Consider the following 57,671-nt stretch of genomic DNA (forward strand, 5'->3'; position numbering starts at 1 on the left):
CTCTAAGAGCGCTGCCCGCGCCATATCCCTCATCAGCGCCGGCGTATGACAAAACCATGCGCGCCGCTATATCATGCATGCTGGATGATCGGACCCCAGACCCCATTATGACGACACTGTATGAATTGAACAGCTGCGATGAAGCCGGCTTCATCGCGCATTTGCGCGGCATTTACGAACACTCGCCATGGATACCCGAACGGGCCGCCGGCGCGCGGCCGTTCGCCGGCATCACCGAATTGAAGCGCGCGCTGCAAGACGTGCTGGCCGCCGCCAGCGTCGATGAACAGCTGGGCCTGATCCGCGCCCATCCGGAACTGGCCGGCAAGGCCGCCATCGCCGGCCAGCTGACGCAGGAATCGACCCGGGAACAAGCCAAATCCGGCCTGAACCTGTGCAGCCCGGAAGAATTCGCCACGCTGCAGCAGCTCAATGCGGACTACAACGCCAAGTTCGGTTTCCCGTTCATCCTGGCCGTCAAAGGCCCGACCGGCAACGGCTTGACGCGCAGCGAGATCATCGCCACGTTTACCCGGCGCCTGAAAAACCGCCGCCAGGATGAAGTCGCCGAGTCGCTGCGCCAGATCAAGCGCATCGCCGAACTGCGCCTGAACGACTTGCTCGGCGCGACGCTGGAATTCGGCCCGCTGATCATGCAATGGTCGGAAACGCTGGGCGCCATCAGCGACAGCCCGGAACACCTGACCTGCGCCTACATGACCGCCGCGCACCAGGCCACCGCGGCCAGGCTGGCCGAATGGATGGCCGGCGCCGGCTTGCAGGTGCACATCGATGCGGTCGGCAATGTGACCGGGCGCTACCTGTCCGAAACGCCCGGCGCCAGGACGCTGGTCACCGGCTCGCACTACGACACGGTGCGCAACGGCGGCAAATACGATGGCCGGCTCGGCATCCTGCTGCCGATGGCGATCGCCGACCATTTGCACCGCGCCGGCACAAAACTGCCGTTCCACCTGGAGATCGTCGGCTTCGCCGAAGAGGAAGGCGTGCGCTTCAAGAGCACCTTCCTCGGCAGCACCGCGCTCACCGGCAAGTTCGACCCGGCGCTGCTGGAGCAGAGCGATGCGGACGGCATCAGCATGCGCAGCGCCATCAGCGCCGCCGGCCACGATGTCGCAACGATCCCGGCCATCGCGCGCGATCCGGCCAGCCTGCTCGGCTATGTCGAAGTGCATATCGAACAGGGACCGGTGCTGCTGGAACGCGACTTGCCGCTGGGCGTGGTCAGCGCGATCGCCGGCAGTTCGCGCTACCTCGTGAATTTACGCGGCCTGGCCAGCCACGCCGGCACCACGCCGATGACGATGCGCAAGGACGCCGCGGCGGCCGCCGCCGAGATCGTGCTGCTGGTCGAACAGCGCTGCGGACAAGGCGAGGCGCTGGTCGGCACGGTAGGCCAGCTGCAAGTGCCGAATGGCTCGGTCAACGTGATTCCCGGCGCCTGCGACCTGTCGCTCGACATCCGCGCCGCCAGCGATGCGGTGCGGCTGGCCGCGGTGCGCGATGTATTGGACGGCATCGCTCGAATTTGCGAACGACGCCAGGTCGACGCCGAGATCCGGCAAGTGGTGTCGGCCGACGCGGCGCCGTGCGCGCCATGGCTGATGGCGCAACTGGGCGAGGCTGTCGAACGCAGCGGCCTGCCGCGTTTCGACTTGCTGTCCGGCGCCGGCCACGACGCGATGGCGATGGCCGAGATCACCGACGTGGCGATGCTGTTCACGCGCTGCGGCAATGGCGGCATCAGCCACAATCCGCTGGAAACCATGACCGCCGACGACGCCGACATCGCGGCGCGGGTGCTGCTCGACTTCCTGCAGAATTTCAAGCCGACACCTTAATTAAGTCTTCGGCGCCGGGTCTTGCAGGTTGAACAAGCGCTTGACGACGCTTTCCAGCGTCGCGAACACGCCCTCGACGCCCGGCACCGTATTGGTCGATTGCGCGACGAACCGGCCGATACAGCCGCCGATGGTTACGCCCGGCACCATTTGATTCATCGCCAGCGAAACGTCGCGCGGCGACAGCACGCTCTCCTTGGTCTTCATCCGCAAATGACGCACCGCGGCCCGCACCGCGCCTTATGATTTCGCAACAGGGTGCGCCAGCCAGTCGCGCAGCGCCTCGGCCACGCGGCCGATCACCGGTTCCCACTGACCGGCCTGTTCCTGCAAGAACAGGCGCATCGTTTGCGGATACCACGGCGTGTCGCTGCGCCCGGACAGCCAGCGCCAGTCAGTGCGGTGATGCGGCAGCAGCACCCAGCAAGGCTTGCCCAGCGCACCCGCCAGGTGGGCCACCGCCGTATCGACGCTGATCACCAGGTCCAGGCTGTCGACCAGCGCGGCGGTGTCGGCAAAGTCGCGCAGGGCCGGGCCGAACGGCAGCAGCGGCAGCAGCGGCGACGACTCCTCTTCGCCGGCGCCTTTTTGCAGACCGACCCACTGTACCTCACTGAACACGGCCAGCGGGACCAGCATTTGCAGCGACGGCAGCGAACGGTCGGCATCGTTTTCAAACGCCGGATTGCCTTTCCAGACCAGGCCGATATTGATGCGCTCGCGCGGCAATTGGCCCGCCCAGTAGCGCTTGCGCGCCGGCTCGGCGCTCAGGTAGGGAATCGGCGCGGGGATCGTATCGAGCCGGGTGCCGCACAACCCGGGCAGGCTCAGCGTCAGGGTCCAGAAATCCCAGCCGTCGGCGGGCACCGCCTCGTCATAGGCGTACACCTGGTCGACGCCGCGCAAGGTCAGCATCAGCGATTTCAACGGCGGGTGGCAAATCAGCGCGACCCGCGCGGCGCCCCGCTCTTTCAGCAGCAGGATGTAGCGGCTAAACTGGATCGTGTCGCCGAGGCCGGCCTCAAAACTGATCACCAGCGACTTGCCGGCCAGCGGCTCGCCCTGCCAGCGCGGACACGAAAAATAAGCGGCCAGCGCGACCGATTGTTCGCGCGCTTCCAGCATGGTCCAGCCTTCTGCCATGCGCCCCTGGCGCAGCAGCAGATACGCCAGGTTGAAGCGCGCCTTGGCGCAGCCGCCGTCGAGCTGCAGCGCGCTGCGGTAGCAATCCTCGGCTTCCCGCTCGCGCCCCATATGCACCAGCAGCACGCCGAGGTTGGACCAGGCCGGCGCATGGTCCGGCTCCAGGTACAGCGCCAGCCGGCTCACCGTTTCGGCTTCGTCGAAACGCTTGGCCTTTAACAGCAGCGCCCCGAGGTTGCGGTAAATCTGCGGGTGATCCGGCAACAGTTCGATGGCGCGCCGGTAACAGGCTTCAGCCTGTTCCCAGCGCGCGGCCCGCTCGCCCAGGTAAGCCAGGTTGGCCAGCGCCGCGCCGCTGTCCGGATCGAGTTCCAGCACGCGCAGGAAGCATGCCTCGGCGGCGGCATCGTCGCCGTCGGCAAGATGACGGTTGCCTTGCGTGAAAAAGGCTAACGCCTGGTCGGATGGATGGGACATGGCTGATGGCGGGAACAAAACACAGCCGACAGCATAGCACCGCCGGCGCGGCAGCGCCGGCTTCGGTCACGCCACCCCGGCCCGCTCCAGCATCGCATGCAGCAGCACGTTGCAGCCCGCTTCCAGGTGTTCCGGCTTGGCGTCTTCGATTTCATTGTGGCTGATGCCGTCCTTGCACGGCACGAAAATCATGCCGGACGGCGCCAGCCGCGCCGCGTAAATCGCATCGTGGCCGGCTCCCGACACCACGTCCATCACTGAATAACCCAGCTTGGCGGTGGCGTTGCGCACCGCGCCGACGCAGTCCGGATGGAACGGGCATGGCGGGTAATACGAGACCCGTTCCAGCGTGATGCCGAGTCCGGATTCGGCGCGGGTGCGGTCGATGAAGGCGACCATTTCCTCGTGCATGGTGGTCAGCAGTTCTTGGTTGACGTTGCGCAGGTCGATGCTGAACTTGACTTCGCCCGGTATCACGTTGCGGCTGTTCGGAAACACTTGCACCATGCCGACCGTGCCGCGCCCGTACGGCGGATAGCGGTGGGCGATGGCCACCGCTTCCTGCATGATGCGGGTCGCCACTTGCAGCGCATCCTTGCGCAGTTGCATCGGGGTCGGCCCGGCATGCGCCTCCATGCCGCTGACCACGCAGTCGTACCAGGACAAGCCCATCACGGCCGGCACCACGCCGATCACCTTGCCGGCGTCTTCCAGCACCGGCCCCTGTTCGATATGGGTTTCGAAATACGCGCCGATCGGATGGTCGCCCGGCACCTGGTCGCCCTTGTAGCCGATCCGTTCCAGTTCCTCGCCGACGGTCTTGCCGTCGGTATCTTGCGCCGCATACGCGGTGTCCAGGCTGAAGGCGCCGCAAAACACGCCGGAACCCATCATCACCGGCACGAAGCGCGACCCTTCTTCATTGGTCCAGAACGCCACCTCGATCGGCGCCTCGGTCTGGATCTTCAAGTCGTTCAAGGTGCGCACCACTTCCAGGCCGGCCAGCACGCCGTAATTGCCGTCGAACTTGCCGCCGGTCGGCTGGGTGTCGATATGGCTGCCCGTCATCACCGGCGGCAGCGCATTATTGGTCCCGTCGCGGCGCATGAACACATTGCCGATCTGGTCGATGGTGATGCTCATGCCGGCTGCGCGGCCCCAGCCGACCACCAGGTCGCGTCCCTGTTTATCGAGGTCGGTCAGCGCCAGCCGCTTGACGCCGCCTTTCGGGGTGGCGCCGATTTGCGCCAGTTCCATCAGCGCGGCCCACAGCCGGTCGCCATTGATACGTATCTCGCTGTGCAATTCACTCATCTGGAAACTCCTTGAGTTTGACGGTTCAAACGGCGGACGTGGCGCTGAAAGCGGGCCGCTCGACATAACGTCCGGCCCCCTCCACCGCCGTCAGTTCGCCGCGATGGAATACCACGTTGCCGGCCGCCAGCGTGGTGCTCGGGATGCCGCGCACGGTGCGGCCCTCGAACACGTTAAAACCGCCCTTGGCGAATTGCGTTTTGGCTGAAATGGTGCGCGTGCCTTGCGGGTCCCAGACCACGATGTCGGCGTCGGCACCGACCGCAATCAAGCCCTTGCGCGGGTACATATTGAAAATCTGCGCCGCGTTGGTCGACGTGACGCGGACAAACTCGGACGGCGTCAGCTTGCCGGAATTGACGCCGGCGTCCCACACCACCGCCATGCGGTCCTCGACGCCGCCGCAGCCGTTCGGGATCTTGGTGAAATCGTCGCGGCCGGCCGCCTTCTGTTCGGCGCAAAACGTGCAGTGGTCGGTCGCGGTGGTGTGCAGGTTGCCGCTTTGCAGGCCGTGCCACAGCGACGCCTGGTGCGCCTTGCCGCGGAACGGAGGACTCATCACGTGACCGGCCGCGTAATCGAAATCGGTGCTTTGGTACACGCTGTCGTCGATCACCAGGTGGCCGGCCAATACTTCGCCATACACCTTCTGGCCATTGGCGCGGGCGCGCGCGATCGCGTCCAGCGATTCGCTGCACGACACATGCACCACGTACACCGGCGTGTTGAGCACATTGGCGATGGCGATGGCGCGGTTGGCCGCCTCGGCCTCGACCGCCGGCGGGCGCGACAGCGGATGCGCCCGCGGCCCGGTGATGCCCTGCTTCAGCAGCGATTGCTGCAGCTGGAATACCAGCTCGCCGTTTTCCGCATGCACGGTCGGCAGCGCGCCCAGTTCCAGCGCGCGCGAAAAGCTTTTCACCAGCGTTTCATCGTCGGCCATGATGGCGTTTTTATAGGCCATGAAATGCTTGAAGCTGTTCACGCCATGCTCGCGCACCAGGATGCCCATTTCTTCATGCACGCTGTCGTCCCACCAAGTGACCGCGACGTGGAACGTGTAGTCGCCGGCCGATTTGGCGGCCCAGCCGCGCCAGGTGTGGTAAGCCTCCAGCAGCGACTGCTTCGGCGCCGGGATCACGAAGTCCATGATGGTGGTGGTGCCGCCGGCCAGGCCGGCCGCGGTACCGCTGAAAAAATCGTCCGAGGTCACCGTGCCCATGAACGGCAAGTTCATATGGGTGTGGGTGTCGATCCCGCCCGGCATCACGTACTGGCCGCTGGCGTCGATCACCTGGGCCGACGGCGGCGCCTCCAGGTTGTCGCCGATGGCGACGATCTTGTCGCCGTAACACAGCACATCGGCGCGAAACGCGCGGTCCGCATTGACCACGGTGCCGCCACGAATAATCGTAGTCATGTCACTCTCCTTGAATCAAGACCGCACCACGCGCATCGCCGGCACGGCCTTGCCCTTCATTTGCAAGCCATAGGCCAGCGCCGACAGCGCAACGCCAACGAACCAGGCATAGGTATAAATGGTCTTGAAAACGTCCGCCACATGGGGAAACGTAGCGGGAAACGCGGCATGCAGGAAGCCGGGAATATTCGGCAGCACGCCGACCGCGAAAGCTACCAGCGCCGCCGTGTTCCAGCCATTGCCGTAAGAGTATTTGCCATCGTCGCGGTACAGTTGCGCGACATCCAGCCGGGTCTTGCGGATGAAGTAATAATCGACGATCAGGATGCCGGCGATCGGCCCCAGCAGCGCCGAATAGCCGATCAGCCACGTGAAGATATAACCCTGGGTCGATTCCAGCACCTTCCACGGCATCATCACGATGGCGATCGAGGCGGTGATATAGCCGCCCATCTTGTATGAAATCCGCTGCGGCGCCAGCGAGGAAAAATCGTAGGCCGGTCCGACCAGGTTGGCCGCCAGGTTGACGCTGACGGTATCGATCAGCAAGACGATCAGCGCGACCAGCACCGCCGCGCCGGCCATGCGGCTGGCCAGGTCGACCGGATCCCAGATCGCCTTGCCGTACAAGACCACCGACGCCGACGTGACGATCACCGCCAGCATGGCCAGCAAGCCCATCGGCACCGGCAAGCCGATGCTCTGGCCGACGATCTGGTCGCGCTGGCTCCTGGCGAAACGGGTGAAGTCGGGAATGTTCAGCGCCAGCGTGGCCCAGAAGCCGACCATCGCGGTCAGCGAGGGCCAGAACACCACCCAGAACTGGCCGGCCTTTTTACCGCCGGGGATGAATTGCGAAGGCTGGTCGAGCAGCGCAGCGACGCCGCCGGCGCGGGTATGCACCCAATACAACAAGACCAGGCAAATCAGGATTTTCAGCGGCGCGGTATAGGTTTCCAGCTTGCGGATCGCCTCCATGCCGTGCAGGATGTAGTAAAACTGGATCGCCCAGAAGGCCAGGAAACACAGCAGCTGGCTGCCGTTGATGCCCAGCCAGGCGATCTTGTCGCCGCCCAGCTCACGGCCCAGCAGCACGCCCATCAGGATATAAATCATCTGGCCGCCGAACCAGGTCTGGATGCCGTACCAGCCGCAGGCGACAATCGCCCGCATCAGCGCCGGCAAGCGCGCGCCGGAAGTGCCGAACGAGGAGCGCGCCAGCACCGCGTAAGGAATGCCGTACTTGGTGCCGGCATGGCCGATCAGCAGCATCGGCAACAGCACGATGGCGTTGGCCAGAAACACCGTGAGCACCGCCTGGTAGCCGGACATGCCGCTGTCGATCAAACTGGCCGACAAGGTGTAGGCCGGAATGCACATCACCATGCCGACCCACAGCGCGGCGAAGTGATACCAGCGCCAGCTGCGCTGCGCCGCCGTGGTCGGCGCCAGGTCGGCGTTCCATAGCTGCGTATTGCCTGAGAAATCTTGGTTCACGAATTGTTCTCCATCGGTAGACGCCCCTGCGTCATAGTGGACGCAGGGGATGCGGGTTATCGGAGTATTGTTGTTAGTGACAGCACAGTCCGCATTAGTTTATAACAAATATGACGCTGGAAATGTCTTACCTAGGTTGCGGCGACTCGGCTCTGGGATTGCGCGCATCTTGCGTCCAGTTCATATACGGCTTGCCGCTTTCCTGGCGCACCATCGTGATGCAACCCTGCACCGGACAAGTGATTTCGCACAGGTTGCAACCGACGCATTCCTCCTTGATCACTTCATAGGTGCGCACGCCGGCGGCGTCGATCAGTTGCGCGATCGACTGGTGCGACGTGTCTTCGCAGGCGACGTAGCATTTGCCGCACTTGATGCAATCGTCCTGGTTGATTTGCGCAATGACCTGGTAATTCATGTCCAGGTATTTCCAGTCGGTGGTGTTGGACACCGCCTTGCCGCAAAAATCGCCGATGGTTTGATAGCCCTTCTCGTCCATCCAGCGCGACAAGCCGTCCTTCATCTCTTCGACGATGCGAAAACCGTGCAGCATCGCGGCGGTGCACACTTGCACCGAGCCGGCGCCGAGCGCGATGAATTCGGCCGCGTCGCGCCAGTTGCCGATGCCGCCGATGCCGGAAATCGGCAAGCCGTGGGTGGCCGGATCGCGGGCGATTTCCGCCACCATATTGAGTGCGATCGGTTTCACCGCCGCGCCGCAATAACCGCCGTGGGTGCTGGCGCCGCCGACGATCGGCAAGGCCACCATGCGGTCCAGGTCGAGCGAGGTGATCGAGTTGATGGTGTTGATCAGCGAGACCGCATCGGCGCCGCCGGCCAGCGCGGCGCGGGCCGGCATGCGCACGTCGGTGATGTTCGGCGTCAGCTTGACGATCACCGGCAGGCGCGAGTATTTCTTGCACCAGGCGGTAACCATTTGCACATACTCCGGCACCTGCCCGACCGCCGCGCCCATGCCGCGTTCCGGCATGCCGTGCGGGCAGCCGAAATTGAGTTCGATGCCGTCGGCGCCGGTCGCCTCGACCTTGGGCAGGATCTCGGCCCACAGCCGTTCTTCGCACGGCAGCATCAGCGACACGACCATCGCGCGGTCCGGCCAGTCCTTCTTGACTTGCGTGATTTCGCGCAGGTTGATGTCCAGCGAACGGTCGGTGATCAGCTCGATATTATTAAAGCCGATCACTTCGCGGTTCTTGCCGTACAGCGCGGAATAGCGCGACGACACGTTGACCGGCGGCGGATCTTCGCCCAGCGTTTTCCACACCACGCCGCCCCAGCCGGCCTCGAAGGCGCGCACCACGTTATACGCCTTGTCGGTCGGCGGCGCGGACGCCAGCCAGAAGGGATTCGGCGCCTTGATGCCGCAAAAATCGATGCTCAGGTCAGCCATGCTGCGCCTCCGCCTTGGACAGGATATCGTGATGGATGGCCAGTGCGGCCAGTTTGCCGTGCTGGACGGCTTGCACCGTCAAGTCCTGGCCAGGGGCGACACAGTCGCCGCCGGCGTAAATGCCCGGCAAGACCGTGCGGAACTGGCTGTCGACGGCGATCTTGTCGCCATCGCGCCGCAGCAGTGCGGCCAGCGGATCGGCCTTGATGCCGGCTTCGTCCAGGCTTTGGCCGATGGCCTTGAAAATCGCGTCGGCGGCGATCTCCACCGTTTCGCCGGTAGCAATCAGGCGGCCATTGTCGGCCCGGGTTTTCTCGAAGCGCATGCCGGCCACGCGGCCGGCGCCATCCAGCAATACTTGCTGCGGCTGCGCCCAGGTCAGCATGCGCACCTGGTTGGCCTTGGCGATGTCCTGTTCGTGATGGGTCGCGCTCATCGCCTCGAAGCCGCGGCGGTACACCAGCGTGACTTCTTCGCAGCCGAGGCGCTGGATTTGCACCGCCATGTCGATCGCGGTATTGCCGGCGCCGATGACGATGGCCCGCTTCGGCAGCGGCAGCTTGCTTAAATCATCGGCCTGGCGCAGCTCGGCGATGTAGTCGACCGCGGCCAGCAGACCCGGGGCATCTTCGCCGGTCAGGCCCAGCTTGCGGCTGGCGCCCAGGCCCAGGCCGAGGAAGACCGCGTCGTATTGTTGATGCAGTTCCCTGAGCTGCAGATTGCCGCCCAGGGTCTGGCTACATCGAATTTCGATGCCGCCGATGCCGAGCAGGAAGTCCACTTCCTTTTGCGCGAAATCGTCGGTCAATTTGTATTTGGCGATGCCGTACTCATTCAGGCCGCCGGCCTTTTCGCGCGCCTCGAAAATCACCACGTCGTGGCCCAGCATCGCCAGCCGGTGCGCGCAGGACAGGCCGGCCGGGCCGGCGCCGACCACCGCCACGGTCTTGCCGGTGGACGGCGCGCGCTGGAACGGATGGCTGGCAAAAGTCATGTTGTCGACCGCGTGGCGTTGCAGCAGGCCGATCTTGACCGGCTGGCCTTCGGCGTCGTGATTGCGCACGCAGACATCCTGGCACAGGATCTCGGTCGGACAGACGCGGGCACAACTGCCGCCCAGGATATTCTGCTTCAGGATGGTCGCCGCGGCGCCATTGATATTCTTGTCGTGGATGTTGCGGATAAAGCTGGCGACGTCGATTTCCGACGGGCAGATGCGGCTGCACGGCGCATCGTAGCAATACAGGCAGCGTGCGCTTTCGATCGCCGCCTGGCGCGGCGTCAAGGCCGGCGCCAGGTCGGTGAAATGCCCGGCCAGGTCGCTATTGGACAAGCCAGGCTGCGGCAGGTAGTTCAGGGATTCGATCATCATTTCCATTCCTGCGGATTAATTAGGGACTCATATCGATACGACTGAATTGCTGGACCGCTTATTTCATCTGCGGAAAAGCAAATTCCACACCAGCGCTGGCGGTATTCGGCCAGCGCTGCATCACGGCCTTGTGGCGCGTATAAAAGCGCACGCCTTCGGGACCGTAGGCATGATGGTCGCCGAACATGCTGCGCTTCCATCCGCCAAAACTGTTGAAGGCCATCGGCACCGGCAGCGGCACATTGACGCCGACCATGCCGACCTGGATCTGGCGCACGAACTCGCGCGCCACGCCGCCGTCGCGGGTGTAGATCGCCACGCCGTTGCCGTACTCGTTGGCGTTGATCAGGGCCACCGCGCTGGCCACGTCCGGCGCGCGCAAGATGCACAGCACCGGGCCGAAAATCTCTTCCTTGTAGATGCTCATGTCGGGCGTCACATGGTCGAACAAGGTGCCGCCGACGAAGAAGCCGTTTTCGCGTCCAGCCACGACGTGGTTGCGGCCGTCGACCACCAGCGTGGCGCCCTGCTCGACGCCGTCGCCGATCAGTTTTTCGATGCGCTGCTTGGCCGCGCTGGATACCACCGGCCCCATTTCGGCATCGTGCGCCATGCCGTCGCGTATTTTCAGTGCGGCCGTGCGCCGTGCCAGTGCGGCCGTCAATTGATCGCCGACGCCGCCGACCGCCACCACCACCGAAATCGCCATGCAGCGCTCGCCGGCCGAACCGTAGGCGGCGCCGACCAGCGCATCGACCGTCATTTCCAGGTCGGCGTCGGGCATCACCACCATATGATTTTTCGCGCCGCCCAGCGCCTGCACCCGCTTGCCGCTGGCGCTGCCGCGCGCATAGATATATTCGGCGATCGGGGTCGAACCGACGAAGCTGACGGCCTGCACCACCGGATGATCGAGCAGCGCATCGACAGTGACTTTATCGCCCTGTACCACGTTGAACACGCCGTCCGGCAAGCCCGCTTCCTTGAGCAGTTTTGCATGCAGCAGCGAGGCCGACGGATCGCGTTCGGACGGCTTCAGCACGAAGGTATTGCCGCAGGCGATGGCGACCGGGAACATCCACATCGGCACCATCACCGGAAAGTTGAACGGCGTGATGCCGGCCACCACGCCGAGCGCCTGGCGCATGGCCCAGGCGTCGATGCCGCGTGAAATCTGGTCGGTGAATTCGCCCTTCAGCAATTGCGGAATGCCGACCGCGAATTCGACCATTTCGATGCCGCGCGCAACTTCGCCCTGCGCATCGGAAAACGTCTTGCCATGTTCGCGGGTCAGCATCGCGGCGAATTCATCGACATGCTGCTGGCACAGTTGCAGGTACTTGAACAGCACCCGGGCGCGCGTCAGCGGCGGCGTGGCCGACCACGCCGGAAAGGCGGCGGCGGCGGCTTGCACCGCGCTATCGACGTCGCCGGCCGTGCCGAGCGCCACGCGCGCCACCGGCTCGCCCAGCGCCGGGTTGTACACATCGGCATAACGGCCGCTGTCCGTATCGACGTTGGCGCCGTTAATAAAATGGGTGATGGTGTCGAGATGACTCATATTGATTGCTTCCATCCGGTGGTTTAGTCGAGGTGTTTCAGTACGCTGGCCAGCTTACCGAACAGTTCGTCGATGTGCTGTTTCTCCAGCACCAGCGGCGGCGACAGGGCGATGATGTCGCCGGTAGTCCTGATCAGTACGCCGTCTGCGAACGCTTTCTTGAAGGCGTCGAAGGCGCGCGCGCCCGGCTTGCCGGCAATCGGCGCCAGTTCGATGCCGGCGATCAGGCCGATGCTGCGCAAGTCGATCACGTGCGGCAAGCCCTTCAAGGAATGCACCGCGTCGGCCCAGTATTCCTGCATGCCTTGCGCATGTTGCAGGATGTTTTGTTCTTCGAATACTTCCAGCGTCGCCAGCGAGGCGGCGCACGCCAGCGGGTGGCCGGAATAGGTATAGCCGTGGAACAGTTCGATGCCGGCCGGGCCATCCATGAAGGCGTCGTGGATGTGCTGTTTGGTAAACACCGCGCCCATCGGCACCATGCCGTTGGTCAGCCCCTTGGCGACCGTCATCAGGTCCGGCTCGACGTCGAAATAGTCGGCCGCGAATGGCGTCGTCAGGCGGCCGAAGCCGGTGATGACTTCGTCAAAGATCAGCAGGATGCCGTGTCTGGTGCACAGTTCGCGCAAGCGTTTCAGGTAGCCCTTCGGCGGGATCAATACGCCGGTCGAGCCGGCCACCGGTTCGACGATGACGGCGGCGATGGTCGAGGCGTCGTGCAGCGCGACGATGCGTTCCAGTTCGTCGGCCAAGTGGGTGCCGTACTCCGGTTCGCCGCGCGTGTAGGCGTTCTGCTCCAGATTGTGGGTGTGCGGCAGATGGTCGACGCCGGGCAGCAGCGGGCCGAAGGTCTTGCGGTTGCCGGCGATGCCGCCGACCGAGATGCCACCGAAACCGACGCCGTGATAGCCGCGCTCGCGGCCGATCAGCCGGGTCCGTCCCGCTTCGCCGCGCGCGCGATGGTAGGCCAGCGCCATCTTCAGCGCGGTATCGACCGCCTCGGAACCGGAGCTGGTGTAGAACACGTGGCCAAAGCGGTGATTGGTGTAGTCCATCAGCTTTTCGGCCAGGTCGAAGGCGGCCGGATGGCCCATCTGGAAGGTCGGCGCAAAGTCGAGCTGGCCGACCATTTCGCGGATCGCGCCGACGATTTTCGGCTGTCCGTGGCCGCACGGCACGCACCACAGGCCGGCCGTGCCGTCCAGGATCTGCTTGCCGTCGACGTCCTTGTAATACATGCCTTCGGCCGAGACCAGCAGGCGCGGATGGGCCTTGAAGTCACGGTTATTGGTGAAAGGCATCCAAAACGAGGCCATGGATGCGGGTCTGGATTCATTCATGTGGTTCTCCGGTAATGACAACGCAAGAGCGATGCGCATGTTTTTTTACTAGTTGCAAAATAATTTACCATTTGGCAAAAATATGATCTAATCATAGACAGCGCTTCGACTGTTGCACAGATACACAAATCTCAAATTGTTCCAACCGTACAGGTCAGAAAACCGCTACAGTTTTGTTCATTGCAGCGTAGAGAGTGTTGAAATGGATCAAGCGGACAGAGAGACTGACGAAAACGATTGCGGCAAATCCGCCACCGGCTGGCCGGTGCTGGCCATCGAGCGCAGCAAAAAAGGCAGCCTGGTGGAACAGATCGTGTCGGCCGTCACGGCGATGGTGGGCCAGCGCGATTTACGTATCGGTACCAAAATGCCATCGGTGCGGCAATTCGCCAAGTGTAACGGCGTGTCCACCTTTACAGTGGTCGAATCCTACGACCGGCTGGTCAACCTCGGCTTGCTGTCGTCGCGCCGCGGCTCCGGTTATTTTGTCGCGCGCCAAGAAGCGGCGGTCACTTCCCAGTCGCTGGTCCACAGCAACCCGACCGTCATCGATGCGCTGACGCCTGGCCTCTATTGCGGCATGTCGGAAGCGCTGCCGGTCGGCGCCGGCTGGCTGCCGCCGGAAATGTATGGCGAAACCACGCTGCTGGCCGCGGTGCGCCAGGCGATGAAGATTCCCGCCGGCCGCTTGCGCGGTTATGGCCATCCGCTCGGTTTTCCGTCGCTGCGCCAGCACCTGGCGGCCATGCTGTCCGACGAATTGTTCAGCGTCGGCCCCGACCAGATCTTGCTGACCAACGGCGCCACCCATGCGTTCGACCTGGTCTTGCGCAGCCTGACCAAGCCGGGCGACACGGTATTCGTCGAAGATCCGGGCTACAGCAACCTGCTGTCGCTGATACGGCACCACGGCTGCATCCCGGTCGGCATACCACGCGGCGAGCACGGACTCGATATCGACGAGCTGGTGCGGCAAGCGGCGCTGACCCAACCCAAGCTGATGTTCGTCAATACGGTGCTGCAAAATCCGCTCGGTACCTCGCTCAGCCACGCCCAGGCGCACCGCTTGCTGGCGCTGGCGGAGCAATTCGATTTCTGGCTGGTCGAAGACGATATCTACCGCGAGCTGACGCCGCGCGGCGAAGCATCGCTGGCGGCGATGGATGGCTTGCGCCGCGTGATCCGGATTGGCAGCTGCTCCAAGACGCTGTCGCCGGTACTGCGGGTCGGTTCGATTGCGGCGTCCGGTTCGCTGCTGCCGGAACTGCTGCGCGTCAAGATGCTGGCCGGTTTGACGACCTCCGAAATCAATGAGCGGGCCGCTTATCACGCGCTCTCGGCGCGGCCGTATAAACGCATGATCGAACGGCTGGTGCAGCAACTGGAAACCAGCCGCCAGCGCAGCATCGACAACCTGGCGCTGGCCGGATTGTCTCCGCTGGCGCAGCCGCGCGGCGGCATGTTCGTCAGCGCCGGCTGGCCCGATGCGGCGACGCCGGAATGGCACGGCAAGGCGATCGCCGAGCGGGCGCTGAAGTCCGGCATCCTGCTGTCGCCAAATGATTTTTTCATGCTGCGCGAACCGCAAACGGTGTGGTTCCGTTTTAATGTCGCGTATAGCGATTCGCCACAGCTGCTCGCATTTTTACAATCCGTACGTCCACGCTAAACCATCATGGCCACCATCAAGGGAGACAGCATGCGGCAGGAAAATCGGGCGCCCGTCAAACGGCGCGTGCTGAACCGCGACCGGCTGGAAGCCGACATCGTCGAACAGGCGGTGCGGGTGTTCGCCGAGTGCGGTTATGAAGGCACCTCGATCGCCGTCATCGCCGAGCGGGTCGGGCTGTCGAAACAAAACCTGATGTATTATTTCCCGAGCAAGCAGGCGCTGTACCAGCGCGTGCTGGACGATGTGCTGGACGACTGGCTGGCGCGCATGGAAACGCTGGCCGACGACCACCGGCCGCCGCAAGACCTGCTGCGTTGCTACATCCAGGCCAAGCTGCGCTTCTCGCGCGAGCAGCCGTGGGCGTCGCGCGTGTATGCGATGGAAGTGATCGCCGGCGCGCCGGTGTATGGCGAACAGATACGCACCCGGGTGGTGCCGCTGCTGCGCAAGGATATCGCGGTGTTCGAACAATGGATCGCGGCCGGCCAGATGGCGCCGGTCAACGCGACCCATCTGATGTTTGCGATCTGGGCCATGACACAGTCGTACGCCGATTTCTCGGCGCAGATGGCACTGGTGCTGGACCGCGCACAATTGACGGAGCAGGACTTCGACGATGGCGCGGAGATGATCACGCACATGGTGCTGGCGGCAGTCGGCCGCCCTGCCGCCCCATGAAAAAACTGCGCGGCTATCAGGCCGCGGCTTGCTTGCCCTTGGCCGCCTTACGGCGCGCCACGCAGCCCAGCAAGCCCAGGCCGGCCAGCCACATCGCATAGGATTCCGGTTCCGGCACCGGCGAAATCAAACCCGGCACGTCGACCGGTTTGAAGGCGTTGTTGCCAATAGTCGTCGTCATGTTCGAATTCCAATTGCCGACCACAACATTGCCCTCAATATTACCTGCGCCGCCCCACAAGGTGGCCGATGGCGCCAGCAGATTCGCGCTTAAATTCATGCTTTGCGGCATAGCCAGGTCTGTCGCCTCATAAAAATTAAATAAAAGATTGTAGATAAAAGAAGATCCCATATCCACGTTATAAGAAAAACCACTGGATTTTCCACTGACATTCACGATGATGGTGTCGTAAGCGTGCGTGTTATAGAAGCTGACGGTTGAGGCAGACCGGAGATCGTAGCCGGAAACATTGAACACTTGCACCTTACCGCTGCCGCTGCCAGTAAAGTTCAAGTCCCTGCCGTTCGAAGCCAGTTTCGACGAACCGGTACTCGCGACCGTGGAAAGCGAGGTCGAGACATTTTTCAAATGCGCCGACGTATCGGCAAACGACAATGGCGGAGTAGTCGATTTGGTGCTGGTAAAGGCACTGGCGCTGTTATTAATACGGCTGTTGCCACCGACATAATACATATCGTTCCGTTGCGCGTTACCGACACTGCCAGAATTGAAATTCAAGTCGCCACCAACCGCCAGCGAAAAAGCGGAATCGCCATCCTTGTTTTTTCCATGAATATTCACATAAGAATTGGAGACATTCATGTTTCCAGCCACCAGCAAAGTGCCGCCAACTTGGCTTCCCCCGGAACTGAAGTTACCCAAGGTGTAAACATTGGCGCCGCCGATATTCAAGTCGACCACGCCGGCCTGGGCAAGACCAGTGGTCAAGATTGTCGATAACAGAAAAACGGCTGGTATTTTGGAGAATGCGATCATGTCATATGAATTAATAGTCAAGTTATATTAAATGATATCACAATTTACAATTTCTTAAGTACTATTGGTATGAAATAAATAATATCCCCACTCACGATGCTGGCAAGCGTCCTTATGCCACCTCGCGCAAGAGTGCCCCCCCATACCGAAGGCACACAAAAAACCCGCCAGCACGGCGGGTTTGATCGAAAACGGCCAGGCCGTTCCAGTACACCTTCATCAAGACATGCAGGCTGCGGCTTGCTTGCCCCTGCCTGCCTTGCGGCGCGCCACGCAACCCAGCAAGCCCAGGCCGGCCAGCCACATCGCATAGGACTCCGGTTCGGGCACCGGCGAAATCAAACCCGGCACGTCCGCCGGTTTGAAGGCGTTGTTGCCAAGGATATCAATATTCGAATTCCAGTTGCCGACCACCACGTTGCCGTTGATCGTCCCCCTGCCGCCGTTTACGGTGGCCAGCGGCGCCAGTATATTGCCCTTCAAGTTCAAGTTTTGCGGCACCCACAGTTCCGTCGCCTCATAAAAATTGAACAGCACGTTGTAATTGCCGAAACCGATCAAGTTCGCATCGCTGAAACCGCCCCATGCTCCGCTGATATTCAGAATCAAGGTGTCGTTGGGGTTGAGTTTGTTGAATTCGAATTTATAGTCTTTTTGACCATACAAGGTATGGCTAGGGATATTAAATATTTGCACATTGCCGCTACCGCTGCCCGTCAAGGTCAAATCGTAGGCCGAATGATGCCACGAATAATAAATGCTTTTAACTTGGGAAAGCGACGTCGACAACTCCTTCAATTGCGCCGAGGTTTGCTCAAACGATAATGGCGAACTGTCCGATGGGCTGGCGTCATTCAACATGCTCTTGCCGATATTGCTGACGCCACCGGCATGATAGCTGCCGTTATTGATCGAACCGGAGCGGTAATTCAAGTCGCCGCCAACCGCCAGCGCGGAATTCCCGTAAGCGTCTTTATTTTGGCCATTCACCGAATAATTGGAAACATCCATGTTTCCAGCCACCAGCAAGGCGCCGCCCACCTTGCCGGAGCTGGAACTGAAATTACCCAAGGAATAGGCATTGGCGCCGCCAATATTCAAGTCCAGCACGGCAGCCTGGGCAAGACCAGCGGTCAAGACTGTCGATAACAGAAAAACGGCTGGAATTTTGGAGAGTGCGATCATGTCATGTGAGTTAATAGTTAAATTATATTAAATGATATCACAATTTACAATTAACTAAGTACCATTGGTATAAAATAAATAACATCCCCCACTCCCGCCGCGGGCAAGCGGCCCCATGCCACCCCGCGCAAGAGTGCCCCCCATACCGAACGCACATAAAAAAACCCGCCAGCACGGCGGGTTTGATTGGAAACGGCCTGGCCGTTTCAATACACGTTCATCAATACTCAGGCGGCAAGCAGCTTGCCCTTGGCTGCCTTGCGGCGCGCCACGAAACCCAGCAAGCCCAGGCCGGCCAGCAACATCGCATAGGTTTCCGGTTCCGGCACCGGCGATACCAACCCTGCCACGTCGGACGCCTTGAAGGCATTGCCGCCGCCGATGGCGATGTTCGAATTCCAGTTACCGACCACCACGTTGCCATTGATCGACCCATTGCCGCCGTTCACGCTGGCCAGCGGCGCCAGCACGCTGCCATCCAGGCCAAAGCCTTGCAGCGACAGGCTGCTCGCTTCATAGAAATTGAACAGCACATTGTATTTGTTCAAGCCGTTCAAGCCGACGTTGTTGAACCCGGACACACTGCCGCTGACATTGACGATGACAGTATCGTTGGCCTTCAGCTTATTGAAGGATAAATTATTCGCCGACAACAGGCTGGCGCCGCTGATGTCAAACACTTGCACGCCGCCGTTACCGCTGCCGGTCAGCGTCAAGCCGCCCGGGGCTGCCGTCGCGGTGCCGGTGGCGGCCACTTTCGACAGCGACAGCGCCGTATTTTTCAACTGGGCCGAGGTTTCGGTAAACGACAGCGGCGCACTGCCCGACTGCGCCGCGCCGCCGCCAAAGCCGGTGTTGCTGATATTGCTGCTGCCGCCGACATAATAGCTGCCGTTATTGATCGAACCGGACTGGTAGTTCAAGCTGCCGCCGACCACCAGCGCATACGCCGAGCTGCCATAGGCGTCTTTATTCTGGCTATTGATCGAATAATTGGAGGCATTCATGCTACCGGCGACCAGCAAGGCGCCGCCGACACTGCTGTTGCTGGAGTTGAAGCTGCCCAGCGTGTAAAAATTGGCGCCGCCGATGCCGAGGTCGACCACGGCCGCCTGTGCGGCGCCGGCCGAAAACGCCGCGGACAACAGCAAGATCGTTGATGCTTTTGGCAATATAGACATTTTGTTTCCGAAGAGGAAATTAAGTTACACAGAGAATATCATAATTGATGAGTTTGCTTGTCTCATAAAACAGCATAATCTGTAACAAAATTACAAAACAAATTTCCCATGAGGCAACTTTATAAATCAACGCTCCATGCGCAGCGCTATAAAATTTCTATTACACAATAGCCATAGTGATAGCATGAGAGATTCGGCGGTTGTCTTGAGGCGGCTGCCATCATTTACCTGGATCAATAAAGGATAGGCATGAAACAGTTGTCATTGGCGCGCAAGCTGGCCCGGATCGGCGGCGCCCTGTTGGTCATGTTCGGCAGCGCCGCGCAAGCCCAGACTTTCAGCATGATAGAAAACCAGCCCTTGAACGAGACATGGCTGAACGCCGGCTTTTACTCGTATCACTTCAAGCGCGACAAGGATTTGAACGACAGCAATCCAGGCCTGGGCGCCGAATACCGTTTCTCGACCGTATCCTCGGTCACCGCCGGCCGTTTCTACAATAGCGACCGGGCGTATTCCAACTATGCCGGCCTGTATTACCAGCCCATCGCGATCGGCCCGTTCCGCCTCGGCGCGGTGGTCGGCGGTTTTAACGGCTACCCGAAAATGCGCGACGGCGGCTGGTTCCTGGCGGCGATTCCCACCATCAGTTATGAATACCAGCGCGTCGGCCTGAACCTGGCCATTATTCCGCCGTACAAGGATCGTTTGTATGGCGCGTTGAGTTTCCAATTAAAGCTCAAAGTCTGGGAGTAAAACAGACAGGGCAGGCGCTTCATTCCCCGCACCTGCAATTCATGCCGCCATTTGCGCATTTCATCGGAAACGCGGGGCGGCGCTGGCGCTTCGTGGTTATATTGACCACATCGACAGGCCGCCTTCGCGGCCGGACCAGGAGCCCAGCCATGAAAGATATCAACTTCAAACCCCTAGCTATGCTGTTCAAACAAGTGTGGCAGGAATTGTATCGCCTCGGTAGCCTCGGTATCGAGGCGATCGGCGCCATGTCCTGGCCGGCGCTGCTCGCCTGCGCCATCGGCTGCGCGTTCTTGCTGGCCATCTTGCCGCTGGCGCTGACCTTGTTTGTCATTTTCTTGCTGATCAAGTGGGCTACCGCCACCGTGGTGATAGCCAATGTGCGCACCAAATCAAAGACGGAACAGGAACAAGCACAGTAAAATGTTATTTTTACAAAAAACTGCGCGCCACGCACAATGCCACGCATCATGCTAAGCATGACGCCAGGCATGGCGTGCCGTCCTATGGAAAATGCTGCAAAGTCTGAGGCCCATCAAGCTCCGCGCTATGCACCTGCTACAGCTTGAACGACATATGTCAAAAGTGATCGAAGTTTCTCCATCACTGTGTTAGGAGTTTTCTTATGTCCACTATCCCCAAGCATACCCAGTCCAGCGTGATGCCGTGCCTGCGTTATCACGATGCGCCAGCCGCGATCGCGTGGCTGTGCAATACCTTTGGTTTTGAAAGACAATTGGTGGTGCCCGATGAAAATGGCGGCATCGCCCACGCCCAATTATCGTTCGGAAACGGCATGATCATGCTCGGCTCGGTCGCCGATTCCGAATACGGCCGCCTGATGAAACAGCCGTCCGAAACCGGCGGCGCGAATACCCAGAGCGCCTACCTGGTGGTCAGCGACGCCGACCTGGTCTACCGCCGCGCCAGGGAAGCCGGCGCCGACATCGTGCTCGATATCCAGGATGAGCAATACGGCGGACGCGGCTTCACCTGCCGCGATCCGGAAGGCCATGTGTGGAGTCTGGGCACTTACGATCCATGGTAAAACGGAGCACTATGATCACGATCGGCGCCACCGCCGCCAGCGTTTTGCTGATCGGCGGTTTCCTGTCCGCGCCGGCACTGGTCGATCAAAACCTGAATCGCGTCTCTCCGTCCGAGGCGGCGACGCCGTCAGCCCGGGCGCTGGCGCTGCACCGCTCCTTGTGGATCGCCGACCTGCATGCGGACACCTTGCTGTGGCAGCGCGACCTGAACCGGGAAAGCCACACCGGCCACGTCGACCTGCCGCGGCTGGCGCGCGGCAATGTCGCGCTGCAGGCATTTTCGGTGGTCACCAAAACCCGGCGCAACATGAATATCGACAGCAACGGCGCCGGCACCGACAACATCACCGCGCTGGTGATCGCGCAGGGCATGCCGGCCGCCACCTGGAACAGCCTGCTCGAACGGGCGCTGTACAAGGCTGGCCGGCTAAGCGACTTCGCCGATGACAGCAACGGCGGCTTCCGCATGGTCGGCAGCCGCGCCCAGCTGCGCGACTTTATCGCGGCGCGCCAGAAAAATCCGCAATTGACGGCCGGCTGGCTGACGCTGGAAGGCGCGCATGCGCTGGAAGGCGGCCTCGATAACCTGGGACGTTTATACCGCGCCGGCTACCGCATGGCGGCGCCGGCGCATTTCTTCGACACCGAGCTGGCCGGTTCGCAGCACGGCCGGCAAAAAGGCGGCCTGACGCCGCTGGGCCGCAGCTGGCTGAAGGAGATGGAACACCTGAAGATGATCGTCGACCTGGCCCATGCGTCGCCAGCCACCATCGACGACGTGCTGGCCAGCGCCACGCGGCCGCTGATGGTGTCGCATACCGGCGTGCGCGGCACTTGTCCAAACGACCGCAACCTGAGCGATGTTCAATTGAAGAAAATCGCCGCGCAAGGCGGCTTGATCGGCATCGGTTTCTGGAATACCGCGGTGTGCGGCAAGGATGTGGCGGCGATCGCCCGCGCCATCCAGTACACGGTGGCGCTGGTCGGCGCCGGCCACGTCGCCTACGGTTCGGCTTTCGACGGCGCCGTGACCACCGCGATCGATGCGGCCGGTTTGCCGAAGCTGACCCAGGCCCTGCTCGACGCCGGCTTGACGGAGCAGCAGATCAGGCGCATCGCCGGCGAAAACGTACGCGATTTCCTGTTGGCTAATTTGCCCGACGACGACGCTTAAATTGAAACCGACAGCGCCGCGACCAGCGCCTGGTCGGCCACTTGCTGCGGCCTGATCTTGATCAGGTCGCGGTACAGCGGCGGCAAGCCGGCGCACAGCGCCTGCAATTGAGGCTCGGGCAGCGCCGCCCGCACATACTGGAATTGCGCCGGATTATAGTCGGGCAGCGCCCCTTCCATGGTCGAACCGTAGGCGCCCAGGTTCATGAAACTGGCGGCGCTGTGGTCCGGGCCGATGGCGAAAACAAAGGTGCCCTCTTTCGGGTGCGCCAGGCAGGCGCCGATCTCTTGACGCAGCGCCGGCTCGGCCTGCGCCATCAATTCATAACGCAGTTGCGCATACTGGCGCGTGCATTCCATGAACGGCGTGCGGATCGCCGATTGCGCCAGATTACCGGGCGCGCACAACAGCAAATTACCGAAGGAGTCGAGCAAGGCGACGGCGTCGCCTTTGCCGCCGTCCTGCCGGTCCTGCTCCATCGCGGCCAGCAGGAATGGCGCCAGCCCGGCGTCGGGCCGATGCGGCGCGCAGCGGTACGTCAGCGCCGCCGGATAACGCCGCTTCAGCGCGCGCACCACCACATGCTGCGCCGGCAAACTGGCGGGGTCTTTCAGATGCTGCCGGCCGATGTCGGCGTTCAGCAATTCCATCACGTCGGCCGACGTCGATTCGAACACCAGCGAGCATAAGGCCTGGGTCGCCTCGCTGATGGTCTTGCCGATGAAAAAAGACTTGGGCGCGGCGCCGGTCGCGGCGCGCGCATATTCCGACGCGCCGCGCACGGCGGGATAGCAAAATCGCCGCTGCGCGTCGTCTTGCAAGCCTTCCGGCAGCGCAGCGAAGGTGGTGCTCGCGTCGTAATTGATGCCGGCCTTGACATCGGCCGCCGCGATCACCACGTTAAAACCGGCTTCCAGGATCGCCCCGGTGCACATGCAGCACGGGTCGAGCGAGGTGACGATGGTCATCTCGCCCGGCGGCGGCAAGTCGCGGCCCTTGGCACGCTCGGCGAAATACCAGTCGACCAGTTGCCGCTCGCCGTGCGCGGTCGGGTCGAAGATCGCCCCGTTGCGCACCACGTTGTTGTGCATCGATTGCAGCACGTTGCCGGACTGGTCGAGCAGTACGCCGCCGACGCCGAAGGTGCCTTGCGTCTTGGCCGCCATGGCCTCGGCGGCCGCGATGGCGACCGCCGCCTGGATGTCGATAGTCTTGTTCAAGACGGGCTCTTACATCTTCAGGTCGGCGTTGCCAAAACCATGCGGCAACAGCCAGCCGGCCGTCACTTCCATGATGTCGTTTTTCAGGTTGGTCAACAACACCGGCAAGTCCGGGCCGCCCAGTTCGAATATCACCTGGCGGCACGCGCCGCACGGCGCAATCGGCTCGGCGGTGTCGCCGGTGACCACCAGCCTGGCGAAATCGCCCGGCTGGCAGCCATGCGCGAAGGCGCTGAAAAACGCCGTGCGTTCGGCGCAATTGCACAAGCCGTAGGCCGCGTTCTCGACGTTACAGCCGCGGAACACGCGGCCATCCTTGCACAGCAGCGCCGCGCCGACCTTGAATTTCGAGTACGGCGTGTAGGCGCTCAAACGCGCCGCGTTCGCTTCGGCGATCAAGTCCTTGTCATTCATCTGGCTATCCTTAGTCTATACAATCGGCAGCGTCGCATCATGGACGAATCGAGCGGTACACCACAGGGTGCGCGGCCAGCGCGATTTCGCTGATTTCGTACGCTTGCTGGATTTCCTTGACCGCTTGCTGCGCCGCCGCTTCGGTGCGCGCATGCACCATCGCCAGCGGCTGGCCGGCCGCCACTTTGTCGCCCAGGCCGACCAGGTCGGTCAGGCCGACCGCGAAGTCGATGTCATCGCTGGCGCGGCGGCGCCCGCCGCCCAGCGCCACCACCGTCAAGCCGATGCCGCGGCAATCGCGCACATTGGCATAGCCCGCTTTCAAGGCCGGCGCCGGCACCACGAACGGCGCGCGTTCCAGGTAATTGTCTTCGTTGCCGACCAGGTCGGCCGGGCCGCCCAGCGCCGCCACCATGCGCGAGAAACGCTCCGCCGCCTGGCCCGAATCGAGCGCCGCCATCAGCTTGACACGCGCCGCCTGTTCGGTATCGGCCAGGCCGCCCAGCACCAGCATTTCGGCGCACAGCGCCAGCGTCACTTCGTGCAGGCGGGCCGGGCGCGAACGGCCGGTCAGGTAATCGATCGCGCCGCGCACTTCCAGCGCATTGCCGGCGTAAGGCGCCAGCGATTCGTTCATGTCGGTCAGGATGGCCGAGGTTTGCATGCCGGCGCCGTTACCGACATCGACGATGCTTTGCGCCAGCTCCACCGATTTTTCATAGGTCGGCATGAAGGCGCCGCTGCCTACCTTGACATCCATCACCAGCGCATCGAGGCCGGCCGACAGTTTTTTGGCCAGGATCGAGCCGGTGATCATGGCCACCGATTCGACCGTGCCGGTGACGTCGCGGATGCCGTAGAAACGCTTGTCGGCCGGCGCCAGCTGCGCGGTCTGGCCGATGATGGCGACGCCGACTTCCTTGACCACCTTGCGGAACAAGTCATTGTCCGGCACGGTGGTGTAACCAGGGATCGCGTCGAACTTGTCGAGCGTGCCGCCGGTGTGGCCCAGTCCGCGCCCGGAAATCATCGGCACGTAGCCGCCGCAAGCGGCGATCATCGGTCCCAGCAGCAGCGACACCACGTCGCCGACGCCGCCGGTCGAATGCTTGTCGACCACCGGGCCCGGCAAGTTCAGCGAACGCCAGTCCAGCACCTGGCCCGAATCGCGCATCGCCAGCGTGAAGGCGACCCGTTCATCCATGTTCATGTCGTTGAAAAATACCGCCATGCCGAGCGCCGCGATCTGGCCTTCGGTGATGCTGCCGTCGGTAATGCCGCGCACGAAAAACTGGATTTCTTCGGCGCTCAATACGCCCTTGTCGCGCTTCTTGCGAATGATTTCTTGAGTTAAAAACATGAACTGCTCCCCGATGTGAATGATATGTATGATGTTCTATCGTGCTGCGATGAAAGCAACTTGGGGCCGTAGCGGCAGCGTCATGCAACGCTGCCGCTACGGCCCCGGCTATCCGTGGCGACTTGCTTAAACCCCGTAGGGAATCCAGACGTTCTTGACCTGGCTGGCATGCGCCAATACCGCGCGGCCGCCGCTTTGGGCGGTACTATACCAGTCGCGGCCTTTGGCGCCGCCGACCCAGGTCCGTTTCAGCGACGCCGCCGACAGCCGTTCCACTTCGGCGCAGCCGTCCGCCGAACCGTCATGGCGCCACACCGCGTCGATATCGCCATGGGTCGCCAGCGTGCGCGCCAATTCATCGGCGCTGCCGGTGATGATGTTGACCACGCCGTCCGGCAAGTCCGAGGTATCGAGCACCTGGTACAGGTCGGTGGCCGACAGCGGATGCGCTTCCGACGGCACCACGACGACGCGGTTGCCCAGCGCGATCGCCGGCGCCACCAGCGAAATCAGGCCCAGCAGCGGCGCCTCGTTCGGGCAAACGATGCCGATCACGCCGACCGGCTCGTTCAGCGCGACGGTGATGCCGTGCACCGGCGGCTGGTGCACCTGGCCGTCGTATTTGTCGGCCCAGGCGGCATAATAAAACAGCCGTTCGATCGACGCTTGCACTTCCTGGTCGGCGTTTTTGCTGCCGGTCATGGCGGCGATGCGGGCGGCGAATTCGTCGGCGCGCACGGCCAGGTTTTCGGCGATGTAATACAGCACTTGCGCGCGGTTGTGCGCGCTGGCCCTGGCCCATCCGCCCGCCTTGTGCGCCGCCTCGACGGCGTTGCGGATGTCCTTGCGGCTGCCTTCGGCGACGTCGGCGATGAATGCGCCGTTGGCGCCATGGACCGCGCGGCTGTAGGCGCCGTCGGGACGGGCCTGCTTGCCGCCGATGTACAGCTTGGCGGTGCGGTCGAGCGCGAACGGGCCATTGCCGCTATCGGCGACAGCGGAAGCTTTCGGCTTGCCCCTGGTTTCCACCAGCGGCGCGGCCGGACGGGCGTCTTCGGACAGCGCGGTCAAATATTCATACATCCCTTCGCGGCCGCCCTCGCGGCCGAAGCCGGATTCGCGGTAACCACCGAAACCGCAAGCGGCGTCGAACTGGTTGGCGGTATTGATCCACACCACGCCGGCCTTGATCTGCGGCGCGATATCCAGCGCCAGGCCGATCGATTCGGTCCACACGCAGGCGGCCAGACCGTAGACGGTATTGTTGGCCAGTTGCACCGCTTCCGGCGGCGTGCGGAAGCTCATCGCGACCAGCACCGGGCCGAAGATTTCAGCTTGCGCCACGGCGGCCGAGGTCGATGCGCCGGTGATCAGCGTCGGCGGGTACCACGCGCCGTTGGCCGGAATCTCGCAAGCCGGCTGGTAAATCGTGCAGCCTTCGGTGCGCGCCGATTCGACCAGGCCGGCGATGCGCTGTTGCTGCACCGGATCGACCAGCGCGCCGATATCGACCGACTTGTCGAGCGGCGAACCGAGCGTCAATTTATCCATCCGCGCGCGCAGCTTGGCCAGCAAGCATTCTTCCACCGATTCCTGCACCAGCAGGCGCGAACCGGCGCAGCATACTTGTCCCTGGTTGAACCAGATCGAATCGACCAGCCCTTCGACTGCGGCGTCCAGGTCGGCGTCCTCGAACACGATGAACGGAGACTTTCCGCCCAATTCCAGCGACAGTTTCTTGCCGCTGCCGGCGGTGGCGATGCGGATCGCGCGGCCCACTTCGGTCGAACCGGTGAAGGCCAGCTTGTCGATGCCCGCATGCTTGACGATCGCTTCGCCGACCCGGCCGTCGCCGGTGACGATATTGACCACGCCGGCCGGCACGCCGGCCTGCTGGCAAATGTCGGCGAACAGCAAGGCCGTCAGCGAGGTGAATTCGGCCGGTTTGAAGACGACGGTGTTACCGGCCGCCAGCGCCGGGGCGATTTTCCACGACAGCATCAGCAGCGGGAAATTCCACGGCACGATCTGGCCGACCACGCCGACGGCGCGGTAATCGGCGAATTCCTCGGCCTGCAACTGGGCCCAGCCGGCGTGATAGTAAAAATGACGCGCCGCCAGCGGCATGTCGATGTCGCGGGTTTCGCGGATGGTCTTGCCGTTGTCCAGCGTTTCCAGCACCGCGAACAGGCGCGCATGTTTTTGCAGCAGGCGCGCCAGCGCGTACATCACGCGCGCGCGGCCATGGCCGCCCAGCGCTTGCCAGCCCGGCTGGGCGCGGCGCGCCGCTTGCACCGCGCGGTCGATATCGGCCTCGCTGGCCTGGGTCAGGTCGGCCAATCTGGATGCATCGGCCGGATTGGCCGAGGCGAACAATTCGCCCGGCGCGCTCCACGCATTGTCGATGAACAGGCCGAAAGTGCGGCCGCGCTGTTCCAGCCACGCTTGGGCTTCTTTTTGACTTTCGGGTGCGGGGCCGTAGTCCATAGTGGTGAGAATCTCGTTAATTGTTGGCATGGCGAATCCGTTGGGTCTGAAGGGTGGGCATCAAGGATGGGCGTGACGGTGCGCGGCCGAATAATGGCCGGTGACGTAATGCTCAAGCTGGCGCTCGATGTCGGTCAGCAGGCTGGATGCGCCGATGCGGAACAGGTGCGGCTCCAGCCACTCATTGCCCAGTTCTTCCTTCATCAGCGTCAGGTATTGCAGCGCGCCCTTGGCGGTGCTGACGCCGCCGGCCGGCTTGTAGCCGATCTTGAAGCCGGTCTGTTCGTGGTATTCGCGGATCGCGCGCACCATCGTCAGCGACACCGGGATGGTGGCGTTGACGGGTTCCTTGCCGGTGGAGGTCTTGATGAAATCGGCGCCCGCCATCATGCAGACCCACGACGCCTTGGCGACGTTTTCCAGCGTCACCAGTTCGCCGGTGGCCAGGATGGCCTTCACATGCGCGTCGCCGCAGGCCTTGCGGTAGGCTGCCATTTCATCGTACAGCGCTTGCCAGTTCCTGGTCAGCACGTGCTGGCGGGTGATCACGATATCGATTTCCGAGGCGCCCGCGGCGACCGACAATTCGATCTCGCGCACCTTGGTTTCCATGCTGGTCAAGCCGGCCGGGAAGCCGGTCGACACGGCCGCGATCGGCAAGCGGCCGGCCAGCGTGCGCATCGCCGGGGCGATCATTTCGTGGTACACGCAGACCGCGCCGGTGGTCAGCTTCAGGTCTTGCAAACCGAGCGCTTCGACCAGGTCGGCGCGCAGCGGCCGCAGCGCCTTCATGCACAGCCGCTCGACGCGGCCCGGGGTGTCGTCGCCGGACAGCGTGGTCAGGTCGATCAGGCCGATCGCCTTGACCAGCCAGGCGGCCTGGTATTCCTTCTTGACCGTGCGGCGGTTCGCCAAACTGGCGGCGCGGCGGTCGGCGGCCGGTTTATTGACGCGGATCCGGTTGATCCAGCCCAGGTCGAGGCCGATCGCCTGGTTGCGCTTGAAGTCGGGGGAAATGGTCATAGCAGGTTGATTCCGTTGGCTAGTGGCTTGACGCCGAGGTGATGGGCCAGCGTCTGGCCGATGTCGGAAAACGATTCGGAAATGCCCAGCGCCCGCGGCTTGATACCCGGGCCGAAGAAAATCATCGGGATATGTTCGCGGGTATGGTCGGAGCCGGGCCAGGTCGGGTCGCAGCCGTGGTCGGCGGTGATCACCACCAGGTCGCCCTCCTTCAATTTGGCGATGAATTCCGGCAGCCGCGCATCCATCTGGTGCAGCGCATTGGAATAACCGGCGACGTCGCGGCGGTGGCCGAAGGCCTGGTCGAAATCGACGAAGTTGACGAAGGTCAGCGAGCCGTCTTTGACTTCATCGGCCACTTGCAGCAGCGAATCGAACAGCGCCATATTGTCCGCGCCCTTGACCACCCGGCTGATGCCCTGGGTCGCGAAAATGTCGCTGATCTTGCCCAGCCCGACCACTTCGCCGCCGGCATCCTTGACGTGATCGAGCAGCGTCGGCGCAGGCGGCGCGACGGCGTAATCGTGGCGGTTGGTGGTGCGCGTGTATTTGCCGTCGCTGCCGACGAATGGACGCGCGATGACGCGGCCGATGTTGTACGGTTCGACCAGCTTGAAGGCGATTTCGCACACGTCATACAGCCGTTCCAGGCCGAACGATGCTTCGTGCGCCGCGATCTGCATCACCGAATCGCCGGAGGTGTAGATGATCAGCTTGCCGCTTGCGACATGCTCGTCGCCGTGCTGGTTGATGATGTCGGTGCCGGACGCGTGGCAATCGCCGAGGAAGCCCGGCACGCCGGTCAATTCCTGCAATTTGGCGGTCAGCTCGCCCGGGAACGACGGCGTGGTGCGCGGGAAGTAGCCCCAGTCGAATTCGACCGGCACGCCGGCGATTTCCCAGTGGCCGCTCTGGGTATCCTTGCCGGTCGAGCGCTCGCGCGCCGCGCCGTACGCGGCGCTGAAGCCGTCGCGCTGTTCGAAGCCTTCAGCCCATGCGCCGCTGGCGGCGTGGGCGGCGGCGGCCAGGCCCAGTTTTTCCATGGTCGGCAAGACCATCGGCTTGCCGCTCTTGGCGGCCCAGCTGGCGATATGGCCGAAGGTATTGGCGCCGGCGTCGTTGTATTTGACGGCGTCCGGGGTGGCACCGAGGCCGAAGGAATCAAGCAGGAGGATAAAGGCGCGTGACATGACAAGGCTCGCTTAGTGAAGTTGATACTTTAGTGTAGGCCAATCGGGCCTGTTTTGCCGCGCGGACGGAGCATCCGCGCGGCGCATCATGGAATCTCTTAAAACCGTAGCGAGCGGTTCAAGTTCTGGCCGAGAAGCGGAGCTGTGCGCACGCACAGTGAGCATCGGAGGCCGGAAATTGGGCCACGCAGCAGGTTTTAAGAGCGTCCATCAAGCTTGCGGCTTGCTTGCGACTGTATTGAGGAAGGCCAGGATCAGCACTACCAGGTCCTTGGCGCCGATGGCGGCGTATTTCAGGGTTTGCTCGTGCGACAGCGGGAATGGCGACATGCCTTCGGCCAGGTTGGTGATCACCGAGACGCCGACCACTTTCAGGCCGCAATGGCGGGCCGACACCACTTCCGGCACCACCGACATGCCGACCGTGTCGGCGCCCATGCGCGACATCATGCGGATTTCGGCGGCGGTCTCGAAGTTCGGGCCCGGGTAGGCGACGAACACGCCTTCATGCAGCGTGATGCCGTTGGCGGCGGCGGTATCCTTGACCAGCTGGCGCAGGTCGGCGTCGTAGGCGTTGGCCATGCTGAAGAAACGCGGGCCGAAACGCTCGTCGTTCGGGCCGACCATCGGCGTGCCCGGCAGCAGGTTGATGTGGTCGCTGATCGCCACCAGGCTGCCGGCGTCGACTTCAGGACGCAGCGAACCGGCCGCGTTGGTCACGAACAGCATTTCGCAGCCCAGCAGTTTCAAGGTGCGGATCGCGCTGGTCATCACGCCCATGCCGTAGCCTTCGTAGAAGTGGCCGCGGCCTTTCATGCACACCACCGCCACGCCAGACAGCGTGCCGATCACCAGTTCGCCGGCATGGCCGTGCACGGTGCTGATCGGGAAACCCGGCAATTCGTCGAAGCTGATGCTGACGGCGTCGGTCATTTGCTCGGCCAGCACGCCCAGGCCGGAACCCAGGATCATCGCCACGCGCGGCTGGAAGTTTTCAGGGGCGCGCGCGCGTATGATTTCGGCGGCGTGGAAAGGGGCGTTGTTCGACATGATGATCCTTGCGAAGATAAATTGGAGGTGGGTAGATTGGGTGTTCTGTGCGGTGCTGCCGTGGTGTCGCTGCGTCAGGCGCCTGACCAGGAAGCCCGGCATTGCCATTATCAAGCCGTCACTATGCATCAAGCCTGATATGTATGGCAAATACCATTTTTCTTCCGGATTTATACAAAAGATATATAAATAACCCACTATTATAAATCATGGCCATGCAGCCGGCATAGGCTTGCCTGCCAATGACAGGACCGCTTGTGGACAACGATTGACACAATCCAGACATATGTTTACGATTACAGACAATTGTTTAGCGATCTCATCACAGCAGCCATCCCGTGACCGATATTTCCAAAAAAGACCAGCTGTATCAACTGATACGGGCCAATCCCTTCATTTCGCAGCAAGAGCTGGCCGACGGACTGGGCTTGTCGCGCTCGGCGGTGGCCGGCCATATCGCCGGCCTGATCCGTGAGCGGCGCCTGCTGGGACGGGCCTACGTGCTGCCCGACAGCCGCCCGCTGCTGTGCATAGGCGCGGCCAACCTGGACCGCAAGCTGCGCACGCTGGACAAGCTGCAAATGGGCACCTCGAACCCGGCCAGCGCGCAAGAAACCCTGGGCGGCGTGGCCCGCAACATCGCCGAAAACCTGGCCCGCCTGGGACTGCCGGTGGCGCTGCTGACGGTGCTCGGCGACGACGCCGCCGGCCAGGCGCTGCAGGCGCACGCCGAAGCCGCCGGCATCGACACGCGCGGCAGCCTGCACCTGAACGGCAACGCCAGCGGCACTTATACGGCGGTGCTCGACGCGCACGGCGAAATGCTGCTGGCGCTGGCCGACATGCAGCTGTATGAACAATTGACGCCGGCTTTCCTGCTGAGCCGCCAGCCGCAGCGCGCGGCGGCGGCGTTGACGGTGGCCGACCTGAACCTGCCGCGCGACAGCGTGGCGCTGCTGATCGCCGATGCGCGCGCCAGCGCCACGCCGCTGGTGATCGTGGCGGTGTCGCAGCCCAAGATGAACCGCCTGCCGCCCGACTTGCATGGCGTGCATTTGCTGATACTGAACCGCGGTGAACTGGAAACCCGGGTCGGCCGCGCCTTGCCGGCCGCGGCCGACTTGCAGCACGCCTGCCGCGAAGTGCAAGCCCAGGGCGCTGTACTGGTGATCGTCACCTGCGGCGGCCAGGGTGTCTATTACACCGCGCCGGACGGCGTGCGGCACCTGGCCGCGCGCGCCGTCGACATAGTCGACGTGACCGGCGCCGGCGACGCCTTTTCGGCCGCCGTGTGCTGGTCGCTGCAGCGCGACGGCGGCAACTTGCGGCTGGCTTGCCGGCGCGGCATGCAACTGGCCGCGCTGACGCTGCAAGCGCGCAGCACGGTGTCGCCGCTGGTTTCCAGCGAAATATTAGAAAACATAGTTAATGAGACAACCGAGGGCAACGCCGACGCCGGCCTGGCGCCGCCCCCTACCCTTTTTCAACAGGACTGACACCATGCACCAATTCTTATCGTTTTCCAGCGAAGTCGCCAACGCCCGCGCCGCCGGCCTGCCTGTGGTGGCGCTCGAATCGACCATCATTTCGCACGGCATGCCGTATCCGCAAAACGTCGCGATGGCGCGCGAGGTCGAACACATCATCCGCGAGGCCGGCGCCGTGCCGGCCACCATCGCCACCATCGACGGCAAGATTTGCATCGGCTTATCGGAGCAACAACTGGAATTGCTGGGCACTTCGCCGGATGCGATGAAGGTCAGCCGGCGCGACTTGCCGTTCGTGCTGTCGCAAGCAAGACTGGGCGCCACCACCGTCGCGGCGACCATGATTTGCGCCGAACTGGCCGGTATTTCGGTGTTTGTCACCGGCGGCCTGGGCGGCGTGCACCGCGGCGCCGAAACCAGTTTCGACATTTCGGCCGATTTGCAGGAACTGGCGCACACCTCGGTGGCGGTGGTGTGCGCCGGCGTCAAGTCGATCCTCGACATCGGCCTGACGCTGGAATACCTGGAAACCCACGGCGTGCCGGTGCTCAGCGTCGGCCAGGCCGGCTTCCCCGCCTTTTTTACGCGCGAAAGCGGCTTCAACGCCGATTTCCGGATCGACAGCCCGGCCGAGCAGGCGTCGTTCATCCGCACCAAGTGGCAACTGGGCTTGAAGGGCGGCGTGGTGGTCAGCAATCCGGTGCCGCTGGCCGACGCGATGCCGAAGGAAGAAATCGATGCGATCACGGCCCAGGCGTTGCAGGAAGCCGAACAGCAAGGCGTGAAAGGCAAGAAAGTCACGCCGTTCCTGCTGGCGCGCATCAAGCAATTGACCGACGGCCGCAGCCTGGCCACCAATATCGCGCTGGTCAAAAACAATGCCCGCGTCGGCGCGGCACTGGCGGTTGCGCTGCAGAGCAAGTAAAGTACAAGTGAATTCATCTTGTTCTTGCAGGAAGCCATAGCCACCCATGTCCATCGACCTGAAACAGTTAAAGTATTTCCTGGCCGTCGCCGAAGAAAAAAGCTTCAGCCGCGCCGCCGAGCGCCTGCATATTTCGCAGCCGCCGCTGAGCCAGCAAATCATGAAACTGGAGAGCGAATTGGGCGTGCGCCTGTTCGCCCGCACCACCCGCACCTTCGAGCTGACCGTGGCCGGCAAGGCCCTGATGAGCGAGGCTTCGGAACTGCTGGCCAAGATGCGCATGACGATCGACACCATCCGCCAGATCGACCGCGGCGAAGTGGGCCGGCTGCGGGTCGGCATCGTCGGTTCGGCGATGTGGGGGCCGATCCCCAGCCTGCTGGAAGAATTCCAGACCAAGTTCCCGCGCGTCAGCTGGACCCTGCATGAGCTGGGGCCGACGGTGCAATACGAAGCGCTGCGCGCCAAGCAGATCGACGTCGGTTTCTGGCGCGAGCCGAAACTCAACGACGACGACCTGAAACACGACAACCTGCGCCAGGAATTGTGCTTCCGCGAGAATGTCTGCGTCGCCATCAACGAGCACCATCCGCTGGCGAAACAGGCGACGATCGAATTGATCGACCTGAAGGAGCAGCCGATGCTGACGCTGACGCTGGACAAGTCGGCGTTCCCGCGCTACCTGGTGCAATGCTGTATCAAGGCCGGCTTCCAGCCGGTGATTTTCCAGGAGGCGTCAGAGCCGCAAACGCTACTGGCGATGGTCGGCGCCGGCCTCGGCGTGACGCTGGTGCCGGAAACCACCAGCCGCATCGGCTGGCCCGGCGTGGTGTTCTTGCCGATCAAGAGCAATCCGCCGTCCGCCAATTTGTACATCAGCTACACCACGCTGGACGATGCGCCGGTGGTCAGGGCGTTTTTGAATATCATCAACCCGGTGGCCGGCGGCAAATAAGCGCCGCAAAAAAAGCCCCGCATCGTTCGACGCGGGGCTTTACGATGCAAAGCCAGGACAACAGGATCAGAACGTCGCCTTGAACTGCACGCCGTAGGTGCGCGGTTCGTTCAAGATGCCGGTCAGGTTGTCGAAGTCGATCGCGCCCAGCGCCTGGATGCGGTTGGTGATGTTGCGGCCATATGCCGCCACTTCATAGCGGCTCCATTTGTAACCGAAGCGCAAGCCGCCTTCCAGCAATTCCTTGGCCTTGTATTCCTTGGCTTCATACAGGAAGAAGTTGTAGCTGCTGCGGTAAGCCCAGTCGGTGTAGGCAAAGAATTCGCCATCGGCCAGCGGCACGCTGTATTTCAGCGTGAAGTTGGTTTGCCATTCCGGCGCGCGCGGCAGCGGATTGCCGTTGATCAGGGCGGTGCCGGCGAACGGTCCGACCGGGTTGGTCACGCTGCAGCCGCTGGCCGGATTGTTCAGCGCATTGCCGCAGCTTTGCACGAACAGCTTGCCGTCCTTGATTTCGGTATGGTTGTAGCTGCCGCCCAGCGTCATGCTCCAGGCGTCGCTGAGGTTGGCCTGGAAGTCCAGTTCCACGCCCTGGCCGATGACCTTGTCGGCGTTGATCAGCTGGTTCATATTGACCGCGCCGCTACCGGCCGTCAATTGCTTGTCTTTTACACGGTACTGGAACACGCTGGCGCTGACACGGGCGCGCTTGTCGAACAGGTCCTGCTTGACACCCGCTTCATACGAAATGGTTTTTTCGGCGCCGGCGAACGACGGACGGTCGCCCAGGCCGTTCAGGCGGCCCTGCATCGATGGCGCGCGGTAGCCGGTGGCGATGCGCGCGAACAGGTTGGTGTCGCGGTCCAGCGTGTAGGTGCCGCTCAAGTCCCAGCTGACGTTATGCGAGGTGTCGTCGATGATGAACGGGCCGGCGGTGGCGGTCGATTCGATGCGGCTGGCCGAGAAGTCCTTCTTGTCGGTGGTGTAGCGCACCCCGCCGCGCACCTTCAGGCGGTCCGACACGGTGTAGTTCAGCGAGCCGAAGGCGGCGTACGACTTGGCGTGCTGGTTCTGCGTCGCATAGCCGGTATTTTGCGGATTGCCCGGCGCCAGGCTGTTGAAGCTGATGCTGTCGATCTGGATGTCTTCCTTGAAGTAGAACAGGCCGGCGATCCATTGCAGCGGGCCCTTGTAGTTCGACTCGGCGCGGAATTCCTGCGAAATCTGCTTGTGATTCGGGATCACGTCGGCGGTTTCGACGACGAACGGAATGAAGCCAGGGCCCATCGGCGGCGCGTACGCGGCGCCAAAACCGCCGTCGACGTCGGCGCGGCTGTAGAAGTCGAGCTTTTCGTAGCCGGTGATCGAATGCAGCGTCACGCCATCCAGGTCCCACTTCAGGCGCATGCTGCCACCCTTGGTTTTCAGGCGCTGCTCATTGATACCGTCGGTCGGATACGAGTTGTAATCGAAGTTGTCGACCAGGTCGTTGCTGCCCTGCTTCAGGATATTGGCGCGGAACAGCGTCGCGGTGCCGTGCAGGTCGCGCGCATGCACGTTGAACAAGGCCTGGAAATCGCGGGTCGGCTTGACCAGCACTTGCAGCCGGGCCGCATTGTCGGCGTAGCCTTCGAAGTCGCGGGTGCCGGTCGGACGCGGATTGTGCACGCGGTCGTCGCGGTGCTGCGATTGCGCCGAGAAGCGCGCCGCCACGGTGTCGCTGATCGGCAGGTTGTAGGCGCCTTCCAGGTTTTTCACGCCATCCTTGCCGAAACCGCCGCTCAGGTAGCCTTCGGTCTTGAACACCGGCTTGGCCGAATCGAACTTGATCACGCCGGCCGGCGAGTTGCGGCCGAACAGCGTGCCTTGCGGGCCGCGCAGCACTTCGACCTGGTCGACGTCGAATACCGGGAAGCCTTTCAGCATCGCGTTTTCCTGCACGATGTCATCCATTACCAGGCCGACCGGCTGCGACGCGTTCAAGTCGAAGTCGGTATTACCCAGGCCGCGGATATAAAACCGCGGGAAGGTGCGGCCGTAGTCGGACTCGACCGACACGCTCGGCGTGCGGCCGTTCAGGAAACGGATATCCTGGCCGCCGGCGGTCAGCACGTCCAGCTTGTCGCCTTTCAGGGTGGCGATCGACATCGGCACGTCCTTGATGTTTTCGGCGCGGCGCTGCGCCGTGACGATCACGGTTTCCAGCTGGCCGGCGCTGGACGAGGTGGCCGCCTGGGCCTGATCCTGGGTTGCGCCTGCGGCTGCAACCTGTTGCGCCATCGCGGCTTGCAGCGGGAATGCGGCCGCCACGGCCAAAGCGATCAAACTACGGCGCACCATCGCACCATGCGGTTTCATCATGAAACAACTCCTATTGGTAAAACATCGGTTTAGAAATACGTGCTCCGCGGCGCCGCCATGCACTGCTTGCAGGCTGACTATGGGCTGGCGGATTGAAGAAGGCAGGATTTTAGTTTGTGAAATAGGCAAACTGAAAGCGATGCTAACACGTAATTTTTTGCCTTGAAAACAATTACAGGTTCAGCTGATTCATATAAATTTCATATAAATACACAAATAAAATCGTATTTGTCGTCGATATATTTGCTGATGCATAGTGAGGAGCCATCACGCTTTTCAGCGTGGCGGCATGGCGGCGAGACCGCTTGTGCCGGCGCAAAAATGCTGCCATTAAGGCAATGCGACGACAGCGCCGCGGCAAAAAAAACAACAGCCGAAAATAATTCTTTCGGCACAAAATCTGTTGTAACGGAGATACAAGATAAAACGTCAGGCTTGCACCGGCTTGGGCGCATGTGCTGGCGCCACGCCGCCGCTCGCGGACGAATTTGAGCGGGTTTGCCTCTGCAAAAGGATGAAATGGGGCAATCCGGAGGGGCAAATTAGATGTTTCAGCCAATAAAAATATACAATATCGATCTTCCAGGAGCCAATTCATGAAACTTACACAATTTAGTTTGACGATCGCAGCCTTGTTTTTATCGGCTGGCGCGTCCGCTGCTGACCCCAAATTGGGCATCGTGTATGACGCGGGCGGCAAGTTCGACAAGTCGTTCAACCAATCCGCTTTCGAAGGCGCCGAGCGCTTCAAGAAAGACACCAAGATTTCCTTCATCGAAGTGCAGGCATCCAGCGATACCCAGGCCGAGCAGGTATTGCGCGGCCTGGCCCGCAAAAAACTCGACCTGATCGCCTCGATCGGCTTTTCGCAAACCCAGGCGGTGCAAAAAGTCGCCAAGGAATTTCCTAACGTGAAATTCGTCCTGATCGACGGCACGGCCACCGGCCCGAACGTCAACTCGGTGCTGTTCAAGGAAGAAGAAGGCTCTTACGTGGTCGGCGTCGCCGCCGCGATGGCCAGCAAGACCAAGAAGGTCGGCTTTATCGGCGGCATCGATATTCCCTTGATCCGCAACTTCGCCTGCGGTTACGCCCAAGGCGTGAAGTCGATCAATCCGAAAGAAGATGTCACCCAGAACATGGTCGGCACCACGTCCGCCGCCTGGAACGATCCGGCCAAGGGCGGTGAACTGGCCCGTTCGCAATTCGAGCGCGGCGTCGACGTGGTGTTCGCGGTGGCGGGCGGCAGCGGCATGGGCGTGTTGCAGACAGCCAAGGAAAAAGGCAAGCTGGCGATCGGCGTCGATTCCAACCAAAACCATCTGTATCCTGGCACCATGCTGACCTCGATGGTCAAGCGGGTCGACAATGCCGTGTACGACAGCTTCATGCAAGTCAAGAATGGCACCTGGAAAGCCGGCGTGACCAATAAAGGCTTGAAAGAAGGCGGCGTCGATTGGGCGCTGGATGAAAACAACCGCAAGCTGATCACGCCGGAAATCGAAAAGCGCGTCCTCGAAGCGCGTAAGAACATCATCGATGGCAAGGTCAAGGTCATCGATTACCGCGTCGGCAATAGCTGCCCGGTTTAAACCCTCACGTTTATCAGTGTCAATCGAGCGTTAAGCGCGCCGCCGGGGTTCGTCCCCGAGCGGCGCGTTTCCATGAAACTATCCAGTAATGAGCCTATGCAGCCAGCAGTAGAATTTCGCGGCATTTCCAAGCATTTTGGACATGTGAAAGCGAACACCGACGTCAGTTTTTCGATCGCCAAGGGCGCCATTCATGGCCTGGTGGGAGAAAACGGCGCCGGCAAATCGACCTTGATGAGCATCCTGTATGGATATTACCGCGCCGATGGCGGGGAGATCCTGCTCGACGGCCACGTCCAGCCGATCCGCAACAGCCAGGAAGCAATCCGTCTCGGCATCGGCATGGTGCACCAGCATTTCATGTTGGTGGAAAACTTCACCGTGCTCGACAACGTCATGCTGGGCACCGAAGGCGGCTTCAAGCTGAAAGCCCGGCGCACCGAAACGGAAGCGAAACTGCGCGAGATTTGCGAACGCTACCGGCTCGACGTCGATCCGCTGGCCAAGATCGAAGATCTGTCGGTCGGCGCGCAACAGCGCGTTGAAATCCTGAAACAGATTTACCGCAGCGCCAATATCCTGATCCTCGACGAACCGACCGCCGTGCTGACCGCACAGGAAACCGCGTCGCTGTTTGAAATCCTGCGCCTGTTCAAGGAACAAGGCAAGACCATCATCCTGATCACGCACAAGCTGCAAGAGATCATGGACATCACCGACAGCGTCACTGTGATGCGCGGCGGCAAAGTCGTCGGCGCGGTGGACACCGCGGCCACCTCGAAAGAGGCATTGGCGAACATGATGGTGGGTCGTCCGATCCAGAGCCATTTGCCGCGCGCGCCGTACTATCCGGGCGATAGCGTGCTCGACGTGCGCGACTTGCAATTATCCGACGAGCAAGCAGTCAAATTGCTGGCCGATATCAACTTTACCGTGCGGGCCGGCGAAATCGTCGCCATCGCCGGCGTGTCCGGCAATGGCCAGAGCGAATTGATGAATATCCTGTCCGGCATGAGCTTGCCAAGCTCGGGCAAGGTCGCCTTCCTCGGCAAGGACTTGCCGTTCGACAAACGCAGCGACGCCGACGGCTTGCCGCTGGCCTTCCGCGAGCTGGGCATCGCCCATATCCCGGAAGACCGCTTGCGCGACGGTGTCGTCAAGAATTTTTCGGTAACGGAAAACACCATCCTGGGTTACCAGGAGCGCTTGAAAAACCGCTGGGGCCTGTTCGACTACAAGGCCATCGGCGCGCGCTGCGCCGACTTGCTGAAAGCGTTCGACGTACGTCCGGCCAATCCTGACTTGCGCATCGGCCTGCTGTCCGGCGGCAATCAGCAAAAAGTGGTGATCGCGCGCGAAGTGCTGGCCCAGCCGAAGCTGATGCTGGTCGGCCAGCCGACCCGCGGGGTCGACATCGGCACCATCGAAAGCATCCATACACAATTGCTGGCGCTGCGCGACTCGGGCGTGGCGATCTTGCTGGTGTCGGTCGAACTGGAAGAAGTGCGGGCGCTGGCCGACCGCATTCTGGTCATGTGCGGCGGACGCATCACCGGGGAACTGAAGATTGAAGAATTCGATACCACCCGCATTGGTTTGCTGATGGGGGGGATGCATAAATCATGAATAACGACTTGCCACGCTGGGCGACAGCCTTTGTCATGCCCGTTTTAAACTTGCTGTCGGCCTTGCTGGTCGCGGCGCTGGTGATCCACCTGCTGGGCGAAAGCCCGGTCGAATCGCTGTCGATCCTGGTCAATAGCGCGATCCTCAATCCGGAAGGCTTGAGTTACACGCTGTTCTACGCCAGCACCTTCATTTTCACCGGCCTGTCGGTATCGGTGGCGATGCATGCCGGCCTGTTCAACATCGGCAGCGAAGGCCAGATGTATTTCGGCGGCCTGGGCCTGACCTTGGCGATGCTGGCGTTCGACCCGACCTGGCCGGCCTGGGCGCTGATCCCGGCCGCGATGCTGGGCGCGGCGCTGTTCGGCGCGCTGTGGGGCTTCATTCCCGGCTACCTGCAAGCCAAACGCGGCAGCCACATCGTGGTCACCACCATCATGTTCAACTTCATCGCCGCCAGCCTGATGAACTTCGTGATCGTCAAATACCTGATCCCGGACGGCCAGCAAAACCCGGCCAGCCGCGTATTCGCGGCCAGCGGCGAAATGCCGCGCCTGAATACCTGGTTCCCGATCCTGGGCGACACGCCGCTGAACGTCGGCTTCCTGGTGGCCATCGGCGCGCTGGTGATTTACGGCGTGCTGGTGTCGCGTTCGGCGTGGGGCTACAAGCTGCGCGCCACCGGCCAGAACAAGGATGCGGCGCATTACGCCGGCATTTCGATCAGCAAGATGATCATCGTCGTGATGCTGATTTCCGGCGGCCTGGCCGGCCTGGCGTCGGTCAATTCCATCATGGGCTCGACCCATTACCTGAGCATGAACTTCCCGAGCGGCGCCGGTTTCATCGGCATCGCGATCGCGCTGATGGGCCGCAAGCATCCGCTCGGCATCTTCCTGTCGGCGGTGCTGTTCGGCGCGCTGATCCAGGGCGGCTTCGACTTGTCGCTGGAAAAACCGAATATTCCAGTTGAAACCTTCATCTTCATCCAGGGCTTGATCATCCTGTTCTGCGGTGCGATGGAAAACTTTTACGCACCGGCCATAACGGCCCTGCTGAAACGGCGCAAGGGATAACAGCATGACACTCGACGACTTTCATTTCGCCAGCATCCTGGTATCGACCGTGCGCAACGCGCCGGTACTGATTTTTGCCGCCATGGCCGGCCTGTTCGCCGAACGCAGCGGCGTCATCGACATCGGCCTGGAAGGCAAGATTTTGGCCAGCGCCTTCACCTCGGCGGCGGTGGCCTACAGCACCCAGAACCCTTGGTACGGCATGGCCGCCGGCATGCTGGTGTGCGTCTTGCTGGCCTTGCTGCAAGGTTATGTCAGCATCACCCAGAAGGGCAACCAATTGGTGGCCGGCATCGCCATCAACATCGCCATGAGCGGCCTGACCTTCGTGCTGGCGCAGTTTTTCTTCCAGCAAGGCGGTCGCACGCCGGACCTGGGCGATGCGCGCCTGTTCGACGTGGTCCTGCCAGGCGCCCACTACCTGCATGGCGTGCCGTTCCTCGGCTGGTTCTACGGTCATTTGATCGGCGGCCATTCGGTGCTGGTGTATCTCGCCTTCCTGCTGGTGCCGCTGGTGCACTGGCTGCTGTATCACAGCCGTTTCGGCTTGCGTCTGCGCGCCTGCGGCGAAAACCCGCATGCGGCCGATGCGGCCGGCATCAGCGTCGAACGCCAGCGCTATATCGCCATGCTGGTGGCTGGCGTGCTGTGCTCGTTCTCGGGCGCCTACCTGGCGATCGTGCAAAGCGGCTTTTTCTTGCGCGACATGTCGGCCGGCGCCGGTTACCTGGCGCTGACGGCAATGGTGTTCGGCAACTGGCGTCCCTTCCACACCTTCCTCGGCTGCCTGATGTTCGGTTTCTTCAGCGCGATCCAGATCCAGATCGAAGGCGTGGACTTGCCGGTCATCGGCCGCATTCCAGGTTCGCTGATCCAGATGGTGCCGTACGTGGTGACCGTGATCGTGCTGGCCGGCCTGATGGCCAAATCGGTGGCGCCGAAATCGCTCGGCACGCCATTCATCAAATCGCGCTGATTTGATGCCCACACCGGAGAGCCGCTGCGCTCTCCGGTGTACTTCGTATCCTTCCCCCTGCCGCCGAAGCAACGGCCTTACGGCCAAATCGCCTGCAACAACGCCGCCAGGTGGTAACCGCCCTTGATCAGCTGGCTCTTGGCCAGCGCCGAGCTGGGCTCCGGATAGTTGTCCGGCACTTGCAGCGCCCACACCGGATAACTGTCGCCCTTGCGGCTGGTTTGCAGCGTGGCCGGGCCCGCCGCCACATCGGCATACGCCAGCTTGGCCGCGGCCAGCGCATCGTCGGCCCACTGGTACGGCCAGGTCGCCGGATCGCCGCTATTGCCGGCCACCGCAGGTTTTCCGGCGATCACGATATCGGCGAACTGGTCCGGCGTGCGGGCGCCGATGCGGCGCATCGCATAATCGACCACCGTCGTATCCCAATAAGAATGGAAGGGTTTGGTGGCCGGTTTCGGAGCGGCCGAGACCGCCTTGACTTCGGCGCCCTCCCTGGCGGCTGCGGCCGGGATCAGCTTGCCGGATGAAACGCTCAGCCTGGCGTCGTCCAGCAGCAAATTATTGCCGCCGCGCGCATTGAAGATCACCACATCATCGATTTGCGCCTTGCTAAGCGGCACCACAAAGCGGCCATCCTTGCTGACATACGCCGCGCCGACATGCAGCGGCTGGTGGATGTCGCCAGTCATGTGGGTAATCAGAATCAAGGCCTGGCGCTTGCTGAAATGGTGCGGATTGCTGGCCGCCTCATCCTTACCTTGCAACACAGAAATGGCCTGCTTCAGCGTTTGCACGATATCGTCGGCGGCGCTGCCGGCGGCGCCGTCATGGTAATGCGTATCCTGGAACGGGATATCGGTGTAATGGTATTCGCCGTGCTGCGGATTGGCGACCACGTAGGCGATCATTTCGTCGGTTTGCGGGCCGCAATACGTGCCCTTGACGCAATCGGGCCAGTTGGCGATCTTCTCCAGGCTTTCACCCGGCAACAGCAAGGCCGCAACCTGCTTTTGAGCATTACTGCCCTTGATCAATTGATCGGCGATGGCAGCGACGACACGGTGGCCGTCATTGCCCCAAGCCATGACATTGCCGGCCGCAAAGGCACTGCCCAGTGCCAGCACGCATAATAATTTCTTCATGATATACCTTGTCATCGAATGGATTATTGCGGGCTGGCCTTGGCCGGTTTTGGATAATCCTTATTGATATCGAGCGGCTGGGCGTATGCCGAATCCCACGCTTGCTGATGCAGCGCGGCCAGGCGCTGCGCCATTTTTTCATTGCGCATCACCACTTCCAGGTTGCGCGACAAGTCGAAATAACCGCCCGACCAGTTGCTGGTGCCGACCCAGGCCAGCTTGCCGTCGATGCTCATGGTCTTGCTGTGGATCACGCGCGCGAACGGGATAAAACCGGTCGATGCGGTCGGGATCGTGACGATCCTGATTTCCACGTTCGGCAAGATCGCCAGGCTTTTCAGGTAAGCCAGCGCCGGCGCTTCGGTATTCCAGTTCGACACCATCAGCTTGATCCTGACGCCGCGGTTGGCCGCCGCGCGCAGCGCATTGTCGATCACAGCGTAGTATGGACGGGTGCGGTTCGGGCCGTAGGACAGCGGCGCATAGTCGAGCAACTGGATACGCACTTCATTCCTGGCTTCAGCCAGCAGGGCCGGCAAGCCGGTTTCGGAATCGCCGACGCCGGGCGGGTTGTAAGCGTTCGGGCTAGCCAGCAAGAAATCTTTTTGTGCATAGTCGGCGGCCACCACCTTGCCGTTCAACGGCGTCACGCGGGCGCCCTGGGCGCTGACGGCTTGCGCTTGCCAATCCTGGTCGAAGATCGCCTGCACCTGGCTGACCATGGCCGGCTCGGTAATTTTCAGGCCGGTTTCATGGATGTGCGAAAACGAGCGCCAGTCGAAATTCTGGCTGCCGACATAGGCCGCCTGGCCATCGACCACCAGGTATTTGGCGTGCACGATGCCATTGCCGGTCAGCTTGCTGTAATCGATGATGCGCAATTCGAGGTTCGGAATCGCCTTCAATTGGGCAATGGTCGGCGCTTCCGACAAGCCGACGCCTTTCTGGTCCAGCAAGAAACGGATCTTGACGCCGCGCTGGCCGGCCGCCGTCAGGCTGGCCAGCACCTGGTCGAAGGCGCTGCCCGGCTTGCCGACCACATAGAACTGGGCAATGACGATTTCTTTCTTGGCCGAATCGAACAACTCGCTCCATACGGCGACCGGGTTGCGCAAGTCGCTATTGCTCAAGGTAGTTTCCAGCGGTGCGGTTTGCACCAGTTCAAAACCCGGTATCGTGAAGTCGGCATGGGCGCTGCCGGCCAGGCCAAACAGCGTGGACAGTACAGCAGGAAGTAAAAAACGGCGCATGGTATTCCTTGTTCGGTGGGGGTGAATGAATGATTATGGGGCACGCTGGATGCGCCCGGCAGGCGTGGCCAGGCCGGCCGGTTTACCGCGACGCGCCTGGTCGGTCAGGTAATCGTTGAGCGCGTCGATATCGCGCACGCCGCTATCGAGCCGCGCCTTGCCTTCGGCAAAGATCGAAAATTTGTCGCCGCCTTCGGCCAAGAAGCTGTTGGCCACGACCCGGTAGCTTTGCCGGTCGTCCAGCGCAACACCATGCAACTTGATACTGTCCGGCAGCACGCGCGCGCCCAGCGGGCGCTGACTGTCCCAACGATAACTGAAACCGTCCGACACTTGCAGCAAGCCGCCGTCGGACGCCTCCGCATCTTGCCACTGCTGTTCCAGCAAGCGGCGAATTTGCGCGCCGCTCAAGTCCATCAACACCAGCGTGTTACCGAAGGGCAGCACCATCTGGGTCTGACCCAGGCTGGCCACCGAACCGGCACCCGCTTCCAGATTGGTGCGGATGCCGCCATTATTCATGAAAGCAATCTGGGCGCCGCTGGCCCGCGCACCGAACAAGGTGCTGTCGGCCACCACATCGCCCAGCGCCGACTCGCCGCTGCCGGCCGGGTCGTTGCTGACCGTGCTACTGGCGATGCGGGCCACCGGACGCGACAGCTCGGCCTTGCTGCGCTGTTTCACCGCCTGCAAGTAAGCACTGACGGCCGGGTCGGGCGCATACGCGCCCTGCTGCATCACCACATTGCTGGCGCTGACATCGCGCACGCGATTGCTGGCTGGATCTATACTGAGTTTAATGCGCGACAGCATGTGGCCACCCATCTCGGCTTGCGTCACCAGCTTGCCGCCGACGCGGCACAGATAACCCTGGTGGGAATGGCCGCTGATCACCAGCCGCACGGCGGGATCGATGCGCTGCGCCACGGCGACCACCGGACCGGTCAGATGGTTGCAATCGGTCTGGTCGACGGCATCGATGGTATTGCCCCCCTGATGCAGCAAGACGACGAACACACCGACGCCCTGGGCCCGCAATTCCGGCAGCACGCGGTTGATCGCGTCGGCTTCATCGATGAATTGCAAGCCGGCGATGCCGGAAGGAACCACCACCGAAGCCGTGTCCCGCAACACCGCGCCGATAAAAGCAACCTTGATGCCATGCGCCTGTTCGATGCGGTAAGCCGGCATGAAGGGTTTGCCGGTGCTGCTGTCGATCACGTTGGCGGCCAGGTAAGTGAATTGGGCACCGCGATAATCCGGGCGGTATTGGCAAGCCTTGTCGGGCCGTGGCGAGTCGCAGCCGCCGTTTTGCTGGCGCAGCAATTCCAGCCGGCCCTGGTCGAATTCATGGTTGCCGACCGAGCTGGCCTTCATGCCCAGCATATTCATGGCGACGATGCTCGGTTCGTCGGCCCACATCGACGACATGGCCGGACTGGCGCCGACCAGGTCGCCGTTACCGACAAAAATCAATTGCGGGTCTTCGCGGCGCCAGGCCGCCAACGCGCCGGACAGCGTATCGATGCCGCCGGCGCGCACCGTATCAGCTTTGCCGGCCGCGCTGGTGTAGCTGAAGGTGCTGCTGTCCAGGTTGCCGTGGAAATCATTCAAGGCGACCAGGTTGATTTCCAGCGGCGCGACCGGCGGCGACAAGGTGACGCAAGCAGACAAGGCCAGCAACGGCGCCAGCGCGGCCAGCGTTGTGAAACGCATGGGCAAACCAGGCAAGGTGGACGATAGGGAAAAGAATTTCATGAACGAGACACTCCGGTGCTGGACCAGGCCTGTTGAGGAGGCCATGCTTGAAAATACTGAACAATATACTCAAGCATGACTAATGGAAATATTGAATCGACAAATAAAAAACAGGCCCGCAGGCCTGTTAGGAATTTACTTCAAACACAAGCCCCGCAGCAGCGTAGCAAATGCTGCGGGGCTCATGTTGTTGCTTAGAAGTCGACTTGCAGGGTTGCCGATACCAGGCGTGGTGCGGCCAGGTTATAGAACACGGTCGAACCCTTGATCGCGCCATAGGTCAGCGCATTTTGCTGCTGGCCGGTCGGGTTGCGATACTGACGGCTCAACAGGTTGGAGATGTTGAAGGTCAGCTTGGGTGTCTTGAAAGCGCCCATGGTCGGGAATTGATAACCCGCATCCAGGTCCACCGTGGTGTAGCCAGGAACTTCTTCGTCGTTCATCAGCGTGGCTTGCTGCTTGCTGGTGTACTTGGCCTTGAGGCGGGTGTACCAGTCATTGGTTTCATACGACAGGCTCAAACCGGTTTTCCACTTTGGCGCCAAAGGATATTGGTTACCGGTGGTTGGCAGGTAGATGACCGCCTTGTTGGCATCAATGCCGGCAGCGATATCGTTCTTGATCTTGGTGCTCAGGTAACCGAGCGAACCATACACCGACCAGCCATTGATAGGTGTGTTGCCCAGCTCAAGTTCGAAACCCTTGTTTTGCACATTGCCCACGTTGGTGTAGGTGCTGGTCAAGGTGTTCGGATCGGTGGCGTTAGCCTGGCGATTCTTGAACTCGGTAAAGAACACGGTCGCGGACGTCGTGATCAGGTTGCTTTGATGGCGGTAACCCATATCCAGGTTCCACGCGGTTTCAGGCTTTACATCGCTGACCAGGGTCGCGGTGCCGTCCGGCGACACGACGATGTTCTTGCCGGTGGTGGCGAACACGAAGTTAGGCGGCGCGCGGAAGTTTTTCGCCAGGCTGGCAAACAATTGGTCATCGTTGGTGATACGGTAGCGCACACCGAACTGCGGCAACAGGTCCGAGTACGACTTCTCGTAGTGGTAGCCGATCGCCGAATTGGTGCCTTCGTTCGGATTGTTGGTGAAGTCGCGCTTGACGTGCGGGTTGCGCACGCCGACGTTGACCAGCAGTTTGTCATCCAGGAAGGATACGGTATCTTGCAAGAATGCCTGGTAAGCGGTGCTGATCGTCGCCCAGTCACGGGTTTGATATGGCGTGCCGTCCGGACGCAAAATGGCGCCATCGCGCTTCCAGATATCGGATGGATTGCCGTTGGCATCGACCAGCTGGATCGGACCGGTTTGCGTGTGGGTGGCGCGTTCATACCAGAAGCCCGCCAATACCTGGTGATTGGCGAAGTTATGCGACACCGACGTGGTGATGCCCGGACGCTGGGTGCGCGTCACGCTGCCTGCATACACGATCACCGAATCCTTGGTGTCGCCATCGCCGTTCAAGTCCACGCCGGCGTTCAGTTTGCCGGTAGCCGGATTCAGGAAACCGCTTTCGGAAACCAGGCGCTGCTGCGTGCCGCCGGTGCCGTAGCCATACCAGTAGTAAGGAGTAACCTTGATATCGGTATCTTCGCCGATGCGGAATTTCGCGGTCGCCGAGGCAATCACGTTTTCAAACGGATTCAGCGCCAGCTTGTAGTACGAATCGGCCGTCGCTTGCGAAGGATCGCTGACGCCGACACCAGGCGATGCCGGAGCGTGACCGATGAAGGTGGTCGAATAGTCGTAGTAATAGCCATTCTTTTTCAAGTCGGCCAGACTGAAAGTGCTGATATTGTTATTGACGGCTTTGTTATACAGAACCGTGCCGTGAATGTAGTTGAAGCGATCCCAGTCGTAGTTGAAGCCCAGATCGACGTGGTCGCGCACAGCCTTGCCGGCGCCCTTCCACTTGTCCGCATCAGCATGCGAGTACGACAGGAATACCTTGGCGCGGTCATTCGCAAAACGGCCGGTGTCGACGCGCAGATAAGTTTTACGCAAATTCAGCTGGCCCAAGGTCTGGGCAGCGCGGAAACGGAATTTATCTTCCGGATCGCAAGTGGTGATACCGAAGTTGCCGCCGGTCGCGCCGACTTGCGGCGAATCGACGTCGGTCGAACCCTGGGTCACGAATTCCGAGCAGGTGTTTTCCAGGTCAACATATTCTTGGGGATAAACCGCAAAGCTGCCCGAGTCGTTGACCGGCACGCCATTGATGGTCGCGCCGACTTGATCGCTGTTAAAACCGCGCAGTGTCAGGCCGCCGCCAAACAAACCGGTGCCGTCGTAGCTGTAGGTATTAACCGATGGCATCAACGTCAATGCATCGAATGCATTGCCGGTTGGACGCTGCTTGGCCAATTCCTCGGCTGTCACGGTGCTGCGCGCCTTAGGTACATCTTCCTGCACCATCAAGCCCATACCGACTTTTTTGCCGGTAATGGTGACCACGCCGGCCGCTGGCTTGGCATCCGTGTCGGGTGCCGCTTCGGCATGGGCGGCGCCGAGGCATACCATCTGGCATGCCAAGGCTACCAGGCTCAAGCGTAGCTTTGGATTTTTCTGAAAAACGGATTGCATCAAAACTCCCTATAGGACGTTATTGTGATTTCAACAATTAGGATGGGCGATACCTCAACCGAAACACCGCTACCTATGAAAAAACCAACTTATTTAAGTGGTAAATTTTTGTTTATAAACAAGCTGCTACAAGCTCACTCCAACCTCTCTTGGAAGTGAAGTAACAATATCAACCCGAAATTGTAACTAGCAAATATGTCGCCCCGATGACATGGCCCGGCGATTAATGACATACAACTTCGAGCTGCAAACATTCTGTTGGAAAAGTGAAACCAGTCAAAAAAGCAATAGAATTGCTGTTTTTTTGAGCATAAAAACCCACTATGCCTCAATGGGTAATTGATGACAAATTCGATTTTTCTTGTGGAATTATAGGTAAATCATATAAATAATACGATTCCCCAGCACTTTTCTTTCGATCTAGCATCTAACACGCCATAAGCGCGTGATTATAAATGAGCCCATGTAGCTTGAAATTGTTTCATAGGAAAACGATAGCAAGGGAATAAAGATATCTGTTTTTTGTAGTATAAAGACCACAAAACCGTCAGCAGACTGATGCGGTGAGGAACGCCTGGGTGGCTGCGGGACAGCAGCAGGATGATGTTGAATGACAACACGCGTGTGTGTTTGTCAGAATTTACTTTTGCGACATCAGAAATATTTTATTAATGACATGTCATCCATCACGGATCTGGCGCCACAGAGTTCGCCGCCAGATCCTTGACTTATATACCAGCGTTGCGTGACATCACTTTGGCAATGAAGTGGCAATCGCCGCCTCGAATTTGGCAAAGCGGCCGTCGAGCTGCTTGATCAAACGTTGTTTATCCGCATCGTTCAAGAAGGAATAACGCAGGCTGTTATAGGACAACTTCTTGATTTCCGCGTAATCGGTCTTGTAGCGGCTGGCAAACAAGACATACTCGCCGGACAGATTATTACGCGACACGCCCGCATCGTCGGTCGAAATGACAAACGGCACGCCATATTTGCGGTACAGCGTCACCGGATGGGCTTCGCCCTTGATGCCGAGGATGAATTCGTTGCTGCTCAAATTGACTTCCACCGGGATATCGCGTTCGCGCATTTCCTTCATGATCCCCAAGGCATTGCTTTCATGCGCGATATCCATGCCATGGCCGATGCGGTTGGCGCCAGCCACCTCGATCGCATCGCGGATGTGGAAGGTCAGGCCTTCCGGCGGCACCGTGCCCAGCGCCAGCTCGCCGGCGTGCAGCGCCAGCTTCACTGTCGGATACTTGCTTTTCAAGAACTTGAACATCTGCATGTGCATCTCGTAATCGCGCATCGAGACATTCACGCTTTCCTGGCCGACGATATTGACGCCGACAATTTGCGGGCTGAGGCTGGCCATCTTAAAACTGGACAACATCGACGCAAACACTTGCGACGGCGACAGGAAGCGCAGCACATACGCCTGGTAGCGCAGCGTGAAATCGGCGTCGTCGATACCGGCGCTGCTGGTTTTCACATGGTCCAGATAAGCCTGGATAGCTTGTTGGAAAGAAGCATCCTGTTCCAGCGCTGCGCTGAGCGCCGTCAGCGATGCATCGTTGACGCCGCTGGCCAGCGCCTGCTGGTCGAACGCGGCGTTCAGCGTAAATGGCGCCAGTTCAAACTGCGTTTCGATATAGCTCAGGTTTTCCTGGATCGCGCGCTGCTTCAGGCGCAACAAACCGTCATGCGCATTGGTCGATCCAACCGGACCGAAATAACCGAAGGTATCGAAAAACTGGCGGTCCGGCGGCGATTGCTGGGTGCTGTGGTTGTAGAAATCCTTGTCCGACCAGCGCTGCAACAGATTTGCCAGCAAGGTGTTGTCGTTCATCACGTCGGCGCCCGACACGCAGCCACGTTCGGCCGGCGCTTTGGCTTGCTCGGCAGCGATGACGTCCGGCTTGGTTTCAATCCGATAAGTGGCCTTGTTGACACAATAGTGTTCCTTGTCGACCCATTCCAGAAATTGCTCGGCATACAGGGCACCAACATAATGGTGATGCAAATCGCCGCCTTTCGGCATCATCGTGAAGAACATCGTCAGTTCGGCTTCCCTGGGCTTGGCCCCGCCGACCAGCTGCGCGAAATAGCGCTTGGTGATTTCTTCATTGCTGGCGGCACAGGCGCCGTGCGGCAAGGCGGCGGACATGGCCAGGGTCAGCATCAGGCTGGCGATTTTCTTTTGCATGAATGGTTCTCGGTTGATCAAACGTTATCGGTCAGGCAGCCTCGCGTACATGTACCCGTCGGCCGTTGGCATAAGTGGCGGCGACCGCGCGGTCGTCGCCCAGCAGCGCCAGCGCGAACAGCAATTCTTCCAGGCTGTCGCAACGTTGCGTGCGGCGCGCCAGCAACGGTGTCGCTTGCGGGTCGAGCACGATGAAGTCGGCTTCGGCGCCGACGACAAAATTGCCGATCGTGCCTTCCAACTGCATGCTGCGCGCCGCGCCCAGCGTCGCCAGGTAAAACATTCGCATTGCCGGCAAGTAACTGCCTTTCATGCGCGCTACTTTATAGGCTTCATTCATGGTTTGCAACATCGAGAACGAGGTGCCGGCGCCGACATCGGTCGCCAGCGACAGCAGCATCCGCGCCGCATCGGCCCGCTCGAAGTCGAACAAGCCGCTGCCGAGAAACAGATTGGAGGTCGGGCAAACCGCCGCCGCCGACCGGGTTTCCGCCATCCGCTCGCGGTCGCGCTGGTTGAGCCAGATGCAATGGCCGAACATCGCGCGCGGGCGCAGCATGCCGTACTGGTCGTACACGTCGAGGTAGCTGCGCGCATGCGGGAACAGCGATTGCACCCACTGGCATTCGGCCTCGTTTTCCGACACATGGGTTTGCAGATACGTGTCCGGATAGGCGCGCGCCAGTTCGCCGGCCAGGGCCAATTGCCGGTCGGTCGAGGTGGGCGCGAAGCGCGGCGTGATCGCGTACAGCGCGCGGCCGCGCTTGTGCCAGCGCTGGATCAAGGCTTCGCTGTCGCGTGCGCCGCTGTCGGCGGTATCGCGCAGGAAGTCCGGGCAATTACGGTCCATCATCACCTTGCCGGCCACCATGCGCAACTGGCGCGCCTCGCTGGCGGCAAAGAATGCATCCACCGATTCCGGATGCACGCTGCCATACACCATGGCCGTGGTGGTGCCGCAGCGCAGCAGTTCATCAAGGAAGAATTCGGCCACCTGGCGCGCATGCCGCGGATCGGAAAACTGGCGCTCGGTCGGGAAAGTATAGGTTTCCAGCCACGGCAGCAGCCCCGGCGCCGGCGACGCGATCATATCGGTTTGCGGGAAATGTACATGGGTATCGATGAAGCCCGGCATGATCACCTTGCCGCGGTAATCGTGCACGTTGGTTCCAGGCGGCAAGCTGCCGTGCAGCGCGGCGTAATCGCCGGCGGCGCGGATCTTGCCGTCTTCGACGATCAGCAAGCCATCTTCCAACCAGTCATGGGCTTGCTGCTCGCTGAAAGCCGGATCGGCGTGAAAGTGCAGCAAGCTGGCACGGTAAGCTTGCAGTGTTGCTGATGTCGACATGGGATACTTTCTGATTGTTCTCGAATACTCAAACGGGTGCAATGGCGCGCAGCCTGCTTCCGCCACCACCACCGGCAACCAGCCTCAGCGGGACGGCGCTGCTGGCTGCGGCCTGCTCTTCCCACACCATCAATAATTGACAGCACACCGAGGCGGCGATCACCGCTGGCGCCTTATTCGTAATGCCCGGCAAGCCGATCGGACACACCATCGCCGCGATGCGTTCGGCCGGCACCCCACGCGCCTGCAAGCGATGTTCAAATTGCTTGCGCTTGGTCATCGAACCGATCAAGCCGAACCAGCCGCTATCCGGCCGCGCCATGATGGCTTCGGTCAGCCGCTGGTCCAGCGCGTGGCTGTGGGTCATCACCAGGAAACTGCCGCCGGCGGGCGCCGCAGCGACCAGCATTTCCGGCGTATCCGACGCTACCACCCGTACATTGGCCGGTAAGGCGGCCGGGAACATGTCTTCGCGTTCATCGACCCACGTAATATTACAAGGCAAATTGGCCAGCGCGCGCACAATCGCGGTCCCGACATGACCTGCGCCAAACAAAGTCAGGTGAGCGCGCGGCGCAAGACAGGGATCGACCAGCCAGCGCCGGCCGGATGCGTCGCGCACCAGGTGGGTGCCGCGCTCGCGTGAAAAGGTCGCCGGCGCTGCGCCCGGCTTGCCGCAAATCAGCTGGCCGCCGGCGTCGAACAACACGGCCACCGCCGGTTCGTCGATCGCCGTCACGCGCCAGCTATCTTCGTGGCGGCGCTGCTGCAACGCGGCCAGTACCGCGCCCAGCGCCGCATCGCTGCGTTCGAACGCCAGGTAGACCACGCCGCCGCAGCATTGACCCAGGCTTGGACCCAGCGCGAAGCGTTCGATCCGCACCGGGCTGTTATCCACATCCGCATCCAGCAAGCCACGGGCGATCTCGATAGCGCGCATTTCCAGGTGGCCGCCGCCTATCGTGTCGTACAGGGCAGTATCGGTGACCAGCATCTTGGCGCCAGGTTCGCGCGGACCGGACCCTTCCACCATGGCCACCGTCACCAGCACCGCCGGTGTGGTGGGATCGCTGATCAGCCACTGATTCATCGCGCCGCCTTCAAGCCGTGGCCGCTTCGACAGCGGCGATGGCTTTGAGAATTTCTTCGCTGGTGGCCGGTGCATTCAGCGGCGGATTGATACGGTGGCCGGCCACGCTGGAGACCGCGTCGCGGATCGCGAAAAACACCGAGAACGGCAGCAGCAGCGGCGGTTCGCCAACCGCCTTGGAGCGGTGGATGCTGTCTTCGACGTTGCGGTTCTTAAACAGTTGCACGCGGAAATCTTCAGGACAATCGGAAATACCGGGAATCTTGTACGTCGATGGCGCATGGGTCATCAACTTGCCGCCGGCATTCCACCATAATTCCTCGGTGGTCAGCCAGCCCATGCCCTGGATAAACGCGCCTTCGACCTGGCCCACGTCGATCGCCGGGTTGAGCGACTGGCCGGCGTCGTACAAGGCATCGGCGCGCAACAGCTTCCATTCGCCGGTCAGCGTATCGACCACCACTTCCGAGACCGCCGCGCCATACGCGTAATACGAAAACGGATGGCCGGTCATGCTTTTGGCATCCCAATGCAAACCGGGCGTCGCATAAAAACCGTCCGACCACAGTTGCACCCGCGCCAGATAGGCTTTTTGCACCAGTTCCGGGAATGACACGGCATGGCCATTGACGTGGATGGTATTGTCGGCAAATACCACTGCCGATTCGTCGCCGCCATACAATTTGACGGCGTAAGCGGCCAGCCGTTCGCGGATCTGGCGCGCCGCGTCTTGCGCCGCCTTGCCATTCAAGTCGGCGCCGGTCGATGCGGCGGTGGCCGAGGTATTCGCGACCTTGCTGGTATCGGTGGCGGTGGCCCGCACATACGCCAGATCCAGCCCCAGTTCATGCGCGACCACTTGCATGACCTTGGTATTGATGCCCTGCCCCATTTCCGTGCCGCCATGATTGACCAGCACCGAACCGTCGACATACACATGCACCAGCGCGCCGGCCTGGTTCAAATGGGTGACGTTGAAGGCGATGCCGAACTTCAGCGGCGTCAGGGCCAGGCCTTTCTTGAGGATGGGGCTGCCATGATTGTAGGCGTCGATGTCGATCCGGCGCTGGCGGTAGGCGCTGCTTTCTTCCAGTTCGGCAACGAGGTCGTGGATCACGTTATCGACGATTTTCTGGCCGTACGGCGTGACGTTGCGGCCTTCTTCATCGTTGCGGCCGTAAAAATTGCGCTTGCGGATATCGACCGCATCGCGGCCCAGCGTGCGGGCGATTTCATCGATCACATACTCGATCGCGATCGCGCCTTGCGGACCGCCAAAACCGCGGAACGCCGTGTTCGACTGGGTATTGGTCTTGCCGCAAGCGGCGCGGATATCGACGTCCGACAAATAATAGGCGTTATCGAAATGGCACACGGCGCGGGTCGCGACCGGGCCGGACAAGTCGGCAGAATAACCTGCGCGCAAGGTCATATCGACCCGCGCCGCCAGGATCTTGCCGTCGTCGTCATAGCCGACTTCATATTCATAATAAAAACAGTGGCGCTTGCCGGTCACCAGCATGTCGTCGTCGCGGTCGGCGCGCAGCTTGACCGGTCGTTTCAGTGTTGCCGCGGCGATCGCGGACGCCGCCGCCCACAACGCCGATTGCGATTCCTTGCCGCCGAAACCGCCGCCCATGCGCCGGCATTCGACGGTGATATTGTGCGAATGCACGCCCAGCGCGTGCGCGACGACGTGTTGCATCTCGCTGGGGTGCTGGGTCGAACACAACACCAGCATGCCTGCTTTTTCCTTCGGAATCGCGTACGACACCTGGCCTTCCAGGTAAAACTGTTCCTGGCCGCCGACATACAGCTGGCCGCGCGCCACATGCGGCGCCTGCTGGAACTGGGCCTCGAAATCGCCGCGCTTGAGCTGCATCGGCGGCAACACATACGATTGCGCGGCCTTGGCCGCTTGCGGCGTCAGGATGGCCGGCAATTCGTCGTAAGTAATCACGGCGCGGCGCACTGCGCGACGTGCATGATCATGGCTGTCGGCAACAACAATGAACAGCGGCTGGCCGACATATTGCACCAGTTGCTCGGCCAAAATCGGATCGTCATGAATGATGGGCCCGCAATCGTTGGTGCCGGGAATATCGGCGGCGGTCAACACCGCCACCACGCCGGGCGCGCTGCGCACCGCCGTCAAATCCATGGCGCTGATGGTCGCATGGGCTTTTTGCGACAAACCCAGCGCCGCGTGCAAGGTGCCTTGCACTTCGGGAATATCGTCGGTGTAGCTGGCTTGACCCAGCACATGCAACTCGGCCGACTCATGTGCGCGCGCCACGCCGACGCCGCTCCATGCCGCTGTTTTGATGGCTGCTGTCACTTCCGCTGTGCCAGGATGGTTCATCGTATTCTCCTCAAGCACGGTTAGCGTAGGCGTTGACCGCGCTGCGCGGCAACGGTGCATCGGCCCGGGTTTCCAGCCAGAAGCGGCGCAGCAGGTTTTGCGCGGTTGTCATGCGGTAGGCGCTGGAGGCGCGCATGTCCGACAACGGCGCGTAATCCTGCGCCATCAAGGCCATTGCGGTTTTCAAGGCTTCCTCGCTCCAGCGCTGGCCAAGCAGCGACGCTTCCGCCCTGGCGGCGCGTTTCGGCGTCGCCGCCATACCGCCAAAGGCGATCCGCGCCTGCTGGATCAGGTCGCCGTCCAGCGTCAATGCAAACGCGGCGCAGACGGCCGAGATATCCTGGTCAAAACGTTTGGCCAGTTTATAGGTGCGGAATTTGATACCGGCTCGCGGCAACGGTACGCGCACGGCTTCGACAAATTCGCCCGCTTGCAAATCTTTCTTTTGATAATCGAGATAAAAATCTTCCAACGGCATCACGCGTTGGCCATGCTTGCCACGCAACACGATCTGCGTGCCCAGTACGATCAGCCACGGCATCGAATCGCCGATCGGCGAACCGTTGGCGACATTGCCGCCCAAGGTGCCGGCATTGCGCACCGGCAGCGACGCGAAGCGTTGCCACATTTCCGACAATTCATCCGGGTAATGGCTGCACAGCGCCTGGTACGCGTCGTTCAAGCTGACGCCGGCGCCGATTTCCAGCAAGCCATCCGCTTCCTTGACGGTTTTCAAGGCCCCAACCTGGCCGATATAAATGATGTCGCCAAGATCGCGCATTTGCTTGGTGACCCACAAGCCGACATCGGTCGAGCCGGCCAGCAGACAGGCCGCCGGTTTTTCGGCGCGCAATTGCACCAGTTCTTCCAGCGTGCGCGGCGCGTGGAATTGTTGTCCATTCGAACTGTAGGTAACCATGCTATCGCGCTGCAACGCGGTTAATTGCCGGGCCAGCGCAGCGCGGTCGAGTTCGACACGCGGCAATTCGCCCATGCGGTGCGCGGCGTCGATGATCGGCCGATAACCGGTGCAACGGCACAGATTGCCGGACAAGGCATCGTCGATATCGCAGCGCCGCGGCCTGGTATCGGGTTTTCCTTCCTGCTTCAGGTACATGCCCCACAGCGACATGGCAAAGCCCGGGGTACAGAAACCGCATTGGGAACCATGGCATTCGACCAGCGCCTGCTGCACCGGATGCAAGGCGCCATTATCCTGTTGCAAATCCTCGACCGTATACAACGCCTTGCCATCCAGTGTGGGCGTCAATTGGATGCAAGAATTAACCGCCTTCAATTCCACCTGACCAGCTTCGTTCAAGCTGCCCAGCACCACTGTGCAAGCCCCGCAATCGCCTTCGGCGCAACCTTCCTTGGTCCCTGTGCAATGCAAATCCTCACGCAAATGCTGTAAAACAGTTTGCGTAGTAGAAACATTGGCGACCTCTTGTACTGCGCCACGGAAAAAAAACGAATCGGTTCTGACATTGTTGCCTCGGTTTGATAACAGCTTGATCCCAGTATGCAGGTTACCACCCGGAGACGCGACAGCTATATCCATAATCTGATGTCGCTTATCAAGCAATCGCAATATCCTTATGCTGTGAACGGATGGGTCGCATGCCAATGCTCGGCGATATCGATGCGGCGCGTGATCCATACCTGCTCGTGCCCTTGCACATAATCGAGGAAACGCGCCAGCGCGGCGGCCCGCGCCGGACGGCCGATCAGGCGGCAATGCAAGCCGACCGACAACATCTTCGGCTGGTTCAAGCCATGCGGATCGCCTTCCGCGTACAACACGTCGAACGCGTCCTTCAAATAATCGAAAAACTGCGTGCCGGAGTTAAACCCCTGCATCGCGGCGAAGCGCATATCGTTGGTATCGAGCGTGTACGGCACCACCAGGTGCGGCTGGACTTGCGCCGCGCCGGCGGCATCGGTATAGGCGACCTTTTCCCAGAACGGCAAGTCGTCACCGTAATAATCGGAATCGTAGCGGAAGCCGCCATGCTCGACCACCAGCTTGCGCGTGTTCGGCGAATCGCGGCCGGTGTACCAGCCCTGCGGCAAGGCGCCGGTCAATT

General features: G+C 61.4%; 45 protein-coding genes (1 of these 45 cut by a window edge). 14 read left to right on the forward strand and 31 right to left on the reverse strand.

Going from position 1 to position 57,671, the window contains the following annotated elements; translation table 11 throughout:
- Positions 1-107: 107 nt before the first annotated feature.
- On the forward strand, positions 108-1,862 hold the full coding sequence (locus tag GJA_RS20375; protein WP_038495953.1) for an allantoate amidohydrolase: 1,755 nt from the start codon (positions 108-110) through the stop codon (positions 1,860-1,862).
- Here GJA_RS20375 and GJA_RS20380 read toward each other — a convergent pair whose 3' ends face one another.
- From GJA_RS20380 to aptA, 9 genes are all read right to left on the reverse strand, one after another.
- Positions 1,863-2,069 (reverse strand): hypothetical protein, encoded by a 207-nt coding sequence (locus tag GJA_RS20380; protein ID WP_038495956.1) that lies wholly within the window; start codon positions 2,067-2,069, stop codon positions 1,863-1,865.
- A gap of 33 nt (positions 2,070-2,102) precedes the next feature.
- Positions 2,103-3,482: a tetratricopeptide repeat protein gene (locus GJA_RS20385; protein ID WP_038495958.1), complete on the reverse strand. Its 1,380-nt coding sequence runs from the start codon at positions 3,480-3,482 to the stop codon at positions 2,103-2,105.
- A 66-nt stretch (positions 3,483-3,548) separates the two neighbouring features.
- Positions 3,549-4,796, reverse strand: a complete 1,248-nt coding sequence (locus GJA_RS20390) for a Zn-dependent hydrolase (protein WP_038495961.1) — start codon at positions 4,794-4,796, stop codon at positions 3,549-3,551.
- Positions 4,797-4,821: 25 nt separating this feature from the next.
- Positions 4,822-6,216: a dihydropyrimidinase gene (hydA, locus tag GJA_RS20395; protein ID WP_038495964.1), complete on the reverse strand. Its 1,395-nt coding sequence runs from the start codon at positions 6,214-6,216 to the stop codon at positions 4,822-4,824.
- A gap of 15 nt (positions 6,217-6,231) precedes the next feature.
- On the reverse strand, positions 6,232-7,713 hold the full coding sequence (locus GJA_RS20400) for an NCS1 family nucleobase:cation symporter-1 (protein ID WP_038495967.1): 1,482 nt from the start codon (positions 7,711-7,713) through the stop codon (positions 6,232-6,234).
- 127 nt (positions 7,714-7,840) lie between these two features.
- Entirely contained in the window at positions 7,841-9,124 is a 1,284-nt protein-coding gene (gene preA, locus GJA_RS20405) for an NAD-dependent dihydropyrimidine dehydrogenase subunit PreA (RefSeq protein WP_038495970.1), read from the reverse strand.
- Positions 9,117-10,496: an NAD(P)-dependent oxidoreductase gene (locus tag GJA_RS20410; RefSeq protein WP_081905513.1), complete on the reverse strand. Its 1,380-nt coding sequence runs from the start codon at positions 10,494-10,496 to the stop codon at positions 9,117-9,119. The genes preA and GJA_RS20410 overlap by 8 nt, the downstream gene beginning before the upstream one ends.
- 58 nt (positions 10,497-10,554) lie before the next feature.
- Complete coding sequence (locus tag GJA_RS20415; RefSeq protein ID WP_038500614.1) at positions 10,555-12,057, reverse strand: CoA-acylating methylmalonate-semialdehyde dehydrogenase; 1,503 nt, start codon at positions 12,055-12,057, stop codon at positions 10,555-10,557.
- Between the two features lie 23 nt (positions 12,058-12,080).
- The gene (gene aptA / locus GJA_RS20420) at positions 12,081-13,397 is read right to left on the reverse strand and encodes an omega-aminotransferase AptA (protein WP_038495974.1); all 1,317 of its coding nucleotides are present in this window, start codon (positions 13,395-13,397) and stop codon (positions 12,081-12,083) included.
- A 202-nt stretch (positions 13,398-13,599) separates the two neighbouring features.
- Between aptA and GJA_RS20425 the strand changes: the two genes are divergently transcribed.
- Positions 13,600-15,066 carry an aminotransferase-like domain-containing protein gene (locus tag GJA_RS20425; protein ID WP_051781186.1) on the forward strand — a complete coding sequence of 489 codons (1,467 nt, stop codon included), beginning with the start codon at positions 13,600-13,602 and terminating at the stop codon, positions 15,064-15,066.
- 30 nt (positions 15,067-15,096) lie between these two features.
- Positions 15,097-15,747 (forward strand): TetR/AcrR family transcriptional regulator, encoded by a 651-nt coding sequence (locus tag GJA_RS20430; RefSeq protein WP_242404592.1) that lies wholly within the window; start codon positions 15,097-15,099, stop codon positions 15,745-15,747.
- 16 nt (positions 15,748-15,763) lie between these two features.
- On the opposite strand, the gene GJA_RS20435 is transcribed toward GJA_RS20430, so the two are convergent.
- The 3 genes from GJA_RS20435 to GJA_RS20445 form a co-directional block, all read right to left on the reverse strand.
- A complete protein-coding gene (locus GJA_RS20435; protein ID WP_038495980.1) occupies positions 15,764-16,744 on the reverse strand; it encodes a choice-of-anchor A family protein in 981 nt (326 codons plus the stop codon).
- Between the two features lie 219 nt (positions 16,745-16,963).
- The gene (locus GJA_RS20440) at positions 16,964-17,881 is read right to left on the reverse strand and encodes a choice-of-anchor A family protein (RefSeq protein ID WP_167541137.1); all 918 of its coding nucleotides are present in this window, start codon (positions 17,879-17,881) and stop codon (positions 16,964-16,966) included.
- 275 nt (positions 17,882-18,156) lie between these two features.
- Complete coding sequence (locus GJA_RS20445) at positions 18,157-19,110, reverse strand: choice-of-anchor A family protein (protein ID WP_038495984.1); 954 nt, start codon at positions 19,108-19,110, stop codon at positions 18,157-18,159.
- Between the two features lie 249 nt (positions 19,111-19,359).
- Between GJA_RS20445 and GJA_RS20450 the strand changes: the two genes are divergently transcribed.
- The 4 genes from GJA_RS20450 to GJA_RS20465 all read left to right on the forward strand — a co-directional run bounded on the left by GJA_RS20450 (position 19,360) and on the right by GJA_RS20465 (position 22,089).
- Positions 19,360-19,866, forward strand: coding sequence for a hypothetical protein (locus tag GJA_RS20450; RefSeq protein ID WP_038495986.1), 507 nt, complete (start codon positions 19,360-19,362; stop codon positions 19,864-19,866).
- Between the two features lie 149 nt (positions 19,867-20,015).
- On the forward strand, positions 20,016-20,288 hold the full coding sequence (locus GJA_RS20455) for a hypothetical protein (RefSeq protein ID WP_144241604.1): 273 nt from the start codon (positions 20,016-20,018) through the stop codon (positions 20,286-20,288).
- 203 nt (positions 20,289-20,491) lie between these two features.
- Positions 20,492-20,914, forward strand: coding sequence for a VOC family protein (locus GJA_RS20460; protein WP_038495991.1), 423 nt, complete (start codon positions 20,492-20,494; stop codon positions 20,912-20,914).
- Positions 20,915-20,925: 11 nt separating this feature from the next.
- Positions 20,926-22,089, forward strand: a complete 1,164-nt coding sequence (locus GJA_RS20465) for a dipeptidase (protein ID WP_038495993.1) — start codon at positions 20,926-20,928, stop codon at positions 22,087-22,089.
- Here the strand turns inward: GJA_RS20465 and GJA_RS20470 are convergent.
- The 7 genes from GJA_RS20470 to xapA form a co-directional block, all read right to left on the reverse strand.
- Complete coding sequence (locus tag GJA_RS20470) at positions 22,086-23,309, reverse strand: nucleoside deaminase (protein ID WP_038495994.1); 1,224 nt, start codon at positions 23,307-23,309, stop codon at positions 22,086-22,088. The genes GJA_RS20465 and GJA_RS20470 overlap by 4 nt on opposite strands.
- A gap of 9 nt (positions 23,310-23,318) precedes the next feature.
- Positions 23,319-23,723: a cytidine deaminase gene (locus GJA_RS20475; protein ID WP_038495996.1), complete on the reverse strand. Its 405-nt coding sequence runs from the start codon at positions 23,721-23,723 to the stop codon at positions 23,319-23,321.
- A 37-nt stretch (positions 23,724-23,760) separates the two neighbouring features.
- The gene (gene deoA, locus GJA_RS20480) at positions 23,761-25,083 is read right to left on the reverse strand and encodes a thymidine phosphorylase (RefSeq protein WP_038495998.1); all 1,323 of its coding nucleotides are present in this window, start codon (positions 25,081-25,083) and stop codon (positions 23,761-23,763) included.
- A 126-nt stretch (positions 25,084-25,209) separates the two neighbouring features.
- A complete protein-coding gene (locus GJA_RS20485) occupies positions 25,210-27,600 on the reverse strand; it encodes an aldehyde dehydrogenase family protein (protein ID WP_369689982.1) in 2,391 nt (796 codons plus the stop codon).
- Positions 27,601-27,630: 30 nt separating this feature from the next.
- Positions 27,631-28,593 carry a deoxyribose-phosphate aldolase gene (gene deoC / locus GJA_RS20490; protein WP_038496002.1) on the reverse strand — a complete coding sequence of 321 codons (963 nt, stop codon included), beginning with the start codon at positions 28,591-28,593 and terminating at the stop codon, positions 27,631-27,633.
- On the reverse strand, positions 28,590-29,783 hold the full coding sequence (locus GJA_RS20495; protein ID WP_038496004.1) for a phosphopentomutase: 1,194 nt from the start codon (positions 29,781-29,783) through the stop codon (positions 28,590-28,592). Before GJA_RS20495 ends, deoC begins: the two co-directional genes overlap by 4 nt.
- A 210-nt stretch (positions 29,784-29,993) precedes the next feature.
- Positions 29,994-30,833, reverse strand: a complete 840-nt coding sequence (gene xapA / locus GJA_RS20500; RefSeq protein WP_038500620.1) for a xanthosine phosphorylase — start codon at positions 30,831-30,833, stop codon at positions 29,994-29,996.
- A gap of 338 nt (positions 30,834-31,171) precedes the next feature.
- Here xapA and GJA_RS20505 point away from each other — a divergent pair, with 338 nt between their 5' ends.
- Genes GJA_RS20505 through GJA_RS20515 form a run of 3 tightly spaced genes read left to right on the forward strand, consistent with a single transcriptional unit; the run spans position 31,172 to position 34,200 of the window.
- The gene (locus GJA_RS20505; protein ID WP_038496005.1) at positions 31,172-32,329 is read left to right on the forward strand and encodes a carbohydrate kinase; all 1,158 of its coding nucleotides are present in this window, start codon (positions 31,172-31,174) and stop codon (positions 32,327-32,329) included.
- A 4-nt stretch (positions 32,330-32,333) separates the two neighbouring features.
- Positions 32,334-33,245, forward strand: a complete 912-nt coding sequence (locus tag GJA_RS20510) for a pseudouridine-5'-phosphate glycosidase (protein WP_038496007.1) — start codon at positions 32,334-32,336, stop codon at positions 33,243-33,245.
- A 46-nt stretch (positions 33,246-33,291) separates the two neighbouring features.
- A complete protein-coding gene (locus tag GJA_RS20515; RefSeq protein WP_038496010.1) occupies positions 33,292-34,200 on the forward strand; it encodes a LysR family transcriptional regulator in 909 nt (302 codons plus the stop codon).
- 66 nt (positions 34,201-34,266) lie between these two features.
- Here GJA_RS20515 and GJA_RS20520 read toward each other — a convergent pair whose 3' ends face one another.
- Together GJA_RS20520 and GJA_RS27530 are read right to left on the reverse strand one after the other, a co-directional pair.
- Complete coding sequence (locus tag GJA_RS20520) at positions 34,267-36,561, reverse strand: TonB-dependent receptor (protein ID WP_051781191.1); 2,295 nt, start codon at positions 36,559-36,561, stop codon at positions 34,267-34,269.
- 172 nt (positions 36,562-36,733) lie between these two features.
- Positions 36,734-37,159 carry a hypothetical protein gene (locus GJA_RS27530; RefSeq protein WP_144241605.1) on the reverse strand — a complete coding sequence of 142 codons (426 nt, stop codon included), beginning with the start codon at positions 37,157-37,159 and terminating at the stop codon, positions 36,734-36,736.
- On the opposite strand from GJA_RS27530, the gene GJA_RS20525 reads away from it, so the two are divergent.
- From GJA_RS20525 to GJA_RS20540, 4 genes are all read left to right on the forward strand, one after another.
- Positions 37,158-38,153, forward strand: a complete 996-nt coding sequence (locus tag GJA_RS20525) for a BMP family lipoprotein (protein ID WP_038496012.1) — start codon at positions 37,158-37,160, stop codon at positions 38,151-38,153. The two genes, GJA_RS27530 and GJA_RS20525, sit on opposite strands and share 2 nt — an antisense overlap.
- 96 nt (positions 38,154-38,249) lie before the next feature.
- Positions 38,250-39,779, forward strand: a complete 1,530-nt coding sequence (locus GJA_RS20530; RefSeq protein ID WP_038496014.1) for an ABC transporter ATP-binding protein — start codon at positions 38,250-38,252, stop codon at positions 39,777-39,779.
- Positions 39,773-40,855, forward strand: coding sequence for an ABC transporter permease (locus tag GJA_RS20535; protein ID WP_422567935.1), 1,083 nt, complete (start codon positions 39,773-39,775; stop codon positions 40,853-40,855). The genes GJA_RS20530 and GJA_RS20535 overlap by 7 nt, the downstream gene beginning before the upstream one ends.
- Before the next feature lie 4 nt (positions 40,856-40,859).
- Positions 40,860-41,831 (forward strand): ABC transporter permease, encoded by a 972-nt coding sequence (locus tag GJA_RS20540; protein ID WP_038496018.1) that lies wholly within the window; start codon positions 40,860-40,862, stop codon positions 41,829-41,831.
- 77 nt (positions 41,832-41,908) lie between these two features.
- Here the strand turns inward: GJA_RS20540 and GJA_RS20545 are convergent, their stop codons facing one another.
- From GJA_RS20545 to puuE, 10 genes are all read right to left on the reverse strand, one after another.
- Entirely contained in the window at positions 41,909-42,976 is a 1,068-nt protein-coding gene (locus GJA_RS20545) for a S1/P1 nuclease (protein WP_038496020.1), read from the reverse strand.
- Positions 42,977-42,999: 23 nt separating this feature from the next.
- On the reverse strand, positions 43,000-44,226 hold the full coding sequence (locus GJA_RS20550) for a phospholipase D-like domain-containing protein (protein WP_038496022.1): 1,227 nt from the start codon (positions 44,224-44,226) through the stop codon (positions 43,000-43,002).
- Between the two features lie 33 nt (positions 44,227-44,259).
- Entirely contained in the window at positions 44,260-45,984 is a 1,725-nt protein-coding gene (locus tag GJA_RS20555; protein WP_242404594.1) for a bifunctional metallophosphatase/5'-nucleotidase, read from the reverse strand.
- Between the two features lie 194 nt (positions 45,985-46,178).
- On the reverse strand, positions 46,179-48,575 hold the full coding sequence (locus GJA_RS20560) for a TonB-dependent receptor (RefSeq protein ID WP_038496024.1): 2,397 nt from the start codon (positions 48,573-48,575) through the stop codon (positions 46,179-46,181).
- Positions 48,576-49,326: 751 nt separating this feature from the next.
- Entirely contained in the window at positions 49,327-50,784 is a 1,458-nt protein-coding gene (locus tag GJA_RS20565) for an adenosine deaminase family protein (protein ID WP_038496025.1), read from the reverse strand.
- Positions 50,785-50,815: 31 nt separating this feature from the next.
- Positions 50,816-52,132 (reverse strand): guanine deaminase, encoded by a 1,317-nt coding sequence (gene guaD / locus GJA_RS20570; protein ID WP_038496027.1) that lies wholly within the window; start codon positions 52,130-52,132, stop codon positions 50,816-50,818.
- A 28-nt stretch (positions 52,133-52,160) separates the two neighbouring features.
- Entirely contained in the window at positions 52,161-53,222 is a 1,062-nt protein-coding gene (xdhC, locus tag GJA_RS20575; RefSeq protein ID WP_038496030.1) for a xanthine dehydrogenase accessory protein XdhC, read from the reverse strand.
- 10 nt (positions 53,223-53,232) lie between these two features.
- Positions 53,233-55,584 (reverse strand): xanthine dehydrogenase molybdopterin binding subunit, encoded by a 2,352-nt coding sequence (gene xdhB, locus GJA_RS20580; protein ID WP_038496032.1) that lies wholly within the window; start codon positions 55,582-55,584, stop codon positions 53,233-53,235.
- A gap of 10 nt (positions 55,585-55,594) precedes the next feature.
- On the reverse strand, positions 55,595-57,112 hold the full coding sequence (gene xdhA / locus GJA_RS20585) for a xanthine dehydrogenase small subunit (RefSeq protein ID WP_339325679.1): 1,518 nt from the start codon (positions 57,110-57,112) through the stop codon (positions 55,595-55,597).
- 68 nt (positions 57,113-57,180) lie between these two features.
- A protein-coding gene (gene puuE, locus GJA_RS20590; protein ID WP_038496034.1) for an allantoinase PuuE crosses the window boundary here: on the reverse strand, positions 57,181-57,671 show its 3' portion. Its footprint extends 463 nt past the window's final position; the window shows 491 of its 954 coding nt (coding positions 464-954); the start codon falls outside the window, past its right edge; its stop codon occupies positions 57,181-57,183.

The organism is Janthinobacterium agaricidamnosum NBRC 102515 = DSM 9628 (genome assembly GCF_000723165.1).
Taxonomy (GTDB): domain Bacteria; phylum Pseudomonadota; class Gammaproteobacteria; order Burkholderiales; family Burkholderiaceae_D; genus Janthinobacterium; species Janthinobacterium agaricidamnosum.

What these genes read in the sequence shown, in the direction of transcription:
- aptA (WP_038495974.1), bottom strand. Translation starts at nt 13,397, where the DNA reads ATGAATGAATCCAGACCCGCATCCATGGCCTCGTTTTGGATGCCTTTC.
- GJA_RS20550 (WP_038496022.1), bottom strand. Translation starts at nt 44,226, where the DNA reads ATGCGCCGTTTTTTACTTCCTGCTGTACTGTCCACGCTGTTTGGCCTG.
- hydA (WP_038495964.1), bottom strand. Translation starts at nt 6,216, where the DNA reads ATGACTACGATTATTCGTGGCGGCACCGTGGTCAATGCGGACCGCGCG.
- deoC (WP_038496002.1), bottom strand. Translation starts at nt 28,593, where the DNA reads ATGACCATTTCCCCCGACTTCAAGCGCAACCAGGCGATCGGCCTCGAC.
- GJA_RS20540 (WP_038496018.1), top strand. Translation starts at nt 40,860, where the DNA reads ATGACACTCGACGACTTTCATTTCGCCAGCATCCTGGTATCGACCGTG.
- GJA_RS20455 (WP_144241604.1), top strand. Translation starts at nt 20,016, where the DNA reads ATGAAAGATATCAACTTCAAACCCCTAGCTATGCTGTTCAAACAAGTG.
- deoA (WP_038495998.1), bottom strand. Translation starts at nt 25,083, where the DNA reads ATGTTTTTAACTCAAGAAATCATTCGCAAGAAGCGCGACAAGGGCGTA.
- GJA_RS20435 (WP_038495980.1), bottom strand. Translation starts at nt 16,744, where the DNA reads ATGATCGCATTCTCCAAAATACCAGCCGTTTTTCTGTTATCGACAATC.
- preA (WP_038495970.1), bottom strand. Translation starts at nt 9,124, where the DNA reads ATGGCTGACCTGAGCATCGATTTTTGCGGCATCAAGGCGCCGAATCCC.
- GJA_RS20530 (WP_038496014.1), top strand. Translation starts at nt 38,250, where the DNA reads ATGCAGCCAGCAGTAGAATTTCGCGGCATTTCCAAGCATTTTGGACAT.
- xdhC (WP_038496030.1), bottom strand. Translation starts at nt 53,222, where the DNA reads ATGAATCAGTGGCTGATCAGCGATCCCACCACACCGGCGGTGCTGGTG.
- xdhB (WP_038496032.1), bottom strand. Translation starts at nt 55,584, where the DNA reads ATGAACCATCCTGGCACAGCGGAAGTGACAGCAGCCATCAAAACAGCG.
- GJA_RS20430 (WP_242404592.1), top strand. Translation starts at nt 15,097, where the DNA reads ATGCGGCAGGAAAATCGGGCGCCCGTCAAACGGCGCGTGCTGAACCGC.
- GJA_RS20525 (WP_038496012.1), top strand. Translation starts at nt 37,158, where the DNA reads ATGAAACTTACACAATTTAGTTTGACGATCGCAGCCTTGTTTTTATCG.
- GJA_RS20380 (WP_038495956.1), bottom strand. Translation starts at nt 2,069, where the DNA reads ATGAAGACCAAGGAGAGCGTGCTGTCGCCGCGCGACGTTTCGCTGGCG.
- guaD (WP_038496027.1), bottom strand. Translation starts at nt 52,132, where the DNA reads ATGTCGACATCAGCAACACTGCAAGCTTACCGTGCCAGCTTGCTGCAC.
- GJA_RS20425 (WP_051781186.1), top strand. Translation starts at nt 13,600, where the DNA reads ATGGATCAAGCGGACAGAGAGACTGACGAAAACGATTGCGGCAAATCC.
- xapA (WP_038500620.1), bottom strand. Translation starts at nt 30,833, where the DNA reads ATGTCGAACAACGCCCCTTTCCACGCCGCCGAAATCATACGCGCGCGC.
- GJA_RS20565 (WP_038496025.1), bottom strand. Translation starts at nt 50,784, where the DNA reads ATGCAAAAGAAAATCGCCAGCCTGATGCTGACCCTGGCCATGTCCGCC.
- GJA_RS20555 (WP_242404594.1), bottom strand. Translation starts at nt 45,984, where the DNA reads ATGAAATTCTTTTCCCTATCGTCCACCTTGCCTGGTTTGCCCATGCGT.
- GJA_RS20485 (WP_369689982.1), bottom strand. Translation starts at nt 27,600, where the DNA reads ATGCCAACAATTAACGAGATTCTCACCACTATGGACTACGGCCCCGCA.
- GJA_RS20515 (WP_038496010.1), top strand. Translation starts at nt 33,292, where the DNA reads ATGTCCATCGACCTGAAACAGTTAAAGTATTTCCTGGCCGTCGCCGAA.
- GJA_RS20495 (WP_038496004.1), bottom strand. Translation starts at nt 29,783, where the DNA reads ATGTCACGCGCCTTTATCCTCCTGCTTGATTCCTTCGGCCTCGGTGCC.
- GJA_RS20450 (WP_038495986.1), top strand. Translation starts at nt 19,360, where the DNA reads ATGAAACAGTTGTCATTGGCGCGCAAGCTGGCCCGGATCGGCGGCGCC.
- GJA_RS20385 (WP_038495958.1), bottom strand. Translation starts at nt 3,482, where the DNA reads ATGTCCCATCCATCCGACCAGGCGTTAGCCTTTTTCACGCAAGGCAAC.
- GJA_RS20460 (WP_038495991.1), top strand. Translation starts at nt 20,492, where the DNA reads ATGTCCACTATCCCCAAGCATACCCAGTCCAGCGTGATGCCGTGCCTG.
- GJA_RS20520 (WP_051781191.1), bottom strand. Translation starts at nt 36,561, where the DNA reads ATGATGAAACCGCATGGTGCGATGGTGCGCCGTAGTTTGATCGCTTTG.
- GJA_RS20445 (WP_038495984.1), bottom strand. Translation starts at nt 19,110, where the DNA reads ATGTCTATATTGCCAAAAGCATCAACGATCTTGCTGTTGTCCGCGGCG.
- GJA_RS20410 (WP_081905513.1), bottom strand. Translation starts at nt 10,496, where the DNA reads ATGATGATCGAATCCCTGAACTACCTGCCGCAGCCTGGCTTGTCCAAT.
- GJA_RS27530 (WP_144241605.1), bottom strand. Translation starts at nt 37,159, where the DNA reads ATGAATTGGCTCCTGGAAGATCGATATTGTATATTTTTATTGGCTGAA.
- GJA_RS20415 (WP_038500614.1), bottom strand. Translation starts at nt 12,057, where the DNA reads ATGAGTCATCTCGACACCATCACCCATTTTATTAACGGCGCCAACGTC.
- GJA_RS20465 (WP_038495993.1), top strand. Translation starts at nt 20,926, where the DNA reads ATGATCACGATCGGCGCCACCGCCGCCAGCGTTTTGCTGATCGGCGGT.
- GJA_RS20545 (WP_038496020.1), bottom strand. Translation starts at nt 42,976, where the DNA reads ATGAAGAAATTATTATGCGTGCTGGCACTGGGCAGTGCCTTTGCGGCC.
- GJA_RS20375 (WP_038495953.1), top strand. Translation starts at nt 108, where the DNA reads ATGACGACACTGTATGAATTGAACAGCTGCGATGAAGCCGGCTTCATC.
- GJA_RS20560 (WP_038496024.1), bottom strand. Translation starts at nt 48,575, where the DNA reads ATGCAATCCGTTTTTCAGAAAAATCCAAAGCTACGCTTGAGCCTGGTA.
- GJA_RS20510 (WP_038496007.1), top strand. Translation starts at nt 32,334, where the DNA reads ATGCACCAATTCTTATCGTTTTCCAGCGAAGTCGCCAACGCCCGCGCC.
- GJA_RS20390 (WP_038495961.1), bottom strand. Translation starts at nt 4,796, where the DNA reads ATGAGTGAATTGCACAGCGAGATACGTATCAATGGCGACCGGCTGTGG.
- GJA_RS20475 (WP_038495996.1), bottom strand. Translation starts at nt 23,723, where the DNA reads ATGAATGACAAGGACTTGATCGCCGAAGCGAACGCGGCGCGTTTGAGC.